This window comes from Rathayibacter sp. AY1C4, from assembly GCF_002932195.1.
GTDB lineage: Bacteria > Actinomycetota > Actinomycetes > Actinomycetales > Microbacteriaceae > Rathayibacter.
In genome coordinates this window covers 1-56,815 of record NZ_PSWE01000013.1, presented here as the reverse complement: position 1 = coordinate 56,815, position 56,815 = coordinate 1, and the positions used below count along the sequence as shown (strand labels likewise).

Below are 56,815 nucleotides of genomic sequence, written 5' to 3'. Positions count from 1 at the left end.
ACATGCTGAGGCTGTTCGCCGACGGTCGACCGCGCACCCGCGCCGAGCTGGTCGAGGAGACGGGCCTCGCGCGGACCGCGGTGATGACGCGCCTGGAGCAGTTCTTCGACCTCGGACTGATCGCGCACCTCGACCGCGCTCCGTCGACCGGCGGCCGCCCGTCCGCGCGCCTCGTCTTCGACCCGGCCGTCCGCTCGCTCCTGGCCATCGACCTGGGCGCGGCGCACTCGACCATCGCGCTGACCGACTTCGACGGCCGCATCATCGCCGAGCGCCGCGAGGAGCTCGACATCGCGCAGGGCCCCGTGGCGGTGCTCGGGCACGCGCTCGACGTCTGCGACGGGATCCTCGCCGCGGCCGGCGTCGACCGCTCCGCCCTCGCGGGAATCGGGGTCGGCGTGCCCGGCCCGGTGGAGCACGCGAGCGGCCGCCCGGTGCGCCCGCCGATCATGCCCGGCTGGGACGGCTTCGACATCCCCGCCTTCGTGCGCCGGCGCTACGACACCACGGTGCTCGTCGACAACGACGTGAACCTGCTGGCGCTCGGCGAGCGGGCTTCGCGGTTCCCGCACGCCCTCGATCTGATGTTCGTGAAGGTCGGCACCGGCATCGGCGCGGGCATCGTCTCGTCCGGGCTGCTCCAGCGCGGAGCCCTCGGCTCCGCCGGTGATCTCGGCCACGTCCAGGTGCCGCGCACGGCCCCGGCCGCGGCGGGCGGTCAGGAGGGGGACCTCGAGGCGGTCGCGGGCGGCTCCGCTCTGGCCGCCGGGCTCGCCCGGGCGGGCCGCGACGTGCAGTCGGTGCGCGAGCTTATCGACCTGCTGAAGGCGCGCGATCCCGAGGCCGTGGAGGCGGCGCGGATCGCGGGACTCCAGCTCGGCGAGGTGCTGGCCACCTGCGTGAGCCTGCTGAACCCCTCCGTCATCGTGCTGGGCGGCGCGGTCGCCCTCGCCAGCCCGGAGATCCTGACGGCCGTGCGCTCGGTGATCGACGAGCGCTCCCTCCCCCTCGCGACGCAGCGGCTCGACGTGGTGACCGCCGAGCTGGGCGGCAGCGGGGGCGTGCGCGGTGCCGCGCTGATGCTGCGCGGGCACCTGCTCAGCCCCGCCGTGGTGGACGGCTTCCTCGAGCAGCTGCGCGCCGAGGGGCGGGCGGTCCGCTAGAGCGGCGGCCGCGCGCCCGGAGACGGCGGGCCGCGCCGGCGCGATCCCCCGCGGACCGCGTCGGCCGCACCCGGTCAGGAGCGGACCTCCGCGCGGTCGGCGTCCTCCGGCTGGGCGCCGAGAGCGGCGGCGACGGCGGCGTCGATGCGCGCCTGCTCCCCCGCGGCCCGGCGGCGGCGGCGGACGACGGTCAGCACGATGAGCCCGATGAGCAGGGCGAGGAGGAGCACGGCGCTCCACGGCACGGCCGCGGCCGAGGTCTCGGCGGTGGCGACCGGCACGTCGGGGACGACGACGGCGGAGTCGGCCTGGGAGGCCTGGTCGGCGGTGACGACGGTGCCCGAGAGCGCGGCGCGGGCGGTCGCGACGAAGAGCGGCCAGACTCCGGCGACGGTCACGGTGCGCGAGACGGAGGTTCCGGGGAGGAGCTCGGGCAGCGGCTCCGGGTCGGTCGCGGACACCGGCGCGAGGCCGAAGAGGCCGGCGACGCTGATCTCGGCGCCCGGCGCGATGCGGGTGTTGCCCGCGTTGGTCACGGTGTAGTCGACGGTCGCGGAGCCGGGGGCGAAGGGGTTCCAGCCGCCCTGGTACGAGACGGCGAGGCCGTCGATCGACAGGCGCGGGGCGAGCTCGCCGCCGACGCGGAGGTACATGCGCGAGCCCAGGCGCCGGTCGACCGAGACTCCGGTCTCGCCCTGCACCAGGATCGAGGAGACGACGCCCGCGGCGTAGTCGCCCGGGGTCACGTCGTCGGGGACGACGACCTCGAACGGGACCTGCACGCTCTCGCCGGCGGGCACGGTGACCTCGGGCTCGGGGAACGCGATCCAGCTGCCGAGCTGCGTCGAGGGCTCCGCGGCGGGGAGCAGGTCGAGCTGGCCGGCCTCGGTGATGAAGCCGTCGGAGCCGTAGACGCGGAACGTCTGCTCCTCGTCGTCGTAGTTGGAGACGATCAGGGCGTCGCTGAGGCGTCCGCCGGGATCGAGGGCGTACGCGTAGTTCGGCCGCTCGCTGCCCTGCTCGGTGTCGGCGGGGCGCACCCCCCAGGTGACCGGCGTGGAGGCGGGGTCCGCCTCCTGGGCACCCGCCTGAGCCGAGAGGCCGCCGGCTGCGAGGAGCGTCATCAGCAGCAGGGCGGCGGTGGTGCGGGAGGTGCGTGGCATGAGCGACATCGATCAGGCTTCCGTTGCAAGGGGGGATGCCTCCCCGCGGGACGCCGCTCCGGTACGCGGCACGCCGAGCGGGGCGTACCGGAGTGGCGTCTCGCGGGGAGACGGGGGGAGGGTGGGGCGGCCCGGAGGCCGCCCCACCGGTGCTAGCCGAGCGCGGTGAGCGTCAGCGTCGCGGTGTAGGTGCCGGTTCCGACCGAGAGCGGGAGCTTCAGGTCGAGGTCGGCGCCCAGGACCGAGGATCCGGTCGGGTGCTGCGCCGCGGCGGAGCCGAGGACGCGGGGCGTGGCGAGGCCGTTGCCCGAGTCGAACCCGGAGGGGACGGCTGCGCCGGCGACGGCACCGCCCGTGTTCTCCAGGACCTCGGGGGTCCAGCCGAGGTGCTTGCCCGAGAACGTCTTCTCGCCGGAGCGGAAGTCGCTCAGCTGGCCGGTGACCGACCAGGCCGGGCCGTTGAGGCGGGTGTCGGTCACGCGGACCGGCACGAGCTCACCGGAGGCGGCGAAGTGGTCGCCCTGCTCCTCGGCGACGCCGAGGTTCACCAGGTTGCTGGTGCCCTCGAGCGTCCAGGTCAGCTCGCCCTTGTTGGCCTCGGGGACGATGACGGCCACGGCCTGGTCGCCGGCCGCCGCAGCGCCCGCCGCCGTTCCCGTGAAGGTGCCGTCGACTCCGGCGGCGGTGTTGCCCGCACCGAAGTTGACCGCCGGCGCGTTGTCGGCGAGCGCGATGCGCCCGCCGACCGTCGAGCCCGCGAGCTGGACGTTGCCGGAGTTGCCCGAGAGCGTGAGGTTCCCGCCCACCGTGTTGCCGAGGGCCGAGGCCGAGCCGTCCTCGTTCGCGCCCAGGAGGACGCCGCGCGAGGAGCCGGTGACGGCGAGCGAGCCGCCGACGATGGCGCCCTGCACGTTCACGCCGAAGTCGCTTCCGGCGAAGGTGGCGTCGCCGCCGACGCTGGTGCGGTCGACGTCGACGTAGTTCGCCGCGTCGGTGCTGACCGAGCCGTCGACCGAGAGGTCGCTGAACTCGACGTCGATCCCGCCGGCCTCGACCATGCCGCCGACCGTGAGGTCGCGCAGGTAGAGGAAGCCGTTGCGGCTGCCGTCCGAGAACGAGACGACGTCTCCGCCGACGCTGGTGCCGTCGATCGAGATGCCGTACGCGTCGGTGCCGATGACGTCGCCGCCGATGGTCGCCGAGGTGGCGTCCAGCCAGGCGTCGTCGCCGACGATGACGTTGCCGGTGACGGTCACGTTGCCGAGCACGCAGGTCTGGCCCGCGCCGACGTTGAGGTCTCCGGTGATCGTCTGGTTCCCGAGCTCGGTGGTGCAGTCCGTCGTCGCCGCGAAGGCGGACGGTGCGGCGACCATCGCGAGGGAGGCGGCCGCGAGGACCGCCGTGGGCGTCTTCCACTTCATGGGGGTTCTCCTCGGTGCGCTCGTGCGCGTCGTGCTGGTGGTGGTGCTGTCGGTGCGGCGCGCGCGGCGCGGGGTGCGCTCAGCCACGGAGCGCAGCGATCGCGGAGTAGCTGCGGGAAGCGGCCTCGAGGGAGTTCCCCGTGCTCGGCGGCGTCGCCAGCGTGGGAGCGGTGTCCTGCTCCCAGACGCCGAAGCGCTGGCCGCGGTCGCGCAGCTCCGAGAGGAACGCCTGGTAGGGCAGGTTGCCCGCGCCGAACTCGACGATGTCGTAGCCGTTGGTGTTGGCGTTGTTCGTCTTGCCGTCCTTGAGGTGCAGGATCGGGTAGCGGCGCGGGTTGCGCTTGATGTAGTCGAGCGGCTCGAAGCCCGGGTAGAGCTTCTTGCCGACGTACGCCCAGTAGACGTCCATCTCGAGGTACACGTGACGCGGGTCGGTGTTGTCGTAGAAGAGGTCGTACAGGCGGGTCTTGGGGTCGTCCGTGGCGAACCCGAACTCACCGGCGTGGTTGTGCTGATAGAGCTTCATGCCCGCGGCCGAGACCTGCTGGCCCCACTTGTTCCACTCCTCCGCCGCGGCGAGGTAGCCCGCCTTGGTGTTGACGTTGGTGGGCGCGTTGCCGGTGCCGAGGTGCGGCGTGCCGAGGATCTGCGCGATCTCGATCTGCTTGCCCAGCTCCGAGCGGAGGAGGTTGGTGCCGACGTGCGAGCCGACGGCGCGGAGGCCGTTGTCGTCGAGCAGCTGGCGGATCTGCTGCGGCGTGATCGCTCCGACGTTGCCCTGGGTGTACCCGGCGAACTCGATCTCGCTGTAGCCGATGCGGCCGAGCTCCTCGAAGACGGCCCGGAAGCCGAGCGACGAGACCTTGTCGCGGACGCTGAAGAGCTGGATGCCGATGCGGTTGATCGGGACCAGGCGCGTGGATCCGGACGAGGGCGCGGGGGCGGCCGTGGCGGGTGCCGCGAGCGCTCCCGCTCCGACGCCGACCGCGACGGTCGATGCGGCCAGGGCCGTCATCAGCGAGCGCCGGCTCATCGGCTTGGCCGTGATGGATGCGTGGTGGTGGTGCATCATTTCTCCTTCGAAATGGCAGATGGTGCAGGGGGTGGGGGGCCGGCCGGCCCGGTCGAGCCGGCCGGCCCCTGCGCGGTGGCTACTGCTGGACGGTGAGGTTCAGCAGCGCCGACGCGGCGTTGGTGTCCGCCGTGGCGGTGTGGGTGACGGTCAGCTTGTAGCTGCCCGCCGCGAGCTTCGGGAGCGTCACCACGACGTGCCCGTTCTCGTCGAGGGTCCCGGTGAGCATCGCGACGGTGGAGAGGTTCCTCTTCACCATCACGCTCACCTGACCGGTGCCGGCGACACCCGTCGAGGACTTCGCGTCGACCGTGACCTGCGCGCTGGCGCCCGGCTTGACCGGGTTGGGCGAGACGGTCGCGGTGAGCTCCGAGGCGGCCTTCGAGACGATCAGGCGGGCGGTGCCCTCCGAGGCCTTGAAGGTGGCGTCCGAGCCGTACGCCGCACGGAGGGTGTGGGTGCCGGCGCCGAGGGTCTTCGGCAGGGCGAAGGTCGCCTTGCCGTCCTTCAGCGTCGCGCGGCCCAGCTCGGTGGCGCCCTCGTAGAGGACGACCTCTCCGCCGGGGTTCCCACCCTGACCGGTGACCGTGACGGTCGCCTCGCCCGGTGCCCCGAAGGTCACGCGGGGAGCCGAGAGCGCCACGGTGGTGGTCGACGCGGCGGTCGGGGCGTTCGCCGCGGCCAGGTCGATCGTGAACTTCACCGTGCCGACCGCCGAGACGTTGCCGCCGGTGTCGGTGGCGCGGTACTGGATCGTCCGGGCGCCGTTCGTGGTGAACGGGACCGTGTACGCGCCGTTGACGGCGCGGACCGTGGTCCATGTCGTGCCGTTGTCGGCGGAGTACTGGACGGTGGAGAGCGCTCCGTTGTCCGTGGCGGTGAGGCCGAGGGTCACGGGCTTGTTGTAGACGCCGCCGACGCCCGCGGGCACTGCCGGGTCGAGGGTCGCCGCGACGGTCGGAGCCGTCTTGTCACCGGCGCCGGCACCCTGGAAGGTGAGGGAGTCGAGCGACAGGCCGCTGGGCGAGGTCACGTAGAGCGAGCCGGTGCCGCGGGGGACGTTGGTGCCGAAGGGGACGAGGACGTCCTTCCAGCCGGCTCCCGCGGGGATGGTCGCCGTTCCGAAGGGCGCTGCGTCGGCAGCGTTCCAGCGGAGGTCGACGGTGCCCTCACCGGTGGCGCGGACCACGACGCCGGTCAGGTTGGCGAAGTTCACCGGGTCCCAGCGCAGGAAGGATCCCGCACCGAGTCCGCTGACGGCGTTGCCGCCGCTGGCGGTGGTGTCCGCGTAGGGCAGGACGCCCTCACGGGCGGCGTGCTCCGCCTCCTGCGTCTTCGGGTTCAGCCGCAGCGTCGCCTCGGCCGCAGCCGGGGGCAGGCCGTTGAAGCCGCCGTCCGTGTAGGTCACGACGACGGTGCCGTACAGCAGCGCGCCGGGGCCGTGCTCGGGCGAGTCCTTGGACGTCGGGAACGCTCCCTTGGCACCGGTGCCGGTGACCTCGGGGTGGGCGTGCTCGTCGTGGCCGAGGCCGTAGGTCCAGCCCACGCGGCTGCTGACGATCTGGTCGCCGTCCTCAGCGTCCTTGCCGGTCACCTGGTAGGGGATCGCGTCGCCCCAGCTGAAGAACGAGCCGTTGCCGGGCGTCTGGATCTGGATCTGCGGCGCCTGGTTGCCGACCGAGATGACCCGCGAGGTCAGGCTGAACTTGCCCTTGGCGTCGGTGACGCGCAGACGGGCCGTGAACTGTCCGAGCTCGGTGTAGGTCTTCTTGACGGTCACTCCGGTGGCGTCGAAGGTGCCGTCGCCGTCGAAGTCCCAGTCGTAGGTGAGCGCGTCGCCCTCGGGGTCGGTCGATCCCTTGGCGTCGAACGTGACCTCGAGCGGGGTCTGCGAGGCGGACAGGGGGGTCGCGGTGAAGCGGGCCTGCGGCGCCTTGTTGCCCTCGGCGTAGTCGATCCGGTACAGGCCCGCGTCGGGGTTGGCGCGGAAGAATCCGTCGCCGTACTCGATCACGTACATCGACCCGTCGGGGCCGAACTCCATGTCCATCGGGTTGTCGTGGATCGGCTGCGCGGCCTGGCTGAGCGCCGCGTTGGGGAGGAAGTCCTCGATGTGCGTGACCGCGCGGTCCTCATCGAGCGTGAACGCCGCGATGTAGTCCTGCGAGAACTCGCCGAAGAAGGTCTTCTTGTCCCAGTACTCCGGGAACTTCGACGTCGAGGTGTTCTCCGCGTCGAAGTGGTACACCGGTCCGCCCATGGGGCCCTGGCCGGTGCTGGTCCCGAAGTTGACGAGCTCGTCGAACGGCTGGTCGCCGGGGTTGTCGCCGTAGTAGACGGTCGCCGCCTTGGCGTCCGGGATGTCGACGAGGCCGGTGTTCCAGCGCGAGTTGTTCTTCAGGTTCTCCGGGTCGAAGAAGCCGCGGGGCGTCGACGTCTCGAAGTTCCACTCGTTGTACGGCGCGTTCGGTCCGTGGACGTAGGGCCAGCCGGAGTTGTGCGGCTCGTCCAGTCCGGTCGCGTTCCACTCGACGAGGCCCATCGGGCCGCGGACGCCGTCGGCCGCAGCGGCCTTCGTGGCGTCGGGGCCGTAGTCGCCCCAGGAGAGGGTGTTCGTCTCGGCGTCGACGTCGATCTTGAACGGGTTGCGGACGCCCATCACGAAGATCTCGGGGCGGGTCTTCTCGGTTCCCACCGGGAAGAGGTTGCCGTCGGGGATCGTGTACGAGCCGTCCTCCTGCACGGTGATCCGGAGGATCTTGCCGCGGAGGTCGTTCGTGTTGCCGGCGCCGCGACGCGAGTCGAAGCCCGGGTTCATGCGGGGCGCGTCGTTGTTCGGCGCGAAGCCCGCGGCACCCGGAGCGCTCGCCGGCGTGTTGTCGCCGGTGGAGAGGTACAGGTTGCCGTCGGCGTCCCAGTCGAAGTCGGCACCCACGTGGCAGCACTGCCCGCGCTGGGTCTCGATGTCGATGATCTTCTGCTCGCTCGCGAGGTCGAGGCCCGAGCCGGTCCACTTGAACCGGGAGAGGCGGTTGATGCCCTTCCACTGGTCCCAGTAGCTGTCGGTCGCGCCCTCGGGCAGCATGTTCGGGGCCGCGCCGGTCGGGGTGTTCCCGGGGGGCGCGTAGACGAGGTAGACCCACTTGTTCTCGGCGAAGTCGGGGTCGATGCCGACGGACTGCAGTCCGTCCTCCGAGTTCTGGTACACGGGGATCGTGTTGACGACACGGGTGGTGCCGGTCTTGGGGTCGGTGTGGCGGATCTCGCCGTTCCGAGCGGTGTGGAGGACCGACTTGTCCGGGAGGACGGCCAGGTCGAGGGGCTCGCCGACGTTCTTCGTCAGCAGGACCTTCTCGTAGTTGCTCCAGTCGAGAGCGGATGCTCCGCCCTCGGAACCGTGGTCCACTCCGTCGTGGGCCGAGGCGGGCAGGCCGAGGGCGGTGAGTCCGGAGACCGTCACCATCCCGGCGATGCCGAGTGCGAGAAGACGCCTGATGCTTCTTCTCGAGGATCGCTTACCATTCATGCGTGATGTGATTCCTTCAATGAGGTGTTCATCGCAGAGGCCGGGTCCGTCGCTGTCCGCACGACTGAGCGGATCCGGTCTCCTCCTGTCCGGCCCTGGGGCCGGTGTCTTGCACTCCTCCTCCTCTCGCGGATGCCGGTGGCGCTGCGCTGCGGGTCGTCAGTGATCCCGGGGCGGCGCCGAGGTGGGGGCCGGCGCGGGATGGTTCCCGCGCCGACCCGGGCTGGTGGGGCCGATCAGGACTCGAAGGCCGAGGGCAGGTACTCGGAGACGTTGTCCTTGGTGACGACCGGCGCGAAGAGCTGGATCTGGCGCGGGACGCCGAGCGAGCTGGTGTCGGCCATCGACTTGTTCTGCTCGACGAGGCGGGCGAGCTTGATGCCGTCCGCGGCCTGGGTCGAGGGGTAGACGACCGTGGCCTTGACGACGGAGTCGTCGGCCTCGATCGCGCGCATCACGTTGGCCGAGCCGGCGCCGCCGACGAAGAGGAACTCGTCGCGTCCGGCGGTGTCGATCGCCGCGAGGACGCCGACGCCCTGGTCGTCGTCGTGGTTCCAGATGGCGTCGATCTTCGGCGCGGCCTGGAGGAGGTTGGCCGCGGCCTGCTCTCCGCCCTGGACGGTGAAGTCGGCGGCGACGCGGTTGTCCACGTCGAGTCCGCAGCCCTCGAGCGCGTCCGAGAAGCCCTGGCTGCGCTCCTGGGTCAGCGGGAGGGAGTCGATGCCGGCGATCTCGGCGACGACGGCGTCGGGGTTGTCGCCGAGCTCCTCGCAGATGTAGGTGCCGGCGCTGACGCCCATGCCGTAGTTGTCGCCGAGGATGGTCGACCGGGCGGCGAAGGGGCTGGAGAACTCGCGGTCCACGTTGATGACGGTGATGCCCGCCTCCATCGCCTGTGTGGCGACCTGCGTGAGCGCCGCTCCGTCGATCGGCAGGAGCACGATCGCGTCGACGCCGTCGTTGATGAAGGTCTCGACCTGGCTGATCTGGAGGTTGACGTCGTTGGTGCCCTCCGCGGTGCGGAGCTCCACGTCGTCGTACTTCTCGGCCTCGGCGATGGCGGCGCGGCTGACCGCGCCCATCCAGCCGTGGTCGGCGGCGGGAGCGGTGAAGCCGATGACGACGTTGTCGCCGGAGGCGTCGTTGTCCGAGGCGGCCACGGCGGCGGCGGTCCCGCCGGAGGCGGCGTTGCCGGTCTCGACCGGGGCGTTCGAGATGCAGCCGGTGAGCATCAGCGCGACGGCGCCGAAGGCGACGCCGGCCGAGCCGAGTCGGGCGGTGCGGGAGAGGCGGCTGCGGGTGAAGGGGCGTGCGGGCATGGAAGTGATCTCCTTCGATCGATCCGAGGGGTCCGAGGGCACACGTGTCCTGCGGAGAGGTGACCTGAGTGGTCGGGTGGGTTGCTGTGTGTGGAGGAGCGGGGCCGGAGCCCCGGGGTCAGGACTTCCTGCCGCGGGCGGCGAACCGCTGCTGCAGCAGGACGGCGGCGACGATGATCGCGCCCTTCGCGACGGCCTGAGTCGAGGTCGACATGTTGTTCTGCGTGAACACGTTGGTCAGGGTCGTGAAGATGAGGACGCCGAACACGGTGCCGACGATGGTGCCGCGGCCGCCGGCCAGCAGCGTGCCTCCGACGACGACCGCCGCGATGGCGTCGAGCTCGTAGAGGAGGCCGTTGGTCGAGCTGCCGGCGGTGGTGCGGGCGAGCATCATGACGGCGGCGATGCCGGCGGTGAGCCCGGCGAGGCCGTAGACGTACATGGTGTGGCGGCGGACCTTGATGCCGGCGAGGCGGGCCGCCTCCGGGTTGCCGCCGACCGCGATGGTGCGGCGGCCGAAGGTGGTGCGGTTGAGCAGGATCCAGCCGGCGACGGCGACGACCACGAAGATCAGCACGAGCACCGGGATGCCGAGCACGTCGGCGCGGAAGAAGTCGAGGAACGGCGTGACCGTGACGACCTGCGTCTGGCGGTTCGAGATCAGCTCGGCGAAGCCGCGGGCGGCGACGAGCATCGCCAGGGTCGCCATGAAGGCGACGACCCGGCCGTAGGCGATTAGCGCGCCGTTGATCAGGCCGCAGACGAGGCCGACGACGACCGCGGTGAGCACGATCACCAGCCAGGAGGTGTTGGCCGCGTAGTACTGGGTCGAGACCGTGCTCGCCCAGACCGTCGCGAGCCCCATCACGGAGCCGACCGAGAGGTCGATGCCGCCGGAGGTGATGACGAAGGTCATGCCGATGCTCAGCACGCCGATGACGGCGGCGAGGCGGAGGATCGTGAGCACGTTGTCGACGCTGGCGAATCGCTCCCCCGCGGTGGCGAATCCGACGATGCAGAGGATCACCAGCGCGAGCAGCAGCCCGACGTTGCGGCCGAGGGAGCCCTGCATGAGGCGGGCGATCCCGGAGCGGGAGTCCTTCGAGGGCACGCCCCCGGAGGAGCCTCCCGTCGCGGCCGACGCGTGACGGGCGGCGTCCTCCTGCGGACCGCCGATCGACGGCGACGCGGTGTCGAGCTGTCCGCTCACGCTGCACTTCCTTCCATGACGAGATCGAGCACGCGGTGCTCGTCGATCGAATCGGCCGGGCCCTCGTGGACCACGGCGCCGTCGGAGATCACGAGCACTCGGTCGGAGAGTCCGAGGACCTCGCCGATCTCGCTGGAGACCACGAGCACGGCGGCGCCGTTGGTCGCGAGGTCCCTGATCAGGGTGTAGATCTCGGCCCGTGCGCCGACGTCGACCCCGCGGGTCGGCTCGTCGAGCAGCAGGACGCGGCAGCCGCGCACGAGCCAGCGGGCGAGGAGCGCCTTCTGCTGGTTGCCTCCGGAGAGGGTGCGGGCGTCGCGGTCGACCCCGGAGGGCCGCAGGTCGAGGGAGACCGCCTGCTCGGCCGCCGCCGCGCGCTCGGAGCGCTCGTCGAGGAAGCCGCGCTTGGCGAAGCGGTCGAAGGTCGAGAGGGTGATGTTGCGGTAGACCGGCTCGTCCAGGAGCAGGCCCTGGCTCTTGCGCTCCTCCGGGCAGAGGCCGATGCCGGCGTCGACCGCCGAGGTGACGGATCCGGCGCGCAGGCGCTTGCCCGCCACGCTGACCGTCCCGGTGCTGGCGCGGCGCGCCCCGTAGATGGTCTCGAGGATCTCGGAGCGGCCGGAGCCGACCAGCCCCGCGAGGCCGACGACCTCGCCGGCGCGGATCTCGAGGGAGACGTCCGAGAAGGAGCCCTGCAGGCCCAGCTTCTCGACCTTCAGCAGCGTCTCGGCCTCGACGTCGAGCTCCTGGCGGTCCGGGAAGACGTACTCGACGGCGCGGCCGGTCATCAGGGTGATGAGCTTCGAGGTGGGGGTGTCGGCGACCGCGAGGTTCTGCGCGACGGTCGCGCCGTCCTTGATCACGGTGATCCGGTCGCCGATGGCGCGGATCTCGTCGAGGCGGTGCGAGATGTAGACGATGGCGACGCCGGAGGCGGTGAGCTGGCGCACCACGTGGAAGAGGTTCTCCACCTCCTCGGAGTCGAGCACCGCGGAGGGCTCGTCCATGATGATGACCCGCGCGTCGTGCGAGAGGGCACGGGCCATCTGCACGATCTGCTTGCCGGCGGCGGAGAGCGTGCCGACCTCGCGGTTCGGCGAGATCTCGGAGTGGCCGAGGCGCTCCATCAGCTCGCGGGTGATCCTCGTGGCCTTCGCCCGGGCGGTGAAGCCGCCGCGGGAGAGCTCGTGGCCGAGGAAGATGTTCTCGGCGACGGAGAGGCCGTCGACGACGTCGAGCTCCTGGTACATCGTCGCGATGCCCAGGGCGAGGGCCGCCGTCGGGGACGGGATCGTGACGACGTTCCCGTCGACGAGGATCTCGCCCTCGGTGGGCTGGTGGGCCCCGGCGAGGGTCTTGATGAGGGTGGACTTGCCGGCGCCGTTCTGGCCGAGGAGGCAGTGCACCTCACCGGGTCGGACATCGAGGTCGACGCCGTCGAGAGCACGGGCGCCGGGGAAGACCTTCACGATGCCGCGCATCTGCAGAAGCAGCTGCTGAGACTCGTCGGAGGTGCGGGGAAGAGGCTGTGCAGCAGTGCTGCGGGGGTCTGCGGTGACCATGCGGATGAAGCTACTTCCACTTACGTCGCGGGTCAAGCAAAAGTTCTGAACCGATTCGAAGGCGGTTCGAGTGATCGCCCAGTCGCCCCAAGGGCTTCCTGCTACCGCGTCAGGGCTGGGATCCGCGGGATTACGCGACATCTGACGGCGGCGGTTGAGACATTCCGTCCGTGATAGAGCGCTCTCCGAACCCTATGAACGCGCTCATGTCCGTGCAGCCCGGGCGCGTCGCCCCGGAGGCGGCCTCGCCGAGCGCGGTAGCGCCCGCGCCCCGACCCGTGGCAGGGTCGTACGGCCGACGAAAGGACGACGATGTCGAACGACCGAGCCCTGCGCGTCGCGATGGTGGGGACCGCCTTCATGGGCCGCACCCACTCGCACGCCTGGCGCACCGCCTCCCGCTTCTTCCCCCTCCCCCTCCGCCCCGAGCTCGCCGTGCTCGTGGGGAGCAACCCCGACTCGACCGCCGAGCGCGCCGAGCGGCTGGGCTGGAGCGAGGCCTCCACCGACTGGCGGGCCGTCATCGCCCGCGACGACATCGACCTCGTCGACATCTGCACGCCGGGCGACACCCACGCCGAGATCGCCATCGCGGCCCTCGAGGCCGGCAAGCACGTGCTGTGCGAGAAGCCCCTCGCCAACTCCGTCGAGGAGGCGGAGCGGATGGTCGCCGCGGCCGCCGCCTCCGGCAAGGTGGCGATGTGCGGCTTCAGCTACCGCCGCACCCCGGCCCTCGCCCTCGCGAAGCGCTTCATCGAGGAGGGCCGCCTCGGCGACATCCGCCATGTGCGCGCCCAGTACCTGCAGGACTGGCTGTCCGACTCCGAGGCGCCGCTGACCTGGCGCCTGCAGAAGGAGCGCGCCGGCTCGGGCGCCCTCGGCGACATCGGCGCGCACAGCATCGACACCGCCCAGTGGCTGACCGGCCGCGGCATCACCTCGGTCTCGGCGACGCTGCGCACCTTCACCACCGAGCGCCCCGTGCTCAGCGAGCAGGTCGGCCTCGGCGGCCGCGCCGGTGCCGACGCCCCGCGCGGCGCCGTGACCGTCGACGACGCCGCGGCCTTCACCGCCTCCTTCGAGGGCGGCGCCCTGGGCGTCTTCGAGGCGACCCGCGTCGCGACCGGCCGCCGCAACGCCAACCGGATCGAGGTGAACGGCGAGCTCGGCTCGATCGCGTTCGACTTCGAGCGGATGAACGAGCTCGAGTACTACGACGCCCGCGACCCCGAGGAGGCGCAGGGCTTCCGGCGCATCCAGGTCACCGAGCCGGCGCACCCGTACATGGCGGCCTGGTGGCCGACCGGGCACGGCATCGGCTACGAGCACCTCTTCACGCACCAGGTCGTCGACCTCGTCGAGGCGATCGCCGGAGGCACGGCGGTCACGCCCACATTCGCCGACGCCCTCGACGTGCAGCGCGTCCTCGAGGCGGTCGCCACCAGCGCCGGCGCGTCGTCCGTCTCCACGCCGGTCGCCCGCTGACCCGCCCGTCCCCTCCCCGCGAGGTGCCGCTCCGGTACGCCTCCCCCGGCGTGTCGCGTGCCGAAGCGGCGTCTCACGGAAGGTGGCGACGGGCGCGGGGAGTCACAGTCGGCGCCGTGCGCCGATCCTGCGCCATAATGCGCCTATGAGCAAGAAGATTGACGCTGCGCATCGCGCACTGGTAGAGGCCCTCGACAAGCACGCCCGACTCGTCTCGGACAAGGAGTCGAAGCCGCGGAAGGTCGAACGGGCCGGAGCCGAGCTCCGCGCCGCGACGAAGGCGTACGCCGCGCTCGTGTCCGCGCGCACCGGCGCCGCGAGCCCCTTCGCCGATCTGGCCGACCCCCGCCTGGACAAGCCGACCATCGCGTCGCTCCGGGCCGAGCGCGACGCGATCGCGAAGCGGATCGCCAAGCACGAGGCGTCGGCGGGCGAGGACGGCGCGCTCGCGAGCTGAGCGTCCGGCGCGGCGCGGTCAGGCGCTGAGCAGCCGTCACAGCGCGATCCCGCGGTGAGCGCGCGCTTCCTCTGCCTCCGAGTCGCCGTGTTACGCGCGGGTTCCGCGCGGGTCCGACCGCCTTCGTAAGGTGATCCCCGGGATCCGCGCAGTCGCGGCGCCGAGCGACCGGAGGCCGGTCGCAGCGCCGGCGGTGACCAGCACCGCCCGGTCGGCACCGCGTGCCCGGATCCTCTCCACGGAAGGATCCCCACAGCCATGACCCTGCGCACCCGACTCCTCGCGACCTCCGCGATCGCCGCCTCCGCCGCCCTGCTCCTCGCCGGCTGCTCCGGCGCGGGCGGCGGCGACGACACCGTCCGCATCGGCGTGGTCGGCGCGAGCGACCCCTACTGGGCCACCTACGAGAAGGCCGCCGCCGACGCCGGGATCGACGTCGAGATCGTCGACTTCAGCGACTACAACCAGCCCAACCCCGCCCTCACCGAGGGCGAGATCGACCTCAACCAGTTCCAGCACATCGCCTACCTGGCGCAGTACAACACCTCGGCCGACGCGGATCTCGTGCCGATCGGCGCGACCGCGATCTACCCGCTCGGCCTCTACTCCTCGCAGTACGACGATGTCGCGGACATCCCCGCCGGTTCCACCGTCGCGATCCCCAACGACGAGACCAATCAGGCGCGCGCGCTGCTGGTGCTGCAGTCGGCCGGGCTCGTCGAGCTGAAGGACGGCGGCGGAGTGCTCTCGAACGTCGACGACGTCGAGTCCTCCTCGAAGGTGGAGGTCACCGCGCTCGAGGCCTCCCTCACCCCGACGTCGCTCCCGGACGTGGCCGCCGCGATCATCAACAACGACTTCATCGAGAACGCGGGCCTCAAGGCCTCGGACACGATCGCCCAGGACGACCCGAGCGACCCCGCCTCCCTGCTCTACACGAACATCTTCGCCGCCCGGGCCGACGACGCCGAGAACGAGACCTACACGAAGCTCGTCTCGATCTACCAGGACAGCCAGGACGTGCTCGACGGCGTCTCGGAGCAGTCCGGCGGCACCGCGGTCTTCCTGAAGACCCCCGCCTCCGAGCTGGAGACCTCGCTCGAGTCCGCCGAGACCGACATCTCCGCCGCCTCCTGACTCCGGCACCCGCGGCACCGCGCCGGTCGGGTCCTCCGCTCGCGGAGCTCCCCACCGGCGCGGTCCCGCGCCTCCCCCGCAACAGAAAGGGCGCCCCGTGCCGCTCATCCGCATGACCGACGTGCGCAAGGTGTACCCCGGCGCAGGGCGCGGCGCCGCCCCGACCGCGGCCGTCGACGGCGTGAGCCTCGAGATCGACGCGGGCGACGTCTACGGAGTGATCGGCTACTCCGGCGCCGGCAAGAGCACGCTCGCGCGCCTCGTCAACGCCCTCGAGCCCGCGACCAGCGGCAGCATCGAGATCGACGGCCGCGAGACCGTGGGCCTGCCCGAGCGCGAGCTGCGCCGGCTGCGCCTGGGGATCGGGATGATCTTCCAGCAGTTCAACCTGTTCGGCTCGAAGACCGTGGGGCAGAACGTCGCCTACCCGCTTCAGGTCGCGGGCGTCCCGCGGGCGGAGCAGCGCGCCCGCGTCGACGAGATGCTCCGCTTCGTCGGCCTGAGCGACAAGGCGCGCAGCCACCCGGAGCAGCTCTCGGGCGGGCAGAAGCAGCGCGTCGGCATCGCCCGCGCCCTCGCCGCCTCCCCGCGCATCCTGCTGGCCGACGAGGCCACCAGCGCGCTCGACCCGGACACCACCGGCGAGGTGCTCGCCCTCCTCCGCCGCATCAATGAGGAGCTGGGCGTCACCATCGTCGTGATCACCCACGAGATGGACGTGGTCCAGCAGCTCGCGACGAAGGTCGCGGTGATGGAGTCGGGCCGCATCGTGGAGCGCGGGCCCGTCTTCGACGTGTTCTCGGCCCCGCGCGAGCCGGTCACCCGCCGCTTCGTCTCCACGGTCGTCCGCTCGGTGCCCTCGCCCGCGGAGGCGGCCGTGCTGCGTACGCGCCACCGCGGCCGGCTGGTCACGCTCTCGTTCTCGGACGACTCCGCCTCCCAGGGCGACGTCTTCGCCGAGGTCGCGGCGGCCGGCGTGCCGCTCGAGCTCGTCTACGGCGGCATCACCGACGTCCGCGGACGGGCCTTCGGCCACCTCACGGTCGCCCTCGACGCGCCGGACGGCGTCGTCGACCCCCTCCTCGCCCGCCTCGGCGGACGCGTCGCCGTCACGGAGGTGCCCCGATGAACGAGCTGATCCCGCTCCTGCCCAAGCTCGTCCAGGCGACCGGCGAGACGCTCTACATCGTCGCGCTGAGCCTCCTCTTCGGCGGGCTCGGCGGACTTCTGATCGGACTGGGCCTCGCGCTCACCCGCGGCGGCGCCCTCTACGCGAACCGGGTGGTCCACGGACTGCTCAACGTGATCGTGAACGTGTTCCGGCCGATCCCGTTCATCATCTTCATCGCCGCGGCCCAGCCGCTGGCCCGGCTGGTGGTCGGCTCCGGCATCGGCACGGACGCCATCGTCTTCACCCTCTCGCTCGGCGCCGCCTTCGGCATCGGGCGGATCGTGGAGCAGAACCTGCTGACCGTGCAGCCCGGCGTGATCGAGGCGGCGCGGTCGGTCGGAGCGAGCCGGTTCCGGATCGTCCGCACGGTGCTGCTGCCGGAGGCGCTCGGTCCGCTGATCCTCGGCTACACGTTCGTGTTCGTCGCCGTGATCGACATGTCGGCGGTCGCCGGCTACATCGGCGCCGGCGGGCTCGGCAACTTCGCGATCCAGTACGGCTACCGGCAGTTCGAGCCGGTCGTCACCTGGGCCGCGGTGCTCGTGATCATCGTGATCGTGCAGCTGGTGCAGCTGCTCGGCAACGTGCTGGCCCGGCGCGTCCTGCGCCGCTGAGGCCGCCCCCCGCACGAACGCGAGACGCCACTCCGGGACGCGACACGCGAGGGTCGCTGTACCGGAGTGGCGTCTCGTGGAGGCCCGTCCGCCGGGGCGGGAGGCGTCAGTAGCGCGGCTTGCGCTCCGGGCGCTCGCTCGAGCGGCTCGGGCCGCTGGGGCGTGCGCCGCGGTCGGCGCCGGCGCGGCTCGGACGGCGGTCCGGCTTCAGCTCGATCAGCTGGCCGCTGATGCGGGTGTCGGCGAGGCGGTCGAGCACGTCCTGGGGCAGGTCGGCCGGCAGCTCCACGATCGAGAAGTCCGGGCGGATGTCGATGTGCCCGAAGTCGCCGCGGTTGAGGCCGCCCTCGTTCGCGAGCGCGCCCACGATCTGGCGGGGCTCGACGCGCTGGCGGCGGCCGACCTCGATCCGGTACGAGGCGAGGTTGCTGTTCGCCGGGCGCTGACGGCGCTCGGGACGCTCGCCCCGGTCGCCGCCGCGGTCGAAGCGGTCGCCGCGCTCGGGGCGGTCGCCGCGGTCGGGCCGGGAGTCGCGGTCCTCGCGCTCGCGACGGGCGAAGCGGGGGTCGTCGGGCGAGAGCAGCAGCGGCTCCTCGCCCTGCGCGACGATGGCCAGTGCGGCGGCGACGTCCGACTCGACCACGTCGTGGTGCTCGACGTAGTGGCCGATGATGTCGCGGAAGCGCTGCAGGCGCTCGGTGTCGGCGAGCGCCGCGGTGATCGCGTCGTCGAAGCGCGAGAGGCGGGTGACGTTGACGTCCTCGACGCTCGGCATCCGCATCTCGGTCAGCGGCTGGCGGGTGGCCTTCTCGATGGCGGCGAGGAGGCGGCGCTCGCGCGGCGTGACGAAGCTGATCGCCGCTCCGCTGCGCCCCGCGCGACCGGTGCGGCCGATGCGGTGGACGTACGACTCGGTGTCGATCGGGATGTCGTAGTTGACGACGTGGCTGATGCGCTCGACGTCGAGACCGCGGGCGGCGACATCGGTCGCGACGAGGATGTCGAGCTTGCCCGACTTCAGCTGCTCGACCGTGCGCTCGCGCTGGGCCTGGGCCACGTCTCCGCTGATCGCCGCCGCGGTGTAGCCGCGGGCGCGCAGCTTCTCGGCCAGCGTCTCCGTCTCGCTCTTCGTACGGACGAACACGATCATGCCCTCGAAGTTCTCGACCTCGAGGATGCGGGTGAGGGCGTCGACCTTCTGCGGGTACGACACCATCAGGTAGCGCTGCGTGGTGTTGACGGAGGTCGTGGTCTTGTTCTTGACCGTGATCTCCTCCGGCTCCTTCAGGTACTTGCCGGAGATGCGGCGGATCTGCGCGGGCATCGTCGCCGAGAACAGCGCGATCTGCTTCTCGACGGGGGTGTCGGCGAGGATCGTCTCGACGTCCTCCGCGAAGCCCATCTTGAGCATCTCGTCGGCCTCGTCGAGAACCAGGAACTTCAGCTGCGAGAGGTCGAGGGTGCCCTTCTCGAGGTGGTCCATGATGCGGCCGGGCGTGCCGACGACGACGTGGACGCCGCGGCGGAGCGCGGAGAGCTGGGTGCCGTAGCCCTGGCCGCCGTAGACGGGGAGGACGTGGACGCCGCGGAGGCCGGACGCGTAGCGCTCGAACGCCTCGCACACCTGCAGCGCGAGCTCGCGGGTCGGGGCCAGCACGAGGGCCTGCGGCGTCTTCTGCGAGACGTCGAGGCGCGAGAGGATCGGCAGCGCGAACGCCGCGGTCTTGCCGGTGCCGGTCTGGGCGACGCCGAGGACGTCGCGGCCGGAGAGGAGGGACGGGATCGTCGCGGCCTGGATGGCCGAGGGCGTCTCGTAGCCGACCTCCTTGAGGGCCTTGAGGACCGGGTCGGAGAGACCGAGGTCGGAGAAGGTGAGCGTGGGGGCGCTCTCGGAAGCGGTGTCGGCTTCGGGGGCGGAATCGGGGGTATCGGTGGACGCCATGGTGCAACGGTAGTGCTCCGGCGGCGCCGCCGTCCGAGGGAACCCCGAACGCTCGGGCGATCCCGACCCTCCGGAGGCGCCTCGAGCGCCCGTCACGGGGTGAAGTCGAGCAGCACCTTGCTCGAGCGCGAGGCGTCGCGGGCGAGCTCGAAGGCCTCGAGCGCGCGCTCCAGCGGCAGCACCTGCGTGACCACCGGCGCCACCGCGAGGCTCCCGTCGGCGAGCGCCGCCAGCACCTCGTCGATCTCGTCGACGAAGCGGAAGGAGCCGATCAGGCGCAGCTCCCGGGTGATCGCGAGCGAGATCAGGGCCGGCTGCTCGCCCGAGGGGAGGAGTCCCACCATCACAACGGTGCCGCCGCGGGCGGCGCCCCGGACGGCCGAGGCGAGGCCGCGCGGGCTGCCCGAGGACTCGAAGACGACGTCGGCCGCGACCTCGGCGATCGCGTCGGCGTCGGTCGCGCGGATCGTCCGGGTCGCGCCGACCGCGCGGGCGATCGCGAGGGGCTCCTCGGCCAGGTCGACCGCGACGATCTCGGCCGCCCCCGCCCGCTTCAGCACAGCGACGATCAGTGCTCCGATCGGGCCGCTGCCGATCACCAGCGCGCGCCGTCCCGACACCTCCCCCGCGCGGGACACCGCGTGCCAGGCGACGCTCGCCGGCTCCGCGAGCGCCGCCTCCCGGGGCCCGAGACCGGCGGGCAGCTCGCGGAGCATGCGCGCCGGCAGCACCGCGTGGCGGGCGAACGCGCCCTGGGTGTGCGGAATCCGCGCGGCGCTGCCCAGGTAGGTGCCCTCGGTCGCGAGGTTGGGGCGCCCGTCGGGCCACTCGCCGCGAGCGGTCGCGGGGTGCACGGCGACGGCCGCGCCGACAGGGGGTCCGGAGCCGTCCGCCGCTGCCTCGACGACCGTGCCGACCACCTCGTGGCCGAGCGTCAGCGGCTCGCGGAGGATCGACTCGCCCGCGGCGCCGTGCGTCCAGTAGTGCAGATCGGAGCCGCAGTTCCCGCCGTACGCGACGGCGACGAGGGCCTCGCCGGGGCCGCGCGGCGCGAGTGGCGCCTCCTCGACGCGGAGGTCGCCGGCGGCGTGGACGACGACGCGGGTGGTGGAGGCGGGGACGAGCGCGGTCATGCGGGTTCCGTTCGGTGGGTCGAGGGGTGGCTCAGACGACGACGGTCATGCCGCCGTCGATGAAGACGACCTGCCCGTTGACGTAGTCCGAGCCGTCGGAGGCGAGCCAGACGGCGGGGCCGATCAGGTCCTCGACGCGGCCCCAGCGCGCGGCGGGCGTGCGGCCGAGGATCTAGCTGTCGAACGCCTCGTCGTCGACGAGGCCCTGCGTCATCTCGGTGTGGATGTAGCCCGGAGCGATCGCGTTGACCTGGATGCCGTGCTGCGCCCACTCCGCCGTCATCGCGCGGGTGAGGTTGCGGATCCCGCCCTTCGAGGCGGTGTAGGGCGCGATCGTCGGCCGCGCGAGATCGGCCTGCACCGAGGCGACGTTGACGATCTTCCCGGCGCCGCGCGGGATCATCCGCTTCGCCGCCGCCCGGCCGACCACGAAGGCGCTGGTGAGGTTCGTGCGCAGCACCCGCTCCCAGTCGGCGACCTCGAGCTCGAGCAGGGGCACGCGGTGCTGGACGCCGGCGTTGTTGACCAGGATGCGCAACGGACCCACCGCCTCCTCGATCCAGGCGACGCCCGCCCCGGCGGCCGCGTCGTCGGTGACGTCGGCGGGGAGCGCTCGCGCGCGGAGGCCGGGCCGAGACGTCCCGCTGCGCGCCGGGACGCCGGCGAGGGGCGGTGTCTCGGCGCGGGGCGGTGTCTCGGCACTGACGGGCAGCGGGAAGCCGGCGCCTCACCGCTGCCGGGCGCGTGAGCACGGCAGCTCGGCGGAGAGGCGCCGCGCGAGAGCAGCCTCCGCGCGTCGGCGCAAGGGCCCCCGCTCCGGGCGTCCCCGACCTAGCGTCGGAGGATCGGCATCATCGAGCGAAGGAGCACGACATGGCATCAGGAGTCGCAACGGTCTGGGTCCCCGTCACGGACATGGAGCGGGCGGTCGCGTTCTACCGCGACACGCTCGGCCTCGAGGTCAAGGACACCTCGGACGACTGGTCGGAGCTGGACGCCGGCGGGCTGATGATCGGCCTGAACGCCCGCGAGTCGGCCACGGTCGCGGAGCAGGGCGGGGCGGTCATCTCGTTCCAGCCCGAGGGCTCGATCGAGGACGAGCTGGAGCGCCTCACGGCGCGGGGCGCGTCGATCGAGGGCGAGATCAGCGACCACGAGTGGGGCCGCATCCTCCCCTTCAAGGACTCGGAGGGCAACGACCTCCAGTTCTACTCGCCGCCGCAGAGCTGAGCGGAGGGCCGCCGTCGAGGCGGCCGCGACGAGCGGCGGGCGGGCCGGAGCCGGAGGGCTGCGGTCCGCCCGCCGCTGTGCGTCGCGCGGGCGGTCGTTCCCCGCGCAGGTGCATCGCCCGGCCGGTCCGGTCCTCGGATCGTCTCTCCGCCGCACGTGAGGCCCTCCTCCCAGCCAGGCTCCGCACCTGAGGTTCTAGAATCAGCTGTCCGCCGCATCTGCGGAGCCCAAATCCGGAGGTCCCCGTGCGTCGTCGACTGCTCCCCCTCGTCCCGGCCGCTGCCGCGCTCCTCCTGCTCGCGGGCTGCTCCGCTCCGTCGACCCCCGCCGGCGATGCGGCCACCGGCGGCGCGACGTCCTCGGCCGGAGGCTCCCTCACGGTCTTCGCCGCCGCCTCGCTGAAGGGCGCGTTCACCGAGCTCGCCACGGGGTTCGAGGCCGCCGAGCCTGGAGCCGAGGTCGAGCTCTCCTTCGCCGGCTCCTCCGACCTCGCGACGCAGATCGTCAACGGCGCCCCGGCCGACGTCTTCGCCTCCGCCGACGAGCGCACGATGTCCACCGTCGCCGAGGCCGGGCTCGTCGACGGGGACCTGGTCGACATCGCCACGAACACGCTCGAGATCGCCGTGCCCCCCGGCAACCCGGCACAGGTCGCCTCGCTCGCCGACCTCGCCCGGCCCGGGACCGCCACCGTCGTCTGCGCGCCGCAGGTGCCGTGCGGAGCAGCGGCCGCCGCCGTCGAGCAGGCCGCCGGGGTCGACATCTCCCCCGTGAGCGAGGAGTCGTCGGTCACCGACGTGCTCGGCAAGGTGTCCTCGGGCGAGGCGGACGCCGGGCTCGTCTACGCGACCGACGTCCGCGGGGCCGCGGGCTCGGTCACCGGCATCCACTTCGCCGAGGCCTCGGAGGCGGTGAACACGTACCCGATCGCGGCGCTGACCGGAGCGGGCGACCCGGCCACGGCGGCGGCCTTCGTCGCGTACGTCGCCTCCGACGCCGGGCGCGCGGTGCTCGCGGCGGCCGGGTTCGGAGCACCGTGAGAGGCGTCGCGGCGTCGGAGGAGGCCTGCAGGGCGGTCGGCAGGTCGGTCATAGGAGGGTCGTAGGACGGTCATCGGAGGCGCAGAGCCCCGGCCGCAAGGGTTGCTCGCGACGGACACCACGACCGACGAGGAGCACGACCATGACCCGCATCCCGGAGCCCCGCAGCACGCCCGACGGACCGGCCTACGAGGGCCGCCGGCTCGACCGCCCCGAGGAGGAGGTGGTCGACCAGGGCCTCCCGTTCGACGTGGGGACCCTCTTCTCGCGGCGCGGCGTGCTGACGCTGGTCGGCGCGGGGGCGGCGACCCTCGGGCTCGCAGCATGCGCCACCGGAGGATCGGGATCCGCCTCCTCCGCCGCCGCGACCGCCACCGCGACTCCCACCGCGACCGCCACGGCCGGGGCCGGCACCGCGGTCGCCGGCGAGATCCCCGACGAGACGGCCGGCCCCTACCCGGGCGACGGCTCGAACGGGGTCGACGTCCTCGAGCGCTCCGGGATCGTCCGCAGCGACCTGCGCACAAGCATCGGCGGCGGCGCGACGGCCGACGGGGTCCCCCTGGCGCTCACTCTGACGATCCTCGACGCGGCGAGCGGGGGCGTGCCGTTCGCCGGAGCCGCCGTGTACGTCTGGCACTGCGACGCGCACGGGGACTACTCGATGTACTCCCGCGGCGTCGAGGACGAGACGTACCTCCGCGGCGTGCAGGTCGCCGACGCGTCGGGCGTCGTCTCCTTCGCCTCGATCGTCCCGGCCTGCTACTCCGGCCGCTGGCCGCACATCCACTTCGAGGTGTACCCGGGAGCGGACTCGATCACCGACGCGTCGAACGCGATCGCGACCTCGCAGATCGCCCTGCAGGAGGAGGCGTGCACCGCGGTCTACGCCCTCGAGTCGTATGCGGGCTCGGCCGCGAACCTCGCCCGGGTCGGCCTGGAATCCGACTCCGTCTTCGGCGACGACGGCGGAGCCCTGCAGCTCGCGACGATGTCCGGCAGCCCGGCGTCCGGCTACTCCGCGGCACTCACGGCGAGCGTCGACACCCGCACCGCGCCGACCGCGGGCGCCGCGCCCCGCAGCCGCTGACCCCCGTCCTCCTCCGCGGAACGCGGCTCCGGTCCGCGACACGCCGACGGAGGCGTACCGGAGCGGCCTCTCGCGAGAGGGGAACGGGCGTCAGCGCAGGAGGCGGCGGGCGAGCGCCACGGCGCCGAGGGCCGCGAGGACCCAGGGACCGCCGACGAGCAGCGGGTCGAGGATCTGGTGGCGCACGTCGGACCGGCCACGGCGCGAGGCGATCGGGTGCGCGTGCGCCTCGGCCAGCACACCGGTCTCGGTGATCGGATCGTCCGGCCGTGTCGTGAGCAGCGAGCGGAGGTGCGCCCCGGTCGACTCCACCCGGTCGCCCAGCACGAGCAGCAGCCAGTGCGCGTGGCGCCCCTCGCTGAACCGGTCGTAGGCGTAGCGGCGGATCGCGCCCGAGATCCCGTGGAGGGGCTGCGCCGTGCCGAAGACGGCGGGCAGCTCGAGGTGCTCGATGCTCTTCTCGCGACGGCCGTGCGTCCGCATCCTCTCCGGGCGCTCCCAGTGCGCGCCCGACACGAGGTCGCTGCGCTCGCGGGGGAACGCGGGCCGGTCGGCGGGATCGAGGTCGGCGCCCCAGCCCGGGATGCGGGCGCGCAGCTCCTCGGCGGTCGGCACGCGGACGGGGCGGTCGGCGGTGTACGGCACGGGATCCTCCTACGGGACGACGACGGTCTTGATGCAGCCGTCGAGCTTGGACGAGAACAGGTGGTACCCCTCGGCGATGTGCTCGAGCGGGATGCGGTGCGTGATCAGGTCGCTGGGCGTGATGTGCCCGGCACGGATGTGCTCGAACAGGCGCGGCCACTGGCGGGTGACGGGGGCCTGGTTCATCCGCAGCGTGAGGCCCTTGTTGACGGCGTCGCCGAACTTGACGGCGCTCGCGAGCGGACCGTAGGCGCCCATCACCGAGACGGTGCCGCCCTTGCGGACGCCGTCGATCGCCCAGTTGAGCGCGATCGGCGAGCCGCCCTGCAGCTTGAGCTTGGCGCCGGTGACGTGCTGGAGGAGGTTCCCGTCGGCCTCCGCGCCGACCGCGTCGATCACGACGTCGGCGCCGAGCCCGCCGGTGGTCTTCTTGAGGGTGACGACGAGATCGTCCTCCTCGGTGTAGTCGATGGTCTCGGCGAAGGCGAAGTCGCGGGCCTTGGCGAGGCGGTAGTCGATCTGGTCGACGACGATGACGCGGCCGGCGCCCATCAGCCAGGCGGAGCGCGCGGCGGCCAGGCCGACCGGTCCGGCTCCGAGCACCACGACCGTGTCGCCCTCGACGATGTCGCCGAGCTGCGCGCCGAAGTAGCCGGTCGAGAAGGCGTCGGTGAGCATCAGGGCGTCCTCGTGCGGCAGCCACTCGGGGATCTTCGTCGGGCCCACGTCGGCGAACGGGACGCGCACGTACTCCGCCTGCCCGCCGTCGTAGCCGCCCGCCGAGTGCGAGTAGCCGTAGATGCCGCCGATCGCGGTGGCGTTCGGATTCACGTTGTGGCAGTTGGAGTAGAGGCCGCGGGAGCAGAACCAGCAGGAGCCGCAGTAGATGGTGAAGGGGACCATCACCGTGTCGCCGACGCTGAGGTTCTCCACCGACGAGCCGACCTCGTCGACCACGCCGATGAACTCGTGGCCGAAGGTGTGGCCGATCCGGGTGTCCGGGAGCAGCCCGTGGTAGAGGTGCAGATCGGATCCGCAGATCGCCGCCATCGTCACCCGGACGATCGCGTCGTTCGGGTGCTCGATCCTCGGCCGGTCCTTCTCCTCCACGCGGACCTTGTAGGGGCCCCGGTAGACCATCGCGCGCATGCCGCCTCCTGTGTCGTCGTCCCTTCAGCGTGCGTCGTGCTCCCGCCGGTCCTCCAGGGGGTTGCGCGCGCGGCCCGGGATCCCCAGCGCCCGTTCCTCCGCGTTCCTCTCCTCCCTCTCCACAAGATGCCGTGCGGGTACGCGGCGCGCCGGAGGAGGCGCACCGCGGCGGCGCCTCGTGGAGAGGAGAGGGACACGGCACAGGCTCAGCCGCGGACGTAGGATCGACTCCATGCCGCAGATACGGATCAGGGACGCCGCCGCCGCGCTCGGCGTGAGCGACGACACGCTGCGGCGCTGGATCGAGAACGGGACGCTCGAGAGCGCGAAGGACGCGTCCGGGAGACGCGTCGTCGACGGCCTCGAGGTCGCCCGGCTCGCCCGCGCGAACGCCGTGCTGCCGGAGGATCCGTCCCCGGTCGCGCGCTCGGCCCGCAACCGCTTCGTCGGGATCGTCACCGGCATCGTGATGGACACCGTGATGGCGCAGGTCGAGCTGCAGTGCGGTCCGCACCGCGTGGTCTCGCTGATGAGCAGCGAGGCGGTCCGCGAGCTCGGGCTCGAGCCCGGGTCTCCCGCGGTGGCGGTGGTCAAGGCGACCACGGTCATCGTCGAGACGCCGCTCGCCCGCGGCTGATGCGCACCGGGTCCGGCCTGCCGCGCTGGGTCGTGGCCGTCGCCGCGCTCGGCGCCCTGCTGGTGCTGCTCCCGCTCGCCGCGATCCTCGCCCGCGTCGACTGGCCGCAGTTCCTGCCGCTGATCACCTCCGACTCCTCCGTCGCCGCGCTCCTGCTGAGCCTGCGCACCTCCGCCGTCGCGACCCTGCTGTGCCTGCTGCTCGGCACCCCGATGGCCCTCGTGCTCGCCCGCACGGCCTTCCCCGGCCAGCGCCTGCTCCGCTCGCTGGTGCTGCTGCCGCTGGTGCTCCCGCCGGTGGTCGGCGGGCTGGCGCTGCTCTTCACCTTCGGGCGGATGGGCCTGCTCGGCGGCGCGCTGGAGGCCCTCGGCGTCCGCATCGCGTTCTCGACCACCGCCGTCGTGATCGCGCAGACCTTCGTGGCCCTGCCGTTCCTGGTGCTGACGCTCGAGGGCGCGCTGCGCAGCGCCGGCGCGCGGTACGAGTCGGTCGCCGCGACGCTCGGCGCCTCCCCCGGTACGGTGCTCCGGCGGATCACGCTGCCGCTGATCCTGCCGGGCCTCGCCTCGGGCGCGATCCTCTCGTTCGCGCGGGCGCTCGGCGAGTTCGGAGCGACGCTGACCTTCGCCGGCAGCCTCGAGGGCACGACGCGCACCCTCCCGCTCGAGATCTACCTGCAGCGCGAGAGCGATCCGGACGCGGCGGTCGCCCTCGCGCTGGTGCTCGTGGTGGTCGCGGTGCTCGTGATCGGTCTCGCGCACGGCCGCTCAGCCCGGGGGGTGCCGCGGTGAGCCTGCTGCTGGAGGCGCGGCTCGCGGCGCGCGGGATCGACGTGCGGATCGACGTGGCCGAGGGCGAGACGATCGCGCTGCTCGGGCCCAACGGCGCGGGGAAGTCGACCGTGCTCGAGCTGATCGCCGGCCTCGTCCGCGCCGACTCCGGGCGGGCGACCGCCGGCGGCGCGCTGCTCTTCGACGACCGCCGCTGGACTCCTCCGCACCGCCGCCCCGTCGCCCTGCTGGCGCAGGACCCGCTGCTGTTCCCGCACCTCAGCGTGCGCGAGAACGCGGCGTTCGGTCCGCGCAGCGCCGGCGCCGGACGGGCGCGGTCCCTCGAGCGGGCCGAGCGCGAGCTGGCCGCCGCGGGCGTGGCCGACCTGGCCGACCGGCGCCCGGGGAGTCTCTCCGGCGGCCAGGCTCAGCGGGTCGCACTCGCCCGGGCCCTCGCGACCGACCCGCGCCTCCTGCTGCTCGACGAGCCGCTGGCCGCGGTCGACGCCCGGACCGCCCCGGTCCTCCGCCGGATGCTCCGCGAGGTGCTCGCCGACCGCTCGGCGATCGTGGTCACCCACGACGTGCTCGACGCCTGGACCCTCGCCGACCGGGTTCTGGTGCTGCACGGCGGCCGTGTGGTGGAGGAGGGGCCGACCGCCCGGGTCCTCACGCGCCCGCGCACCGCGTTCACCGCCGAGCTCGCCGGGCTCGAGCTGCTCGACGGCGTCCGCACCGCGACGGGTCTGCGCACCGCCGGCGGGCACGAGCTGTCCGGAGTCGCGGCCGAGCCGGTCGCGGTCGGTGCCGCGGTGCTCGCCGCGGTCCGTCCCTCCGCCGTCTCCGTCGGAGGGGGAGGCCTCCGCGCCGTGATCACCGATGTGGAGCAGCGGGGAGACGCGGTGCGGGTGCGCAGCGCGCTCCTGACCGCCGACGTCCCGGCGGCCGACGCAGCACGCCTCGACCTCGCGCCCGGCCGCGAGGCAGGCTTCACCGTCGCTCCGGAGGATCTGCTGGTCTACCCGGCGTGAGGGGCGGGCACGAGGAGACGGCTCGCCATCCGGTGTGAATCCGTCCCTCGGACCGCCCTGTGCTCGACGCGAGGGACGGCACGAGCGCCCGACCCGCTACTCCGTCCGTCCGCCGTCCCCGCCGGGCGCCGCGTCGGACAGCGGGAGCCGCGCCCTCAGCCGCGCCCCCGCGAGCACGGGCGAGTCCGAGAGCTCCAGCGAGCCCCCGTAGACCGCGAGCTGCCGCTCCAGCCGCGCCAGGCCCGAGCGCGTCGACCCCTCGACGAGTCCGCGGCCGTCGTCGTCGAGGGTGAGCACCACGACGCCCGCCTCCTCGTCGCCGCGCACCCGCAGCGAGGAGGCGCCGCCGTGCTTCAGCGCGTTGGTGACCGCCTCCTCCAGGAGCCGGACCAGGAGCATCCGCTGGTCGAGCGGCGCCTCGGCGCCCTCGGCGGCGAGCGCCGGGATGCGGCCGAGGTCGAGGTCGACGGCGATCTCGGGAGGGAGTCGCGCGACGAGGTCGCGGACGGCGGGGACCAGGCCGTGGTCGATCTCGACCGGGTAGAGGGCGTGGCCGACCGCGCGCACCTCGTCCTCGCGGAGCCGGTCGAGCCGGGCGGCGATGGCGAGCAGCCGCTCCGAGGCCGCCTCGTCGGATGCGCTCGCGACCGCGTGCAGCTCGGCGGTCAGCACCACCAGTCCGTTCTGGAGGCCGCCGTGCAGGCTCTGCGCGACGTCGCGCCGCACCCGCAGCTCCTCCCGCTGCAGGGCCTGCACCGCCTCGAGCGCTTGCACGGAGGCGCGGGCGTGCTCCCGCTCCTTCTCGCGAACCCGCCGCGCCGCGCGCACGAGCAGGTAGCCGTAGGCCGTGATCAGCGCGATCACCGTGGATCCGACGACCAGCTCGACCGCGAGAGCGGGGAGGGCCGAGAGCGGGTAGACGCCGGTCAGCACCTGGAGGCAGCAGCGGACGAGTCCCATCCCCACGGCGATGATCGCCGTTCGGGCCACCCGGCCGCCGCCGGTCGAGCGCTCGGGACGCAGCACCGCGACCAGGGCGATCGCGAGCCCGATCGTCGACACGTTGACCAGGACGCGCGTCGTCACGTCGAGCAGCGGCCCCGGATCGACGCTCCGCAGCGTCCGCGACAGCATCCCGAGCGCGAAGACGGCCTGGAGCGCGGCCAGCAGCGAGAGGACGCCGCCGAGGAGGGCCATCGCTCCGAGGACGATGCGGTTGTCCTCGCGCGTGTCGCTCGGGCCGGCGCTCATCCGGTGTGCTCGAGGAAGAGGAGCGTCGCGTCGACCCGCGGGTTGCGCTCGCCGTCCGAGCGGACGCCGAGGGACGCGTAGACGGCGTTGACGTGGTTGTCGACCGAGCGGACCGCGATGCCGAGGCGCTCGCCGATCGCGGCGTTGGTCAGCCCCGATGCGAGACCCGAGAGCACCTCGTACTGGCGCTGGCTCAGCGCGGCGACCGGGGAGTCTCGGCGGGCGGCGCGGGCGGCGACCAGCGCCGGATCGAGCACGGTGCGGCCGTCCGCCGTCGCGCGGACGGAGGCGAGCAGGGCGGGGGCGGAGAGCAGGACGATGCCCAGTCCGGGCGCGGTGGACCGCAGCCGGCGCCCGAGCTCGATGCCGTCCCCGTCGCCGAGCTCGATGTCGAGGATCGCCACGTCGAGCTCCGCGGGCCGCAGCACCGACCGCGCCTCCGTGGCGGATCCGGCCTCCACGACGCTCCGCACGCCCGGCACCGCGCGCAGCAGCGAGGACAGCATGTGCCGGTAGAGGGGCTGGTCGTCGACGACGGCCAGCCTGAGCTCCGGAACGCCCCCCACGGATGTCATCCGCCCATCTTCACCCATGCTCCGGAGGTCGAGGCGTCCCTCGACCGGGGGTCACCGCGCGAGGATCCGCGTCGGCTCGCGGGCGGCGGCGGGCGCCTGCCCCGTGAGCGGGGGGATCAGGAGTGACGGGGCGGGGTCGATGAGGCGGGTGCGGAGGGGCGTGGGGTGGGCTCCGGGAAGGGCGGTGAGGAGCAGAGCCGCACGCCGCTCCGGTTCGCCCGCCGCGCCGCGTCGGAGTGCCCACCGCGCCGCTCAAGACAGCCGGACGCCCGTCAGGGCGAGGCCCGCGGCGGCCGCCGCGACGGCGAGCGCAGCCGTGCCGACGCCGTACCCCAGGCCGGCCCGGCGAGCGTCGCGACCGGCACGACGCCCAACGGGGGAAGTGCGGCGCCGATCGCGGCGCGGGCAGCCGTGCCGACGGCTCCGCCCGCCGCGACGAGGAGGATCGCGGAGGGGCGCAGGTGGAGGGGTCGCGTCACTCCGCGAGGTCCCAGGGCGCCGGGCGCGACGGGTCGCGGTCGGCGCGCGGGACGACGAGCACGGGGCGGTGCTGGCGGTGCGCGAGGTGGGCGGCGACGCTCCCGCTGAGGAACTCGGCGATGCTCGCGAGCACGCCCGCGTCGCGGGTGCCGACCACGATCATCCGCGCGTCGACCTCCTCGGCGACCTCGGCGAGCGCCAGGGCGGGCTCGCCCCGCGCCGCGCGCAGCGACCACTGCACGGTGCTGCCGTCCAGCTCGTGCTCGACCGTCTCGCGGAGCCCGGGCGGGAGGGACGGGCCCTCGCCGCGGTCGGCCGCGGCGCCGACGAAGCCGAGCGGGATGCCGCCGGTCATCGGATCGACGTACTCGCCGACGAGGTACGGATCGGCCGAGACCGACACGAGCAGCAGGGCGGCTCCGGCGTCGGCGGCGACGCGGGCGGCGGTGCGCAGGACCTCGGGTCGCTGGCCGTCGACGATGCCGACGAGGACGGGCCCGGTGGGGGTGGGTGCGGTCATGAGGAGCTCCTTCCCGGTTGCGCCCCATCCTGGCACCGCACGGGCGCGAGCGGTCGGAGCATCCGTGCCGGATCCGTCGTGATCGTTCCGTCATGCGCGGGCCTCGGGCTAGAGTGGCTCGTCGCCGGATCCCCACCGGCCCCCGACCCCCCGTCACCACCGTCATCCGAGGAGAACGCACGCGTGTCGAAGCCAGGCATTCCCACCCCTGAGGAGAGTGCCGGCACCCCGACCACTGCACCCCCGACCCGGCGCGAGGCCCGCGAGGCCGAGCGCCGTGCGGCCCGGGCCGAGGCGGAGACGGGCGCGGCGACCGCCGGTGCCGCGGTCGAGGGCAGCGGATCGGACAACTCGCCCGCTTCCGCAGGCGCTGGCGACTCCGCGGACTTCATCGTCGACGCCGCATCGGCCGTGGCGCCCGCTCCGACCGTGTCGGTCGAGGTCCCCGCCGTCGCCTCCCCCGCCTCCCGGTCGATCCCGGCCTCTCCGCGTCGCGCGTCCGCCTCCCGCCCCGTCGCTCCCCGCGTCGCCGAATCCGCCCGGGCCCGTGGCCTCAGCCGCCGCGCCCTGGCCTTCGGGACGTTCTCGGTGGTCGGCGGCCTCTTCGCCACGGCCGCGATCCCCGCGTACGGCGCCCGCAGCTCCTCCGCCACCGCGACCGGCCGCGCTGCCGCGAACCGGGTCGGCCTCCAGAACCTCACCGTCTCCTCCGACGCCGCCGGCCAGACCGCCGTCCGCGACGCCTTCGCCGCACCGACCCAGGCGCAGCTCGACGAGGCCAGCCGCCAGGCGGCCGTGCTCTCCGGATCCAACGGCGGCGAGTTCTCGACCGTGCAGACCCGCGCGGTCGGCGACGACTACCCGTGGCCCTACGAGACCATCGACGACGACGGCGGCGGACTCTCGCCCCTCGGCTACTACTACCGCGAGTGCGTCGACTTCGTGGCCTGGCGCCTCAACCGTGACGCCGGCCGCACCTCCGCGCCGTGGAAGTACACGTGGGGCAACATCACCCCGCTCGGCGGCAGCGCCTACGAGTGGCCGGACAACTGGGCCGCGAAGGGCTGGGCGACCAGCAGCGTCCCGATCGTCGGCTGCGTCGCGTGGTGGACCTACAACCACGTCTCCTACGTGCAGAAGGTCAACGACGACGGCACCGTGCTCCTCGAGGAGTACAACTACGGCGGCAAGCACAGCTACGTGACCCGCACCTTCCCCACCGCGCAGGTCCCGCTCTTCCTGTACCCGCCGGTCCTGTAGGGGGCCTGTCCCCGTCGCGCGTCGGCGGGCGGTGTGTCGCGATCCGTCCCCAGCGCACGCCGACGGGCGAGGGGGTGCGATCGCGCGTCAGGCGAGCGCGGCGAGGAGGATCGCGAAGGCGGCCGTCGTCGGATCGACGAGCGCCATGTGGTCGGCGGCGGCGAGCTCGTGCAGCTGCACGGCGGGGTGCCGGTCGGCGTATCGGCGGCTGTAGGCGACAGGGACGTCCTCGTCGAGTACGCCGTGGATCAGCGTGATCGGCTGCGGCGGCGCGGGCAGCTGCGCGGGGTCGGCGCCCGGAAGCAGCGCGAGGTCGCCGCCGAGGAGCTCCCCCACGGCGTCGTCGCTGAGGCGGTCGGCGGAGGCGGCGGCCAGGTCGAGCACGCCCGCCAGTGCCACCACAGCGGCGACGTGCGGCGACGGACGGGCGGCCTGCGACCAGACGGCGAGGTGGCCGCCGGCGGAGTGGCCGACGAGGGCGACCGGTCCGGCGCCGGGCAGCAGTGCCGGGAGCGCCGCGAGCACGGCCAGGACGTCGTCGCCGGTGCCCGGCCAGCCGCCTCCCGGGTCGCCCGTGCGCCGGTACTCGGGGAGGAGCACGTCGTGCCCGCGGTCGGCCAGTGCCGCCGCGAGCGGCCGGGCGTGCCGCCGGTCCCACCGCGCCCGCCAGAACCCGCCGTGCACGAGCACGACCGGCCGGCGCGCCTCGCCGGGCGCCCCGCGGAAGACGTCCGCGATCTGCTCCGGAGCCTCCCCGTACCGGCGCACCTCGTCCGGCTCGCGCCCCTCCGACTGCTGCATCCCCCCAGTACCTCCCCGCGAGACGCCACGTCGGTGCGCCCGGCACGGCGTGTCGCGTACCGGAGCCGCATCCCGCTGAGACGGAGGCACGGGAGCGCCCGCGTCAGGCCTCGAACCAGCCCCGGGGGTGGTGGTCGGCCGTGAGGGGCGTGCGCGGCCGGGTCGGGCGGGCCCAGCGGACGGCGTTCGCCAGCACGCGCCGGATGTCCGGGTGGTGGTAGACGGGGTAGTCCTGGTCGCCGGGCGAGAAGTAGAAGACCTTCCCGAGGCCGCGGGTGTAGGTCACGCCGGAGCGGAACACCTCGCCGCCGGTGAACGTCGACAGGAACACCGTCTCCTCCGGCACCGGGATGTCGAAGTACTCGCCGTACATCTCCTGCTCGGGGATGATCAGCGGGCTGGGCACGCCCTCGGCGATCGGATGGGTGGGCGCGATCGTCCACACCAGCTCGCGGTCGCGGTCGTTGCGCCACTTCAGCGAGCAGGTCGTGCCCATGAGCGCCTTGAAGATCGACGAGTAGTGGCCCGAGTGCAGGACCAGGATCCCCATCCCCTCCTGCACGTGCCGCAGGACCCGCTGGACGACCTCGTCCGACACCTCCTCGTGCGCGATGTGCCCCCACCACAGCAGCACGTCCGTCGTCGCGAGCGCCTCCTCGGTGAGCCCGTGCTCGGGCTCGGGGAGCGTCGCGGTGCGCACCGAGACGGCGTCGCCGAGCGACTCCGCGAGCCCGTCCGCGATGACGCGATGGATGCCGTCCGGGTAGTGGCGCAGCACGGTCTCGTCGCCGCGGGTCTCGTGGCGGAACTCGTTCCAGACGAGGACCTCGATCGGGGCGCTCATGCGACCGCCACCTCCTTCTTCTCGGCCGCGGAGCGGTAGATCGCGTCGACCACCCGGCTGCGGTGCAGCGCGTACTCGCCGTAGTGGCCGGAGTAGCGGGGGCCGCCCGCGGGGGCGTCGGCTCCCGAGGCGATGGCCTCCAGGAACTCGGCGATGACCGAGCGGTGGTGTCCGGCGGGGACCTTCACGTCGGGGTGCGAGACGGTCGGCGCTCCGGCGACCTCGGAGTAGAGCGTCAGAGTCCCCTCCGTGGCGTAGTCGGCGATGTGGAGGCGCGCGCCCCCGGCCGAGCCGAGCAGCTCGACCTCGATGTCCTCGTCGACCTTCGAGTAGCTGGCCCAGGAGGCGTCGAGCTGGAGCGAGCGGCCGTTGTCGAGGCGCAGCAGGGCGCTCGAGAAGTCCTCCACCTCGAACGCGTGCGTGCCGGTGGCGGCGACGCCGTGCGGGCGCCCTCCGCGGCCGGAGCGGCCGATCTCGCCGTACGCGACCGCCGAGACGCTGGTCACGCGCGGCTCGTCGAGCAGGTGCAGCGCGATGTCGAGCACGTGGGAGCCGAGGTCGATCAGCGGGCCGCCGCCGGCGAGCTCCTTGCTGGTGAACCAGGAGCCGATGCCGGGGATGCCGGTGCGCCGCTGCCAGCTCGCGCGGGCGTGGTAGACGTCGCCGAGCGGCGCGTCGTCGAGGTAGTCGCGGAGGAAGGCGACGTCGGCGCGGCGGCGGTGGTTGTAGGCGATCTCGAGCACGCGGTCGTTCGCGCGGGCGGCCTCGACCATCTCGGCCGCCAGCTCGGCGGTGGTGGCGAGCGGCTTCTCGCAGAAGACGTGCTTGCCGCTCGCGAGCGCGGCCACGGCGATCGGGTGGTGCAGGTGGTTCGGGACTCCGATGGAGACGACGTCGAGGTCGTCGCGGGCGACGAGGTCCTCCCAGTCGGCGTACAGGTCGGGGACGCCGCGGGTCGCGCCGAGTTCGTGCAGGCGCGCCTCCTCCTGGCCGGCGAGCGCGACGACGCGGGCGCCGGGCAGGGACTGGAAGGCGTCGAGGTGGGTGGTGCCGGCGAAGCCGAGGCCGACGACCCCCACGCGCTGCTCAGTGGTGTTCTCTGTCATGCGCCGAGCCTACTCGAATCGATTCGAGCACTCCATGGGCGGTGCGGCTTCCCGGAGCATCCGGCAGGCCGGCTTCAGGCCGCGAGGCGCGCCTCGAGCGCGGCGAGCGACGCGCGCAGGGCCGGCGCCTCGAGGGCGTCGCCGTCGGCGGCGGCGTGCGCGGCGGCGAACGCCTGGACCTGGCGGTGCAGCTCGACGCGGGTCCCGCCGCGGGCGACGACCGCGAGCCGCTCGGCGAGGCGCACGCCGGCGCGGACGACGAGCGGCTGCTCCATCGCGTACGAGCGCAGCGCGAGGAACACGTCGGCCAGCAGCTCGCCCGCTCGGGGCCACGGGACGACCAGGCGGACGACTCCGTCGGCGTCGGAGTAGCGGCCGCGCGCCTCCGGCCGGCCGCAGAGGTCGACGAGCGCGCTGGTCAGGGCCTCGACGGCGCCGACTGCGGTGTACGGGTCGTTGGTGCCGGTCGCGAGCCCGCGGACTCCGATCTCGACCACCTGCTGGACGGCGTAGCGGAGGTCCTGGTGCGGGGTGCGCGCGTCGGCGACGACGACCGCGGCGACCGCCTCCTCCTGGGCGACGGACCCCTCCAGGACCTCGAGCACCGGGTCGCCGACGAGGACGTGGTCGCCGGGCAGCGCGAGCACCCGGAGCCGCGTGTCGCCGCGGCGGGCCAGGGCGACCAGCCGCTCGACCTCGAGCTGCTCGACGTAGCCCCCGCGCACCGCACACAGCACGACCGGCTCGCGCCCCGCCGGCGGCAGGGCCTCCTCCGCGAGCAGGGCCTCCTCCGCGTCCACCGGCTCCTCACCGTCCTCCGGATGCAGTCGCTCGATCACGTCGACGAGCTCGCCGAGCACCCGCTGCTGCAGCGTCGTCACCTGCACCGACAGCGCGATGTGGTGGATGAAGTAGACGAGCACCGCGACGTCGCCCACCGCGAGCAGCACCGAGAACGAGACGGCCACCACCGGCACGAACGTCAGCGACGCGTCCTCCTCGGTGTGCACCGCGCGCAGCACGATCAGCGAGTACAGGAACGTGGACGTGAGCACCGCCAGGACGACCTGGTTGCCGCGGTCGGCCATGAAGTTGCGGACCAGCCGGGGCCCGTAGGCGGAGGACGTGGTCGCCAGCACCGAGATCGTGATCGAGAACGAGGTCGCGGCGACGCCCAGCATCGTCCCGCCGATCGCCGAGAGGATCGCCCGGCCGCCGGTCGGCGACAGGTCCTCGATCAGGGGGATGTCGCTGACGCCGGCGCGGACCAGCAGATGGTCGACCTCGACCAGCCCCAGCGCCAGCCCGACGGCGAGGACGCCGAACAGGGCCGGGAGGAACCAGAAGGATTCGCGGAGGTGGAGGAGCCGGGAGCGCATCCTCGAAGGCTAGAGCGGCGCCTCCTCGCGGTCTGCGCCGCCGCGGAGGCTTGCGCGCCGGGCCGGGACGTGCCGCGGTGCCTGCCGCCAAGGCGACGTCGCGTCAGGGCCGTCCGCACTGCGGGGGCGTCGTAGCGACGGACGCCGGACGCACCGGAGGCGCCGACCCCCGGGGATCGGCGCCTCCGCAGGGCGTCAGGTGACGTTGATGAGCGTGCGCTGCCAGCCGGAGGATCCGTCGGGCGCGACCGGCGCGCGGTCCTCGATCTGGACCATGCCGTTCTTGTCGACCGCGCGGACCGCGACGTAGTGCGAGCCGGGCTGGGCGTCCCAGTCGACGAACCACTGCACCCAGGTGTCGAGGTTGACCGGGGTCGAGAGCGTCGCCTCCTGCCAGTCGCCGTTGTCGATGCTCACCTCGACCTTCTCGATGCCGATGCTCTGCGCCCAGGCCACGCCCGCGATCTTGAGAGCGCCCGAGGTGACGGGGACGCCGATCCGCGGGGTGTCGATCCGCGAGGACATCTTGATGGGGGCCTCGGCGGAGTAGCCGCGCGGGGTCCAGTAGGCCTGGTCGGCCTCGAAGGTGGTGACCTTGAGCTCGGTGAGCCACTTGGTGGCCGAGACGTAGCCGTAGAGGCCGGGCACGATCATCCGCACCGGGAAGCCGTGCTCGAACGGGAGGGGCTCGCCGTTCATGCCGACGGCGAGGATCGCGTCGAGGTTCTCGTCCGTGACCGCGGTGATCGGGGTGGACGCCGTGTAGCCGTCGCTGCTGGTGGAGAGGAGCATGTCGGCTCCGCTCTGCACGCCGGCCATCTTCAGCACGTCGCGCAGGGGGACGCCGAGCCACTTGGCGTTGCCGACGAGGTTGCCGCCGACCTGGTTCGAGACGCAGGTGAGGGTGATGCCGTACTCGTCGAGGCCCATGTCGAAGATCTGCTGGAGGTTCAGCGTCACCTCGCGGTCGACCATGCCGGTGATCTTCAGCGACCAGGCCGACGGGTCCAGGTTGGGCACGGTGAGGGCGGTGTCGACGCGGTAGAAGTCGGCGTTCGGCGTGTAGAGCGGGGTGATGCCCTCGATGTCGAGCTCGGCGCCCGCGGGGACCGAGACGGTGCTGCGCGGGGACGGCAGGCGCAGGGCGTCGCGGACACCGGCGAGGGAGGAGGTCGCCGCGTTGACCAGGCGGGCACCGGTGCCGACGACGGCCGCGCCGACGGCGGAGATCAGCGCGATGCGGAAGAAGCCGCGGCGCTCGAGGGCGCCCGGACGGGCCTCGGAGGATGTTCCCCTGGCCTCCGAGACCCGGGCCGCACGCCAGCCGCGCAGGCGCGTGAAGAGGAGGTGCATGACGACGACGGCGACGACGAGTCCGACCAGCGTGGGCACCGCAGCGAGCGGCGACGCTCCCGTGCGGGTCACGATGGCGGCGATCGAGAGGCCGCCGGCGATCACGAGCAGCACCTGGCCGAGCGGCGGGCGGACCAGCTGGAGCACTCCGGCGATCGCGGCGGCGACGACGACCGCGGCGCCCACGCTGCCGAGCAGGAAGGTCTTGTCGTTCTCGCCGAACGTCTCGATCGCGAACTCCTTGAGCGGGCGCGGGACGATGTCGACGATGAAGGCGCCGAGCGCGAGCACGGGGCTCGCGGTGCGGGCGACCGCGAGGGCGATGAGCTCGGCGACGGCGAGGAGGACTCCGCCCGTGACGATGCCCGCGAGGGCGGCGAGCAGGAAGTAGAGAGCTCGATGCTCGCGGACGGGTGCCGCTGTCTGGTTCATGGAGGAGAGTTTTCTCCCGCGACCTGCCGTTTCCCAGGGTGTCCCTGGTTTGGTCGTGTAGGCGCCTTTTTCATAACGAACAGGTAACGCACAGCGGCGGCATCTCGACGGGATCACCTCTCGCTCGGCCCGCCGCCGGGCCTCACCGCCCGCGACGCCCCCGCCGGAGGACCGCCGCGTTCGCGATGACGATGAGGGCGATGCCGATCCATCCGGCCGCGCCGACGTCCTGCCCGAGCACGACCGCGCCGATGAGGGCGGCCAGGACGGGGTTGACGCTCATGAGCGTCCCGAACACGCTCGCCGGGAGCCTCCGGAGCGCGATCACGTCGGCCACGAACGGGACGGCCGTCGCCAGGACGCCGGCGCCGACCGCCAGGAGCACGGTGCCCGCGTCGGGGCGCGTCGAGACGAGCGTCCAGACGGCGACGGGCAGGAAGACGGCGGCGGAGATCCCGGTCGCCGTGGCGGTCCCCTGCGCTCCGGGCAGCCGGAGTCCGATGATCCGGTTGAGCAGGATGTACGCGGCCCAGCAGCACGCGGCCGCGAGACCGAGCGCGTTCCCCAGCTGGTCGGACGAGGGCCTCGGCCCGGCGATCGCGAGGACGCCCGCTCCGGCGACGAGGGCGCAGAGCGCGCTGGTCCTGCTCCGGGAGCCGAGGAGCGCGACCGCCAGCGGCCCGCAGAACTCCAGGGTCACCGCCAGCCCCAGCCCGATGCGGTCGATGGCCGCGTAGAGCGTGAGGTTCATCGCTCCGAACACCACGGCGAGGAGCAGGACGGGCCACCACTGCGCGCGGGTCAGGTCGCGGATCCGCGGCCGCACGACCGGGAGGAGGATCAGCGCGGCGACGATCTGCCGGACGGCGACCACTCCGACGGATCCCAGGACCGGGAAGGCCAGAGTCCCGGAGGCCGCCCCGAGCTGATTCGAGAGGGCGCTCGCGAGGGCGGTCGCGACGCCGACGGTCCGTCCGTCGCCGGGGAGCTGCTTCGTCATGCCGGAAGTCTGCGAGCCGTCCGGCCCCGGCTCACAATGCATCACCGGTCCGATCGATGCGGGAACCGCATGAATAGGATGCGGTCATGGATCTGGAACTGCGCCACCTCCGGTCGTTCGTCGGCGTCGTCGACGCCGGGACCTTCACCGACGCGGGGATCGACCTCGGCATCTCCCAGACGGCGGTCTCCCGCAACGTCGCGGCGCTCGAGTCCGTCCTCGGACGAAGGCTCCTCCACCGGACGACCCGCAGCGTCGAGCTCGCGCCGGCGGGCGAGCGGGTGCTGCGGCACGCCCGCCGCGTCCTGGCCGTCGTCGACGATCTGCGCGAGGAGGCGGCGGCCGGAACGGACACGATCCGGATCGGCTACGCCTGGTCGGCTCTCGGCGAGCACACCCAGGAGTTCCAGCGCCGCTGGGCCGCGGCGCTCCCCCGCCACGAGCTGCGGCTGATCCGCTCCAACACCCCCACCGCGGGGCTCGCGGAGGGCCTCAGCGACCTCGCGATCCTCCGGCGCGGATCTCCGGCTGCGGACGTCGAGTCGGCTCTGATCGGCACCGAGAAGCGCTACTGCGCCCTGTCCGTCGACGACCCGCTCGCCGCGAAGCGCACGGTCACGCTCGCCCAGGTGGCGACCGCTCCGCTCGCGCTCGACGACCGGACCGGGAGCACCCGGCTCGACCTCTGGCCCGAGCACGACCGGCCGCGGATCACCGTCCCGACGACCGACGTCGACGACTGGCTCACGGTGATCAGCAGCGGCTCCGCCCGCGGAGTGACCGCGGAATCGACGGTGAGCCAGTACCGACGGCAGGGCCTCGCCTACCGGGTCGTCCGCGACGCCCCGCCGGTCCCCGTGCACGCCGCGTGGATCCGGAGCGACCCGCCGCCCGTCCTGGGCGACGTCATCGGGCTGCTCCAGGGCCTCTACCGCACCTCCGACTGACGACGACGGCCGCCGGGGGCGATCCCCGGCGGCCGTCGTCGTCACGTCACTTGCAGGTGAGAGCGGAGTACGCGGCCTGCTTCGTGGTGGTCACCGATGCTCCGTCCACGGTCGCCGTCGCGGTCACCGTCGCCGAGCCCGCGGCCACCGAGGCGGCGCGGGTGGTGAAGGCGTGCGAGGCGCTCGACCCGGGAGCGATCCCGGTGAACGCCTTCGAGCCCCAGGCGGAGCCGAGGGTGATCCCCGCCGGGACCTTCGCATCGTTCCGAGCGGTGACCGTCACCACGACCTTGCCCGCCACGCAGCGGCTGGTGGCCGCCACGGTCGTCGGTACCGTCGCCGCGGAGGCGCGGACGATGGAGAGGCGGTAGGTCGCTGTCGTCGTGTGGTCCTGCGCCGACGACTCGACGACCACGCTCGTCGTCCCCGAGGCCGCGAGCGGCACGGTGCGGCGGACGGTGTCGTCGATCAGCACGCCGTCGACCTTCACCAGGCCGCTGGGCACGGCCGGGTCCAGGTCGAGCGAGACGCTCGTCGTGCCGGCCGGCACCGTGAGCGTGTGGTCCCTGACCCCGGCGGCGAGAGCCGGCGAGAGCGTCCCGACGTCGGAGGAGAGCTTCGTCAGCTCCGGGTCCGCAGCGTAGGTGGTCGACTCGGTCGTGTAGACCCCGAAGACACCGCCGACGTAGCTGGATCCGGTGCCCTGGAAGCGCACCGTGACGACGGGGATCTTCTGCCCCTTCGCGTCGAGCACGTACTTCCCGCTCTGGTCGCGCTTGTAGCTGTCCTTCGCGGCGAGACCGCTGAGGATCGACGCCGGGATCCGGTCGTACTGGACGTACCAGCTCGTCGCTCCGGCCGCTCCCGAGACCACCTCGGTCTTGAGCTTCACGTCGTTGAGGTAGACGTCGAAGGTGCGTCCCGCGTCGCCGCCGTAGTAGCGGACCCCGAGGTAGTTCGCCGGCAGAGCCGGGTCGACGATCATGTCGTACTGGAAGTACGCCTCCGCCGAGCGCTCGCCGTCGCGGTACCCCTCGCCGCGCCAGGTCCCCACCGAGGACCGCGCGGTCTTGTAGTTCTTGTCGGCCTCGCTGTTGTTGTTGTCGAAGGAGGTGAGGGAGTCGATCGTCGTCTCGTCGACGCGCAGCTGCTCCTTCTGCGTCCGGATCAGCTCCTGGGCCGCGGCCGAGTCGGGCTCGATCAGGGTCATGTAGGTCGCGTAGCGGGCGTTGTAGAGGCTGTAGTACGGAGTGAACACCCGGGCGGCGGACGCGGCGTCGACGTTCTTCATGCCGAAGCGCATCGTCGTGCGGCCGTTGCCGTCCGCGCCGTCGGGCAGGCGGACCAGGTTGCCGCGGACCGCGGACTTCCAGGCCGCGGAGTCCGCGACGACGACGTTCGAGTTCACGGACTTGTCGGCCGTGCCCATGCGCACCAGGACGCCGGCGACGTAGGACGCCTCGACGTTCGAGCGGTTGAGCTCGGTCGCCAGCAGCACCGGTCCGTAGCGGAACGCGGTCCAGTCGGGGTTCTCCGTGTCCGCGACCGCGCTGACCGCGGCGGGCAGCTTCCAGGTCAGCACGTCACCGGCGGCGACGGCGACCGAGACGTATCCGGCCTGGGCCGTGACGGCACGGACGGCACCGTTCACGGTGAGCGTCGGCGCTCCGTCGATCCAGGACGGCACGCGCAGCTTGAGGGTCGTGTCCGCGGCCACGGCTCCTCCGGCCAGCGCTTCGACCCTCAGGGTCGCCGTGTCCGTGCTCGGGATGTCCGCCGTCTGGGTCAGCCGGAGGTTGTTCGCGGAGGAGCGGAGGACGGAGGAGCGGAACTGGTTCACGAAGACGGTCTTCGGCTTCTCGAAGTAGATCGAGTCGCCGAGCTTGGTGAAGCTCTCGATACCCGAGCCGTGGTCGCACCAGAACTCGTCGAGCTCGTGCCCGAAGACCTTGGCGTAGCCCGCGGTCTGCGGCTGGAAGTAGGTCACCATGCCGGTGTCCGGGTTCTGCACCGAGAGGACGCCGTTGATGAACGTCTCCTCGTAGAAGTCGGCGTACTTCACGTCCTCGGTCACCTGGAACAGCGCCCGGGTGAGCTTGAGCATGTTGTAGATGTTGCAGCCCTCGGAGGTCGAGTTCTCGCCGTAGCCGGTGGTCTGGCCGTTCGTGGCGTACTCGTACAGGGTGCCGGGTGCGTGGAAGTGCTCGGACTGGCTGTTGCCGCCGTTGGCGTAGGTGTGGGTCTCGTCGACCATGCGCCAGAAGTTCTCGGCGGCACGGCGGTACATGTCGAGATCCGACTTCTCCGCGGCGGTGAGCGTGGCGTAGAGCGCCGGGTCGTCGGTGAAGACGCGGTAGCGCTTCAGCGCGCCGATCAGCTTCGGGACGGTCGTGTTCGCGTGCAGCCCGTTGAGGACGTCCTCGTTGTTCGCGAGCTTCTGGAACAGCGCGGTCTCGTCGAAGTACTCGGCCGCGCGCTTGTGCGCCGGGTCGTGCGTGGTCTCGTACAGGCGGTAGAGCGCCTCGTTCATTCCGCCGTACTCCGTGTTCAGGAGCTGCCCGGGGTTGGCCTGGCGGCCCGCCCAGGCGGTGATCCAGCTGCCGAAGCCGCCGGCGACGGTGAGCGCCTTCTGCGAGACGGCGTCGGGCGCCTGGTCGTGGGCGTCGAGGAGGCCTGCGAGCACCTTGTGCAGGTTGTAGAAGGGGACGAGCAGGCCGTCGCCGCCCGAGGGGAGGTAGCGGGTCGGGAACGGCGAGACGTAGCCGGCGTTCGCGGGGTCCTTCAGCGCGTAGGCGTCCTGGACCTTCTTCAGACCGTCGACGGAAGCGGTGAGCTTCGCGAGCAGAGCCGCCTTGGTGGCCGCGTCCTCCTCGGTCGCGTAGGCCTGCGAGAGCGCCGAGAGGTAGTGGCCGAAGAAGTGGCCCTGGAACCGGGTGCCGTTCTCGCGCTCCCAGCCCCCGTATCCGCCGCTGGTGGTCGGCGTGAGCCCGGCCTCGCGGTAGAAGGAGTAGAGGAACATCTCGGGGTCGAGGCTCAGCAGGTACTCGACGGTCTGCTGCTCCCCGTTCTCGAGGTAGGGGTCCTGCACGGAGACGTCGGACAGGCCGGCCTCCAGAAGGTAGTTCGACGTCTTCACTCCCCGGGGCTGCACCTGGAGAGTGTAGGTCTTCGTGACCGCGGTGCTGCCCCCGTAGGTGGCGGAGCCGGTGAGGACGACCTGCGTCGCGGAGCCGGTGGGCGGCGTGACCGCGGCCGTGCCTCCGCTGATCGCGACGGTCGCCGGGTCGGAGGAGGTCCAGCTGAGGGCGGACCCCTTCGCGCCGACGGTGGGCAGGGTGAAGCCGGTGCTGGTGCTCGCGGGCGGGGCGACCAGCTCGAGGTCGGCCCGGGCGATGCTCGCGGGGTCGAAGGAGGGGTTCCCGGCCTTCGTCAGGGCGACGACGTCGGTGGTGGTGGCGACGCCGTTGTAGAGCGCGTAGTCGTCGAGCAGGCCGCGCAGGTGCGCGCCGTTGTACTGGGGGCCGTTGAAGCCGAGGGTCTTCGTCGACGTGCTCTCGGAGCCGAGGACGCCGGACGCGGAGGAGGACGGCGCGGTCTTGACGACGGCGGTCTGCTTCACCCCGTTGCGGTAGAAGGCGACGGCCTTGGTGCTCTTGTCGTACGTGGCGACCACGTGCGTCCACTCCCCCGCGGGGAAGAAGCCGGAGCGCGCGGTCTCGACGGCGACCTTGTACGGCTGACCGCCGGACGGGCCGATCGAGAGGGCGAGCGGGGTGCCGTCGCCCTCGGAGGTGAGGTACCAGCCGTCGGAGTTGTAGGCGGTCTTGTTCCAGGTGAAGACCTGCTCACCGGTCATCGCGCTGGTCGGCTTGTACCAGAAGGAGACGGTGAGGTCGGCGGGCTGCAGCGCCGCCGCAGTGCCGAGCGAGATCGCGTTCGATCCGGTGAACTCGAACGCCCGGCCGTTCAGGCCGGTGCCGTAGGAGGCCGTGCCCTTCTGCATCCCGAGGGCGGTACCACGACCGCTGGTGTCGGCGAGCGACCCGTCGAACGGGAGCTCGAGCACCTTCGCGGCGTCGAGCGAGGTGGTGGGGGCGGCCTGGGCCGTGGGGCCGACCGACAGGAGACCCGCCGTCAGCGCCATCACCGCCACGGTGGCCAGGGGGAGTCGTCGTCTCATTCGTGAGGCCTCTCGTCGTTGAGAAATCCGGCCCAGGGGGGCGGGCCGCCTCGAATGTTACCGTTAACAATCGTTTTCGGTGAGGTTTCGGTGAGAGGACTGACAGGGTCCTCGAGCGCTCAGCGGCGCCGGTCCAGAGCCGCCCGGAGGTACGGAGCGGTGCGGCTGCCCGCGGCCTCGGCGACCTCCTCCGGAGTGCCCGTCGCGACCACCGAGCCGCCGGCCCGGCCCGCCCCCGGGCCGAGGTCCACGACCCAGTCCGCGTCGGCGACGACGCGCATGTCGTGCTCGACGACGATCACCGTGTTGCCCGCGTCGACCAGGTGCTGCAGGTGCTCGAGCAGGCGGTCGGCGTCGGCGGGGTGCAGGCCCGACGTCGGCTCGTCGAGCAGGTAGAGCGTGTCCCCGCGCTGGGCGCGACGCAGCTCCGAGGCGAGCTTCACCCGCTGCGCCTCTCCCCCGGACAGCTCGGGCGCCGGCTGGCCGAGCGAGACGTAGCCGAGCCCCACGTCCACCAGCGCGTCGAGGTGGCGGGCGACCTCGCGGTCCTCGGCGAAGGCCTCGCGCGCATCGGCGACGCTCAGCGCGAGGACGTCGGCGATCGTCCGGCCGCCCAGGGTGACCTCGAGCGTCTCGTCGTTGTACCGGGTGCCGCCGCACGCCGAGCAGGGCGCCTCGACGGTCGGGAGGAACAGCAGCTCCACCTCCACGGAGCCCTCGCCCTTGCAGACGGGGCAGCGCCCGCTGGGCAGGTTGAAGGAGAATCGGCTCGCCGAGAAGCGGCGGCGCTTCGCCTCCGGAGTGGCCGCGAAGAGCGTCCGCACCCGGTCGAACAGGCCCGTGTACGTCGCGACGTTCGAGCGCGAGGTCCGGCCGATCGGGGTCTGGGTCACCTGCACCACCCGGCGCAGGCGGTCCGCGGGCCCGGAGGCGGTGCCGCGGGTCGCCGCCGCCGCCGCGTCGAGCAGCGGGTCCGCCTCCCCGACCTCCTCCGTCGGCGCGTCCTCGGCGACGTCGGCGCGGAGCGAGGCGCGCAGCAGATCGGGCAGCGCCTGGTTCACGAGCGTCGACTTGCCCGATCCGGAGACGCCGGTGACCGCGGTGAGCACCCCGACCGGGAACGCGACGGAGAGGTCGTCGAGGGTGTGCCGCGAGACTCCGGCGAGCTCGATCCACTGCTCCGCGGTGCGGCGGGAGCGCAGCGGCGCCGGGTCGCCCTCGGGGAAGAGGTAGCGGCGGGTGACGGAGCCGCGGGCGCCCGGCAGGCCGTCGAGCGGGCCGGAGTAGACGACGGTGCCGCCCCCCGACCCCGCGCCCGGGCCGATGTCGACGATCCAGTCGGCCTCGCGGATGACGTCGAGGGAGTGCTCGACGAAGAAGACGGTGTTGCCGGTCGCCCGCAGGGTCCGCAGGATGCCGAGCAGCGCCTCCGTGTCGGCGGGGTGCAGGCCCGTGGACGGCTCGTCGAGCACGAAGACGACGCCGAAGAGGCGCGAGAGCACCTGCGTCGCGAGGCGCATCCGCTGGAGCTCCCCCGAGGAGAGCGTCGGCGTGGAGCGGTCGAGCGAGAGGTGGCCGAGGCCCAGGTCGACGATCGGCGCGAGGCGGGCGACGAGGTCCTCGACCAGCCGCTGCGCGGCCAGGCGGGTCTGCGGAGCGCCGTCGGCCGGGGTCCAGCCGGGCTCCAGCACGCGCCGCGCGACGACGACCAGCTCCTCGAGCGGGAGCGCTGACAGCTCGGTGATGTCGAGCCCCTCGAAGGTGACGGCGAGCGCGTCGGGCTTCAGCCTCCGGCCGCCGCACACCGGGCAGGCGACGCTGACGACGAACGAGGCCGCGCGCTCGCGCATCCGGGCGCTCTTCGAGCCGGCGAAGGTGTCGAGCACGTAGCGGCGCACCCCGAGGAACGTGCTCATGTAGCGCGGCTCGTCCCCGGCGGCCACGGACGCGCGCACCTCCGCGGGAGAGCGGTCGGTCCACACGGGAACCTGCGGGGAGTCAGGAGTGTGCAGGATCCAGTCGCGGTCCTCCGCGGGCAGGTCGCGCCACGGAGCGTCGATGTCGTGTCCGAGCGAGATCAGGCTGTCGCGCAGTTGCTTGCCGTGCCAGGCGGTCGGCCAGGCGGCGAGCGCCCCGTCGCGGATCGAGAGGGAGTCGTCCGGCACCATCAGCTCGTCGGGGACGTCGTAGACCCGGCCGATGCCGTGGCAGCTGGGGCACGCGCCCTGCACGGTGTTGGCCGAGAAGTCCTCTGCGAGCAGCATCGGCGCGCCCTCGGGGTAGGCGCCGATGCGCGAGAACACCATCCGCACCACGCTCGAGAGCGTCGTCGCACTGCCGACCGTGGAGCGGGCCGAGCCTCCGGAGCGCCGCTGCGGGAGGGCGACGGCCGGCGGCAGGCCCTCGATCGAGTCGACGTCCGGCACGCCGACCTGGTCGATCAGCCGCCGCGCGTAGGGGGCGACCGACTCGAAGTAGCGGCGCTGCGCCTCCGCGTAGAGCGTGCCGAAGGCGAGCGAGCTCTTGCCCGATCCGGAGACCCCCGTGAAGGCGACGAGGGCGTCGCGCGGCACGTCGACGTCGATGCTCCGGAGGTTGTTCTCGCGGGCGCCGCGCACGCGGACGTGGTCGAGGGGGTCGGTGGTTCCAGGCGCGCTCATCCGTACAGCCTGCCGTGCCGGGATGTGGGGCGGCCGCCGCGGAGCTCCGAGGCGCTCGACGCCGAGACGGCCCGCTCCCGGCCGAGGCACCACAGTGGGGCGGTGTCTCGGCGGGGGCGGGCCGTCTCGGCGTCAGCGGCGCGCGTGCGTCAGCAGGTGCGCGCCGGGTAGGCCGCGGTCAGGGCGCCCGCGGTGAGCGAGGCGGCCGGGACCGAGGCCTGACGGGTGGTGAAGGCGGCCGAGGCGCTGGCGCCGGGGGCGGCGGTCAGCGTCTGCGAGGCGCCGAACGGCGAGCGGATGACGACCGAGAGGGGCGTCGTGCCCGTGTTCTTCACCACTCCGGTGAGGACGACCTTGCCCGCGACGCAGCGGGTGGACGCGGTGAGCGTCGAGGTCGGTGCCGTCACCACCACGGTCGCGGTGACCGTGACGGCCGTGGAGCTCGAGAGCCGACGGTCGGCGGCGTTGTAGGCCGTCGATCCGTTCGCGCCCACCCACTGGTTGTCGTTCGCACCGATCGTGCGGACGACTCCGGTGACGGAGTAGCGGCCGGGCGCCGTCGCCACCGCGGAGGTGTTCCAGGTGACCGGCTGCGAGGCGGTGCCCCGGTTGTAGGCGAGCACGACGTCGGCGCGGGCGGGCAGAGCCGCCGCGGCGTCGGTGCCGGAGGCGACCGTCACCTCGCCGAGGTCCGAGCGGACCGCGGAGGCGGCGTCGGCCGAGCGGACCTCGGCGTACTGCCCCGCGGTCAGCGAGACGATGCCGCCGTGCTTGGTCGACGAGGCGAGCGAGAAGCCCGGGTCGGTGAGCTGGGTCCAGCCCGTGTCGAGGTCGTTCGTCACCATCGGCTTGTAGCCGGTCGCGGGGATCACGTCGACGTACAGGTACCAGGTGTCCTCGCCGTGGTCCTTGAACACCGCGGGGCCCTCGACCCCACCGGGGTTGCCGCCGGACCACACCGCGCCGATGCGCGACTGGATCTGCGTCCACGAGGTCGTCGGCAGCCACCAGGTCGCCGAGGTGGTCGACTCCATGTAGATGCCCTTGCCGGTGCCGTTGTCCTTCGAGATCCGGTAGGTCGTGCCGGAGTCCTGGATCAGCGTGGTGTCGATCGTGTCGGCCCCGGTGTCGATGAAGGTGCCGCCGTACGAGTAGGTGGCCTGCGTGAAGTCCGTGGTCGCTCCCCAGAGCACGCGGGAGGATCCGGTGCCCGGCGTGTGCGCCGCGGTCGGGTAGACCGTCGAGGACCAGTAGACGACGAACGCGCCCTTGCCGGGTCCCGCGTAGTCCGGCACCCACGTGGCCTCGGGAGCCCACATCATGCCGGCCTCGAGCTTCTTCGTCCCCGCGGCGTCGAGCGCCACGTCGAACTGGCGGACGTCGCTCCACGACACGAGGTCGCTCGACTCCCAGACGTTCATCTTCGTGCTGCCCTTGGTGGTCCAGTAGCACCAGGTGTCGCAGGTGCTGGGGCCCCGGTCGCCGCCGAAGACGCGGAGGTCCGTGGCGATGATGTAGTACTTCTTCGTGTCGGGGTTGTAGGTCAGGTACGGGTCGCGGACACCGGTGGTGCCGAGGTCGGAGGCCAGGATCGGCTTCGCGCCGTTGAGCGGGTCCCACTTCTCCGGGTCGTCGCCGCGGGAGACGTCGAGGTAGATCTTCTCGGCGTAGCCCTGGGAGTCCTCGACGAAGTGGACCATCATGTAGCCGTAGGGGGTGTCGACGCCGACCTGCGGCTCGACCGTCACGGCGATCGAGCGGGTCTGCACGATTCCGCGGATCGACGCCGTCGCGGTGAGCGTCGAGGCGCGCGCGGCCTGGCCCACGGCGGGGCGGTCGGCGCTGAGGGTGCGGCCGTCGGCCGAGACGCGCAGGGTCGGGTCGCTGGAGGACCAGGTCACCGCTCCCCCGTAGTCGGGCAGGTTCGTGGTCGAGTCGTCGACGGTGAGCGGGGCGACCCCGGCCAGCACGGCGGCGGCGATCGGGGAGAACGTGGAGGCGTGAGGCTTCGCGTCGACGCTCGACACGGCCACCACCTCCGCCCCGGTGAGCGCGCGGTCGTAGACGCGGAACGCCGAGACCTCGCCCATGTAGAACGGGTCGGGGTACGGTGCTCGGCCGATCGTGTTCAGCGACTGGTCCGCCACCGACGAGGGGCGCAGAGCGGTGGGCGCCGAGGCGACCTGGACGCCGTCGACGAAGAACGAGATCGTGCCGGCGCTGCCGTCGATCACCGAGGTGAGGCTGTACCAGCGGTCGGCGGTCAGGGCGGAGGCGCTGCGGGCGTTGTTCTCGCCGTTCCCTCCGCTGGTCGTGATCGCGGTGCGCACCCGGTCGCGGACGGACGCGAACCAGTACTGGTTCGTGCTGTCGCTGCCGATGTTCCACAGGAAGTGGAAGTTCGAGAGCATCGACGCGTCGGCGCGGGTCTCGATCGTGACGGTGGCCGACGAGCGACCGGTCAGCAGGTTCGCGGGCAGCTGCACCCAGGGGGCGGTGGTGCTGCTCTTGGGGCCGCCGGTGAGGCGGAGCGACGTGCCGGTCCAGAGCGCGTCGGTCGCGTTGCGGACGGTGGCGGCTCCCACGCCTCCGCTCACGGTGTTCGGGACCGTGCTGCCGGTGGTCTGCGTGAACCGGTAGTCGGCGAGGAGGCCCTGCTGCGGGATCACGGCATCGGCCGCCTGCGCGGCCGGAGCCGGGGCGACGAGGCCCGAGAGCAGCACTGCTCCGAGGCCGAGCGCGGCGAGCGCTGCGCGCAGCGGCGCTCGCCGCGCGGGTGTGGTGGTGGGGGGCATGGTGCTCCTTCGGTGGAGTGGTGCGGTTCGGGGAGGGGGAGAGGATCTCGGGGTGCCGAGCCCTGCTCGGTCGAGCAGCGCCGTCAGGGGCGTGTCGGAACCTGTGTGCGAAGCACGAGGGGCTCGATACGCCGCTGGGCGGCTGCTCGACAGGCAGGGAGGGGCAGCCGCTCGACCGGCACGAGGGGTCAGCCGCCTGGGTTCATGTCGGTGTACCCGGTGGTCGGGGCGGTGGTGCCGAGTGCCGCGAGGGTGGGCGCCCTCCGCATCACGACGGGGTTGCCCGGGCTGTCGCGACCATGGAGCAGTCGCCGTCGTGGAACTCGATCGCGGGGTCGGCGGTGTCCGGCGCGATCGGGTCGGTGGAGGTCGGCTCGCCGAGGGCGACGGCCGGGGAGGCGGCGGTGTAGGGCAGCGGAGCCACCGCGGCGAGGAGGATCAGCAGCCCGGCCGTGTGGTGGCGCCGGAGCCCCGCGGATCGGGGGAGCTCGGCGTCGACGGGCGTCGATGCGGTCGTCATCGTGACTCCATCGTCAAGGGGCGGCGTGGGGCCCGGAGGCGCACCGTGAGCGGCGCGCCCCCGGGGGCTGGGGGGCTGCGGAGAGGCGCCGGAGGGCGCCAAGGGGAGAGGCCCGGTGGACCTCGGAGAAGAACTCGCCGTGACTCGCAGGATCCGGCGCGACCTCCACCTCGAGGCCTCCGACGCCGCCAGCTGCACGGTTTGTTCACGGTAACAGGGCGTCTGCGCAAACTCAACGGCCCCCGTGAGCGGGGGTGGCATCACTTCACGGCGCCTGCGGTCCGCGCGGTCGCTCTCGTCACGGAGGAAGGATCCGCGGCGCCCCGTGGAACGGCGCAGGCGACGTGGGCCGGATCGGACGTTCGTCGTGAGTCGTGATCAGCACCGCCGTCCCGAGCCGCCGCCCTCGGCCCTCCACCGTCGCTCGGGCCTCCGCCGCCGCTGTCAAGAGGGGAGAGACGGGCCGCGCCCCTCGCCTAGGGTGCCGGGATGCCCCGCACCCGGACGTCCCGCGCCGCCCTCGCCTGGCGGGAGGCGGTCACCGGCTCGCGCTTGATGCTCGCTCTCAAGACGGCGCTGGCGGTCGGCATCGCCTGGGCCGTCGCGCCGCTCGCTCCCGGAGTCGCGGAGCAGTACCCGTACTACGCGCCGCTCGGCGCCCTGGTCAGCATGTACCCGACCCTGATGGGCTCGGTCCGCACCGGACTGCAGACCCTGCTCGGCCTGGCGGCGGGGATCGGGCTCGCCGCCCTCGTGGTGGTCACCGTCGGCCCGACCTGGTGGACGATCCCGCTCGTCGTCGGGATCGGCGTGGTCCTCTCGGGGACGGGGTGGTTCGGCGCGGGCCGCGAGTACGTGCCGATGGCGGCCCTCTTCGTGCTCATCATCGGCGGGGCCGACGCCGAGGACTACTCCCTCGGCTACCTCGTGCAGATGGCGGTGGGCGTGGTGGTGGGGCTGCTGGTGAACGTGGTCGTCGCCCCCGGGCTCACCGTCGAGGCGGCGTCCGCCCGGGTCGACGCGTTCCGGCGCGAGCTCGCGGAGCACCTGCGCCAGCTGGCCGCCGCGCTCGAGGAGACGTGGCCGCCCGAGCACGAGGCCTGGGCCCGCAACGGCGAGGAGCTGGCCCGGACGGCGGAGGAGGTCCGCGCGGCCCTCGCGGACGCGGACGAGAGCCGCAAGGGGAACCCGCGCGCGCTGCTGCACCGCCGCGACTCCCGGTCCGACCACCTCCGCCTCGAGACGCTCGACGCGATCCTCTTCCACGTCCGCGATCTGAGCGGCGCCCTCGCGGACACCATCTGGGAGCGGCCGGGCGCGCTCCCGTTCGATCCGGCGCTCGGGCCGCCGCTGAGCGAGGCCTGCCGGGCGGTCGCCGACGCGATCGACCGCGACGACGCCGGCTCCCCCGCCGCGCACCGGGCGATCGGAGGCGCGGCCCGTGCGATCCGGCACCTCGTGCAGGTCGTCGACGAGCGGACCGCCGCGACCTCCCGGACCCTCGGTCCCGGCGTCCTCGCGGCCATGCACCTCCGCCGCGTCCTGGTGCGCCTGCAGCACGACGGCGCGGAGCCGCAGGAGGAGTGAGGGCTGGCGCCTCCCGTCCCATACTGATATGGTGATGGGACATCAGGAGGACGGGGACGACGTGGAGCGGACGGTGACGACGACGAGCCTCCGTGGTCGCACGCCGGAGCGGGCGACCACGGAGGCTCACCTGGCCTTCGGGCAGGCGCTACTCGCAGACGAAGAAGGCGACCTCCACGTAGCCCATCGTCTGCGAACGGGTGTCGACGTCGGAGGTCTCGACGGTCACGCCGGACGCGGCGAAGCTGCTGCCTCCTGCGCCCGTCGACGCGTTGGCCGCGTAGGAGCCGCCACCGCGCACCCACAGGGAGGTGCCGCCGCCGGCACCGCCGAAGTAGCCGCCGCCACCGCCACCGGACGCATAGGTCACCTGGCGGCTCGCGTTCGTCCTCGGTGCGCCGGCACCGCCGTCGCGCCCGGAGCCCGGGCTGCCGAGAACCGACTCGGTCACGTTCACCGTCGTCACACCGGGCTGCCCCGGCCCGGTCTGGCTTCCGCCGGTGCTCGGAGCCTGCTCGGTGGAGCCGGTGCTGCTGTCCGCGCGCGAGACGGCGCTCTCGTAGCCGGAGCCGCCGACGGGGCCGCCGGACCCCGCGTTCGGCCCGACGCGGGCGGACCGGGTGAAGTCGTTCGAGGTGAAGCCGGCTGCGCTACCGCCGCCGCCGCCCGCGATGACGAGCAGGGAGCCCGCGGCGGTGATCCCGCTGGCCCCGCCCCCTCCTCCGGAGCCGATGTAGCCCGGAGTGCCCGGAGCCCCGCCGTTGCCGAGCCCCCGGCCGCCGGCCTGGTTGCTGCCGCCCGAGCCCGCGGTGATGACGATCTCGGACGCTCCGCCGAGCGCGTCGACGGGGATGGTGCCCGTCACCCGCGCACCGGCGCTGGTGACGTCCGACCCGGTGCGGACGCCGCCGCCGTCTCCGCCGACCGCCGTGAAGCGGACCCACTGGGTTCCCGCGGGCACGGGGATCGTCCGGGCCGCGAGCGCGGTGGTCGAGGTGGCGTCGATGCGCTGCGCGTCCTGCAGGGCGCACTGGGGGGCGGTTGAGGCCGACGCCATCGGAGCGGCGATCGAGGCGGCCACAACAGGAATCGCCCATGCGGCGCCCTTCACCACGGTTCGGCGCTGGGTCAGACGATCGGGGGCGCCGCTCGGCGTGCTGGTGTCTTCGTTCTGCATCGGAGTCCTTCTGTCATCGTGCACCCCTGGGTATCGGGGGCAGAGTCGGGTGAGAGGCGCGGGAGGATGCCCGTGCCGCTCCGACAGAGTCGCCTGCTCCGCGACGGGGCACGCCGCTCGAGGCCGCTCTGGCGCGAACCTGCCCTGAGGCGGCGCGCCGCGCCTCCCGCGCCTCATCCTCAGCAGCTTCTCCGCACCGCCGACCAGTCGTCCACGACGTCGCAGATGCCCCATCGGGCTCGCCGACACGGACCCTCCGAGCGGGCGGCCCGACTAGCGAGCACCCTGGACCGAGCGGCCCGGAGAGCCCGCGACGGGCGAGCGCAGAACCCGACGTCAGTCCGGCGCCGGCCCGCGACGGCCGAACGGGCAGCCCGGCGTCAGCCCGGCGTCACGCCCCGACGGCCGAACGGCCAGCCCGGCATCAGCCCAGCGCCAGCCCGGCGTCAGCCCGCGTCGGCGAGCAGCGCCTCGCGGTCGAGCCGCTTCGCGTAGCAGCGGGCGCTCGGCTCGTCGCCCCAGTAGCCGTAGCCCGCGATCGGGTCGTAGCCGGCGCTCGCGTAGAGCGCCATCGCCTCCGGCTGCTCCGTGCCGGTGACCAGTCGGAGCATCTCCACGCCCTCGCGGGCCGCCAGCCGCTCGACGCCGGCGAGCAGCACGCGGCTGAGCCCGCGGCCCCGCGCGGCGCTCACCACGAACATCCGCTTGATCTCGCCGATGCCGTCCTCGACCGCGAGCGCCACGCAGCCGACGAGCCCGCCGTCGACCTCGAGCAGCAGGGTCGGAGCGTCGGCGGGCGGACGCGGACCGGTGTCGTCGCCGCCGTAGCGGGCGAGGAGGTCGGCCTCCTGCAGGGCGAAGAGGTCCGTGGCGGCCGGGTCTCCGGCCGTGGTCTCGATCAGGCGGTGCACGGCACGATGCTACGGCGCGGCGGCGAGCCCCGCGGCGATCCCGGTCAGCTGCTCGAGCACGACCCGCACGGCCGAGCGCTCCAGCGTCTCGGGCCGGGCGAGGCAGTCGATGTGGCGGCCGAGCCCCGGGATCCCGAGCGGCCGCAGCACCACCTCCGGCGTGCCCCGCAGGTCGGTCGTGTACCGCGGCAGCAGCGCGACGCCGTCGCCCGCCGACACGACCGCCGCCGCGACCAGGAAGTCGTTGATCCGGTGCGGGATGCGCGCGTCGCCGCCCGCGAGGACCGCGATGGCGTCGATCGCCCGCTCCAGGGGGAAGCCCTCGTGCACCGCGACCCACTCCTCGTCGCGGAGGTCGGCGGGACGGACGACGTCCTTCGCGGCGAGCGGATGGTCGCGCCGCAGCGCGAGGTCGAGCGGCTCGAAGAGGAGGGGCGTGGAGCGCACGGTCCCGGGCCACTCGGCGCTGCCAGCGAGCCGGTGCGCGACGACCAGGTCGTGATCCGCGGTCAGCCCGGCGAAGGCGCTCTGCGCCACGTCGAAGTCGGCGAGCGCGACGCCCGGCCGACCCGGTGCGCGCAGCGCCTCCAGCAGCGGGCCGAACATCGCCAGCCCCGCGCTGTGGAACGCGGCGACCGAGACGGTGCCGCTCGGCTCCCCCTCGAAGTCCGCGACCGCCCGGGCCGCGCGCTCGAGCGCCACCTCCACCTCGACCACGGCCGCCGCGAGAGCGCGGCCGGCGGGGGTCAGCGCGGTCCGGCGCCCGTCGCGGAAGGTCAGCGCCGTCGGCGTGCGGCGCTGCAGCGCGCTGATCTGCTGCGAGACGGAGGAGGGGGACACCCGCATCGCGGCGGCGACGGCGGCGATGCTCCCGCGCTCGCCGAGCTCCCGCAGAGCCCTGAGCTGTCCGAGTTCCATGAGTTCCAACTTACGCGTCGGCGAAGAAGATGCAGTCTTGTCCTGCGGGTCTCCGTGCCGCCACGATGAGCCGTGCGCGCTCTCCTCTCCCGCTTCCGGATCGACCTCCTCCTGCTCGTGGTCGCCGCCTCCTGGGGCTCGACCTACTTCGCGGCGAAGGAGCTCGTCACCGACTCCAGCGTGATGGCGCTGCTCGGCTCGCGGATGACCCTCGCCGCGCTGTGCCTGGCCGTGATCGTCGCAGCGCGGCGGCACCGGATCACCGCGGCGGAGTGGCGGGTCGGCGTGACCATCGGGGCGCTGCTCGCGACGATCTTCGCGCTCGAGACCTACGGCATCGCCGGCACCTCCGCCACCAACGCGGGCCTCATCATCAGCCTGACGATCGTGATCACGCCGATCCTCGACTCCGCCGTCTCGAAGCGCCGCCTCCCGGGCCGCTTCCTGCTCGCATGCCTCGTCGCGGTCGTCGGGGTCGCGCTGCTCGCGGGCAACGGCGCCCTCCGCCCGCTCTCCCCCGGCGACCTGCTGATCCTCGGCGCCGCCGTCGTACGGGCCGTGCACGTCACGTCGATGCACCGCCTCTCGGCGCGGGCGCCGATGGACTCCCTCCGCCTGACCACGGTGCAGCTCGGCACCTGCGCCGTCGTCTTCAGCGCCGCGTCGCTCGTCGTCGGCGTGCCGATCCCCGAGTACGTCGCGGGGCTCGACCCCGTGGGCGCCGGCCTGTTCCTCTACCTCGTCCTGGTCTGCACCGTCTTCGGCTTCCTCGTGCAGACGTGGGCGGTCCGCCGCACCTCGCCCTCCCGCGTCAGCCTGCTGCTGGGCACCGAGCCGGTGTGGGCCGCGGTCGTCGGAGTCGCGCTCGCCCGCGATCCGATCGCGCCGGTCGGCTTCCTCGGCATCGCGCTGATCCTCGCGGGCACGGCCTGGGGCCGCTCCCTCGAGCAGCGGACGACGCCCGACGCGCCGACCGCGGCGGCCGCTCCGGAGGCGCTGCTCGCCCCCGAGCCGGAGGACGAGCAACGGCGTCCCGTCGAGCGATAGCCGGGTCAAGGGACTCGCGTGCGGCGTCCCGATGTGGGGGAATCGGATCGGGAGGCGTCCGCCGCGGGCGCCGCCGGAGGAGGATCCATGTCGCTCAGCGTGCTGTTCATCGGCGGGACGGGCATCATCAGCGCCGCCTGCGTCCGCGAGGCGCTGCGGCTCGGCCACGACGTGACCGTGCTGAACCGGGGGCGGACGTCGCTCCGCCCGCTGCCCGAGGGCGTCCGCGAGGTGCAGGCCGACGGCCGCGACCGCGACTCCGTCACCGCCGCCCTCGGCGACCGGAGCTTCGACGCCGTGATCGACTTCGTCGCCTTCACTCCCGAGCACGTGCAGCAGGACATCGACGTGTTCGCCGGCCGCACGGGCCAGTACGTCTTCATCAGCTCGGCCTCGGCCTACCAGAAGCCGCCGCGCAGCGTCCCGGTCACCGAGTCGACTCCGCTCCGGAACCCCTACTGGCAGTACTCCCGCGACAAGATCGCGTGCGAGGACCTGCTCGTGGCCGAGTACCGCGCGAGCGGCTTCCCGGTCACGATCGTCCGCCCCTCCCACACCTACGACCGCACCGCGCTGCCCGTCGACGGAGGCTGGACCGTCGTCGACCGGATGCGCCGCGGCCAGGAGGTGGTCGTCCTCGGCGACGGCACCTCGCTCTGGACGCTCACGCACGCCGACGACGTCGCCGTCGGCCTGGTCGGCCTCCTCGGCGCCTCCGCCGCGATCGGCGAGGCCTTCCACATCACCGGCGACGAGACGCCGACCTGGGACGAGATCCACCGCTGCCTCGCCGCGGCGGCCGGAGTCGAGCCGCGCCTCGTGCACGTCGCCTCCGACGCGATCGCCGCCGCCGACCCCGAGCTCGGTGCCGGGATCATCGGCGACAAGGCGCACTCGATGGTGTTCGACAACGCGAAGATCCGCCGCCTCGTCCCGGCGTACTCCCCCTCGGTGCGCTTCAGCGACGGCGCCCGCGAGATCGTGGAGTGGTACGACGCCGACGAGTCGCGCCGCGTGGTCGACGAGCGGATGAACGGCCTGTTCGACGCGCTGATCGAGCGGTACCGGCCGCGCCCGCTGTGAGGGCCGGGCGGGTTCCTGGTGC

The 56,815-nt window shown here is 73.1% G+C and carries 45 protein-coding genes and 1 pseudogene (1 of these 46 cut by a window edge); 17 read left to right on the top strand and 29 right to left on the bottom strand.

Annotated features, from left to right (window positions below):
- Positions 1–1,163: the 3' portion of an ROK family protein gene (locus C5C99_RS08580; protein ID WP_258059432.1), read on the top strand. Its footprint begins 31 nt before the window's first position; the window shows 1,163 of its 1,194 coding nt (coding positions 32–1,194); the start codon falls outside the window, past its left edge; its stop codon occupies positions 1,161–1,163.
- Between the two features lie 74 nt (positions 1,164–1,237).
- Here the strand turns inward: C5C99_RS08580 and C5C99_RS08575 are convergent, their stop codons facing one another.
- From C5C99_RS08575 to C5C99_RS08545, 7 genes are all read right to left on the bottom strand, one after another.
- Positions 1,238–2,326, bottom strand: a complete 1,089-nt coding sequence (locus C5C99_RS08575) for a hypothetical protein (RefSeq protein WP_146085484.1) — start codon at positions 2,324–2,326, stop codon at positions 1,238–1,240.
- Between the two features lie 152 nt (positions 2,327–2,478).
- A complete protein-coding gene (locus C5C99_RS08570; protein WP_104226600.1) occupies positions 2,479–3,747 on the bottom strand; it encodes a hypothetical protein in 1,269 nt (422 codons plus the stop codon).
- 79 nt (positions 3,748–3,826) lie between these two features.
- Entirely contained in the window at positions 3,827–4,816 is a 990-nt protein-coding gene (locus C5C99_RS08565) for a sugar phosphate isomerase/epimerase (RefSeq protein ID WP_219813837.1), read from the bottom strand.
- A gap of 82 nt (positions 4,817–4,898) precedes the next feature.
- Entirely contained in the window at positions 4,899–8,345 is a 3,447-nt protein-coding gene (locus tag C5C99_RS08560) for a PQQ-dependent sugar dehydrogenase (protein ID WP_181074567.1), read from the bottom strand.
- A gap of 236 nt (positions 8,346–8,581) precedes the next feature.
- A complete protein-coding gene (locus C5C99_RS08555) occupies positions 8,582–9,664 on the bottom strand; it encodes a substrate-binding domain-containing protein (RefSeq protein WP_104222461.1) in 1,083 nt (360 codons plus the stop codon).
- A 118-nt stretch (positions 9,665–9,782) separates the two neighbouring features.
- Positions 9,783–10,736 carry an ABC transporter permease gene (locus C5C99_RS08550; RefSeq protein WP_068256795.1) on the bottom strand — a complete coding sequence of 318 codons (954 nt, stop codon included), beginning with the start codon at positions 10,734–10,736 and terminating at the stop codon, positions 9,783–9,785.
- Positions 10,737–10,870: 134 nt separating this feature from the next.
- Positions 10,871–12,355 carry a sugar ABC transporter ATP-binding protein gene (locus C5C99_RS08545; RefSeq protein WP_208543410.1) on the bottom strand — a complete coding sequence of 495 codons (1,485 nt, stop codon included), beginning with the start codon at positions 12,353–12,355 and terminating at the stop codon, positions 10,871–10,873.
- A gap of 393 nt (positions 12,356–12,748) precedes the next feature.
- Between C5C99_RS08545 and C5C99_RS08540 the strand changes: the two genes are divergently transcribed.
- From C5C99_RS08540 to C5C99_RS08520, 5 genes are all read left to right on the top strand, one after another.
- Positions 12,749–13,921 carry a Gfo/Idh/MocA family protein gene (locus C5C99_RS08540; protein WP_104273275.1) on the top strand — a complete coding sequence of 391 codons (1,173 nt, stop codon included), beginning with the start codon at positions 12,749–12,751 and terminating at the stop codon, positions 13,919–13,921.
- A 145-nt stretch (positions 13,922–14,066) separates the two neighbouring features.
- Complete coding sequence (locus tag C5C99_RS08535; RefSeq protein WP_104222458.1) at positions 14,067–14,378, top strand: hypothetical protein; 312 nt, start codon at positions 14,067–14,069, stop codon at positions 14,376–14,378.
- A 258-nt stretch (positions 14,379–14,636) separates the two neighbouring features.
- On the top strand, positions 14,637–15,515 hold the full coding sequence (locus C5C99_RS08530; protein WP_104339928.1) for a MetQ/NlpA family ABC transporter substrate-binding protein: 879 nt from the start codon (positions 14,637–14,639) through the stop codon (positions 15,513–15,515).
- A gap of 97 nt (positions 15,516–15,612) precedes the next feature.
- Positions 15,613–16,644 (top strand): methionine ABC transporter ATP-binding protein, encoded by a 1,032-nt coding sequence (locus C5C99_RS08525; protein WP_258063669.1) that lies wholly within the window; start codon positions 15,613–15,615, stop codon positions 16,642–16,644.
- Positions 16,641–17,300 (top strand): methionine ABC transporter permease, encoded by a 660-nt coding sequence (locus tag C5C99_RS08520; RefSeq protein WP_104233527.1) that lies wholly within the window; start codon positions 16,641–16,643, stop codon positions 17,298–17,300. Before C5C99_RS08525 ends, C5C99_RS08520 begins: the two co-directional genes overlap by 4 nt.
- A gap of 106 nt (positions 17,301–17,406) precedes the next feature.
- Here C5C99_RS08520 and C5C99_RS08515 read toward each other — a convergent pair whose 3' ends face one another.
- The 3 genes and pseudogenes from C5C99_RS08515 to C5C99_RS08505 form a co-directional block, all read right to left on the bottom strand.
- Positions 17,407–19,242, bottom strand: a complete 1,836-nt coding sequence (locus C5C99_RS08515; protein WP_104237941.1) for a DEAD/DEAH box helicase — start codon at positions 19,240–19,242, stop codon at positions 17,407–17,409.
- A gap of 92 nt (positions 19,243–19,334) precedes the next feature.
- Positions 19,335–20,375 (bottom strand): L-idonate 5-dehydrogenase, encoded by a 1,041-nt coding sequence (locus C5C99_RS08510; protein WP_104339927.1) that lies wholly within the window; start codon positions 20,373–20,375, stop codon positions 19,335–19,337.
- A gap of 31 nt (positions 20,376–20,406) precedes the next feature.
- Positions 20,407–21,087, bottom strand: a pseudogene (locus C5C99_RS08505) (SDR family oxidoreductase).
- 161 nt (positions 21,088–21,248) lie between these two features.
- Between C5C99_RS08505 and C5C99_RS08500 the strand changes: the two are divergent.
- The 3 genes from C5C99_RS08500 to C5C99_RS08490 all read left to right on the top strand — a co-directional run bounded on the left by C5C99_RS08500 (position 21,249) and on the right by C5C99_RS08490 (position 23,735).
- The gene (locus tag C5C99_RS08500; RefSeq protein WP_104226592.1) at positions 21,249–21,605 is read left to right on the top strand and encodes a VOC family protein; all 357 of its coding nucleotides are present in this window, start codon (positions 21,249–21,251) and stop codon (positions 21,603–21,605) included.
- 245 nt (positions 21,606–21,850) lie between these two features.
- On the top strand, positions 21,851–22,645 hold the full coding sequence (gene modA, locus C5C99_RS08495; protein ID WP_104339926.1) for a molybdate ABC transporter substrate-binding protein: 795 nt from the start codon (positions 21,851–21,853) through the stop codon (positions 22,643–22,645).
- 142 nt (positions 22,646–22,787) lie between these two features.
- Positions 22,788–23,735, top strand: a complete 948-nt coding sequence (locus tag C5C99_RS08490; protein ID WP_104339925.1) for an intradiol ring-cleavage dioxygenase — start codon at positions 22,788–22,790, stop codon at positions 23,733–23,735.
- 90 nt (positions 23,736–23,825) lie between these two features.
- Here the strand turns inward: C5C99_RS08490 and C5C99_RS08485 are convergent, their stop codons facing one another.
- Together C5C99_RS08485 and C5C99_RS08480 are read right to left on the bottom strand one after the other, a co-directional pair.
- Entirely contained in the window at positions 23,826–24,380 is a 555-nt protein-coding gene (locus C5C99_RS08485) for a hypothetical protein (RefSeq protein WP_104339924.1), read from the bottom strand.
- A 9-nt stretch (positions 24,381–24,389) separates the two neighbouring features.
- On the bottom strand, positions 24,390–25,529 hold the full coding sequence (locus C5C99_RS08480; protein WP_104339923.1) for a zinc-dependent alcohol dehydrogenase: 1,140 nt from the start codon (positions 25,527–25,529) through the stop codon (positions 24,390–24,392).
- Between the two features lie 232 nt (positions 25,530–25,761).
- Here C5C99_RS08480 and C5C99_RS08475 point away from each other — a divergent pair, with 232 nt between their 5' ends.
- The 3 genes from C5C99_RS08475 to C5C99_RS08465 are packed head-to-tail and all read left to right on the top strand — an operon-like array spanning position 25,762 to position 27,967.
- A complete protein-coding gene (locus C5C99_RS08475; RefSeq protein ID WP_104222447.1) occupies positions 25,762–26,166 on the top strand; it encodes a molybdopterin-binding protein in 405 nt (134 codons plus the stop codon).
- On the top strand, positions 26,166–26,957 hold the full coding sequence (locus tag C5C99_RS08470) for an ABC transporter permease (protein WP_104222446.1): 792 nt from the start codon (positions 26,166–26,168) through the stop codon (positions 26,955–26,957). The genes C5C99_RS08475 and C5C99_RS08470 overlap by 1 nt, the downstream gene beginning before the upstream one ends.
- Positions 26,954–27,967 (top strand): sulfate/molybdate ABC transporter ATP-binding protein, encoded by a 1,014-nt coding sequence (locus tag C5C99_RS08465; protein WP_104247671.1) that lies wholly within the window; start codon positions 26,954–26,956, stop codon positions 27,965–27,967. The genes C5C99_RS08470 and C5C99_RS08465 overlap by 4 nt, the downstream gene beginning before the upstream one ends.
- A gap of 96 nt (positions 27,968–28,063) precedes the next feature.
- On the opposite strand, the gene C5C99_RS08460 is transcribed toward C5C99_RS08465, so the two are convergent.
- The 4 genes from C5C99_RS08460 to C5C99_RS08450 form a co-directional block, all read right to left on the bottom strand.
- The gene (locus tag C5C99_RS08460; RefSeq protein WP_104339922.1) at positions 28,064–29,218 is read right to left on the bottom strand and encodes a sensor histidine kinase; all 1,155 of its coding nucleotides are present in this window, start codon (positions 29,216–29,218) and stop codon (positions 28,064–28,066) included.
- Positions 29,215–29,793: a response regulator transcription factor gene (locus tag C5C99_RS08455; protein ID WP_104339921.1), complete on the bottom strand. Its 579-nt coding sequence runs from the start codon at positions 29,791–29,793 to the stop codon at positions 29,215–29,217. Before C5C99_RS08455 ends, C5C99_RS08460 begins: the two co-directional genes overlap by 4 nt.
- Positions 29,794–30,065: 272 nt before the next feature.
- Entirely contained in the window at positions 30,066–30,272 is a 207-nt protein-coding gene (locus tag C5C99_RS16745) for a hypothetical protein (RefSeq protein ID WP_104247674.1), read from the bottom strand.
- Positions 30,269–30,793, bottom strand: coding sequence for a universal stress protein (locus C5C99_RS08450; RefSeq protein ID WP_104239244.1), 525 nt, complete (start codon positions 30,791–30,793; stop codon positions 30,269–30,271). The genes C5C99_RS16745 and C5C99_RS08450 overlap by 4 nt, the downstream gene beginning before the upstream one ends.
- A gap of 183 nt (positions 30,794–30,976) precedes the next feature.
- Here C5C99_RS08450 and C5C99_RS08445 point away from each other — a divergent pair, with 183 nt between their 5' ends.
- Positions 30,977–32,053, top strand: coding sequence for a CHAP domain-containing protein (locus C5C99_RS08445; protein WP_104337430.1), 1,077 nt, complete (start codon positions 30,977–30,979; stop codon positions 32,051–32,053).
- Positions 32,054–32,140: 87 nt separating this feature from the next.
- Here C5C99_RS08445 and C5C99_RS08440 read toward each other — a convergent pair whose 3' ends face one another.
- The 6 genes from C5C99_RS08440 to C5C99_RS08415 all read right to left on the bottom strand — a co-directional run bounded on the left by C5C99_RS08440 (position 32,141) and on the right by C5C99_RS08415 (position 38,968).
- A complete protein-coding gene (locus C5C99_RS08440) occupies positions 32,141–32,854 on the bottom strand; it encodes an alpha/beta hydrolase (protein WP_104263522.1) in 714 nt (237 codons plus the stop codon).
- A 103-nt stretch (positions 32,855–32,957) separates the two neighbouring features.
- On the bottom strand, positions 32,958–33,698 hold the full coding sequence (locus C5C99_RS08435; RefSeq protein ID WP_104315719.1) for a ThuA domain-containing protein: 741 nt from the start codon (positions 33,696–33,698) through the stop codon (positions 32,958–32,960).
- Positions 33,695–34,804, bottom strand: a complete 1,110-nt coding sequence (locus C5C99_RS08430) for a Gfo/Idh/MocA family protein (protein WP_104339920.1) — start codon at positions 34,802–34,804, stop codon at positions 33,695–33,697. Before C5C99_RS08430 ends, C5C99_RS08435 begins: the two co-directional genes overlap by 4 nt.
- A gap of 74 nt (positions 34,805–34,878) precedes the next feature.
- Positions 34,879–36,183, bottom strand: a complete 1,305-nt coding sequence (locus C5C99_RS08425; RefSeq protein WP_104260644.1) for a DUF2254 domain-containing protein — start codon at positions 36,181–36,183, stop codon at positions 34,879–34,881.
- Between the two features lie 195 nt (positions 36,184–36,378).
- On the bottom strand, positions 36,379–37,968 hold the full coding sequence (locus tag C5C99_RS08420) for a molybdopterin-dependent oxidoreductase (RefSeq protein WP_104324825.1): 1,590 nt from the start codon (positions 37,966–37,968) through the stop codon (positions 36,379–36,381).
- A 142-nt stretch (positions 37,969–38,110) separates the two neighbouring features.
- The gene (locus tag C5C99_RS08415; protein WP_104339919.1) at positions 38,111–38,968 is read right to left on the bottom strand and encodes a DMT family transporter; all 858 of its coding nucleotides are present in this window, start codon (positions 38,966–38,968) and stop codon (positions 38,111–38,113) included.
- A gap of 86 nt (positions 38,969–39,054) precedes the next feature.
- Here C5C99_RS08415 and C5C99_RS08410 point away from each other — a divergent pair, with 86 nt between their 5' ends.
- Complete coding sequence (locus C5C99_RS08410; protein WP_104339918.1) at positions 39,055–39,915, top strand: LysR family transcriptional regulator; 861 nt, start codon at positions 39,055–39,057, stop codon at positions 39,913–39,915.
- A 46-nt stretch (positions 39,916–39,961) separates the two neighbouring features.
- On the opposite strand, the gene C5C99_RS08405 is transcribed toward C5C99_RS08410, so the two are convergent.
- The 4 genes from C5C99_RS08405 to C5C99_RS08390 form a co-directional block, all read right to left on the bottom strand.
- Positions 39,962–44,095 carry a beta-L-arabinofuranosidase domain-containing protein gene (locus tag C5C99_RS08405; protein ID WP_104339917.1) on the bottom strand — a complete coding sequence of 1,378 codons (4,134 nt, stop codon included), beginning with the start codon at positions 44,093–44,095 and terminating at the stop codon, positions 39,962–39,964.
- 119 nt (positions 44,096–44,214) lie between these two features.
- Positions 44,215–46,755 (bottom strand): excinuclease ABC subunit UvrA, encoded by a 2,541-nt coding sequence (locus C5C99_RS08400; protein WP_104339916.1) that lies wholly within the window; start codon positions 46,753–46,755, stop codon positions 44,215–44,217.
- Positions 46,756–46,904: 149 nt separating this feature from the next.
- A complete protein-coding gene (locus C5C99_RS08395; protein WP_104339915.1) occupies positions 46,905–49,550 on the bottom strand; it encodes a LamG-like jellyroll fold domain-containing protein in 2,646 nt (881 codons plus the stop codon).
- Between the two features lie 268 nt (positions 49,551–49,818).
- A complete protein-coding gene (locus C5C99_RS08390; RefSeq protein WP_104263513.1) occupies positions 49,819–50,070 on the bottom strand; it encodes a hypothetical protein in 252 nt (83 codons plus the stop codon).
- A 489-nt stretch (positions 50,071–50,559) separates the two neighbouring features.
- Here C5C99_RS08390 and C5C99_RS08385 point away from each other — a divergent pair, with 489 nt between their 5' ends.
- The gene (locus C5C99_RS08385; RefSeq protein ID WP_104339914.1) at positions 50,560–51,657 is read left to right on the top strand and encodes an aromatic acid exporter family protein; all 1,098 of its coding nucleotides are present in this window, start codon (positions 50,560–50,562) and stop codon (positions 51,655–51,657) included.
- A gap of 148 nt (positions 51,658–51,805) precedes the next feature.
- Here C5C99_RS08385 and C5C99_RS08380 read toward each other — a convergent pair whose 3' ends face one another.
- From C5C99_RS08380 to C5C99_RS08370, 3 genes are all read right to left on the bottom strand, one after another.
- A complete protein-coding gene (locus tag C5C99_RS08380) occupies positions 51,806–52,834 on the bottom strand; it encodes a hypothetical protein (RefSeq protein WP_146085482.1) in 1,029 nt (342 codons plus the stop codon).
- 446 nt (positions 52,835–53,280) lie between these two features.
- Entirely contained in the window at positions 53,281–53,745 is a 465-nt protein-coding gene (locus C5C99_RS08375; protein WP_104339912.1) for a GNAT family N-acetyltransferase, read from the bottom strand.
- 9 nt (positions 53,746–53,754) lie between these two features.
- Positions 53,755–54,663 (bottom strand): LysR family transcriptional regulator, encoded by a 909-nt coding sequence (locus C5C99_RS08370; protein WP_104339911.1) that lies wholly within the window; start codon positions 54,661–54,663, stop codon positions 53,755–53,757.
- Positions 54,664–54,735: 72 nt separating this feature from the next.
- Here C5C99_RS08370 and C5C99_RS08365 point away from each other — a divergent pair, with 72 nt between their 5' ends.
- Complete coding sequence (locus tag C5C99_RS08365) at positions 54,736–55,710, top strand: DMT family transporter (RefSeq protein WP_219813616.1); 975 nt, start codon at positions 54,736–54,738, stop codon at positions 55,708–55,710.
- A gap of 87 nt (positions 55,711–55,797) precedes the next feature.
- Positions 55,798–56,793, top strand: coding sequence for an SDR family oxidoreductase (locus C5C99_RS08360; protein WP_104339910.1), 996 nt, complete (start codon positions 55,798–55,800; stop codon positions 56,791–56,793).
- Positions 56,794–56,815: the final 22 nt, after the last annotated feature.

Bases quoted from the DNA above. Each gene is read 5' to 3' on its own strand.
- C5C99_RS08440 (WP_104263522.1), bottom strand. From the start codon at position 32,854: ATGCAGCAGTCGGAGGGGCGCGAGCCGGACGAGGTGCGCCGGTACGGG.
- C5C99_RS08370 (WP_104339911.1), bottom strand. From the start codon at position 54,663: ATGGAACTCGGACAGCTCAGGGCTCTGCGGGAGCTCGGCGAGCGCGGG.
- C5C99_RS08515 (WP_104237941.1), bottom strand. From the start codon at position 19,242: ATGGCGTCCACCGATACCCCCGATTCCGCCCCCGAAGCCGACACCGCT.
- C5C99_RS08450 (WP_104239244.1), bottom strand. From the start codon at position 30,793: ATGACCGCACCCACCCCCACCGGGCCCGTCCTCGTCGGCATCGTCGAC.
- C5C99_RS08570 (WP_104226600.1), bottom strand. From the start codon at position 3,747: ATGAAGTGGAAGACGCCCACGGCGGTCCTCGCGGCCGCCTCCCTCGCG.
- C5C99_RS08490 (WP_104339925.1), top strand. From the start codon at position 22,788: ATGACCCGCATCCCGGAGCCCCGCAGCACGCCCGACGGACCGGCCTAC.
- C5C99_RS08470 (WP_104222446.1), top strand. From the start codon at position 26,166: ATGCGCACCGGGTCCGGCCTGCCGCGCTGGGTCGTGGCCGTCGCCGCG.
- C5C99_RS08500 (WP_104226592.1), top strand. From the start codon at position 21,249: ATGGCATCAGGAGTCGCAACGGTCTGGGTCCCCGTCACGGACATGGAG.
- C5C99_RS08380 (WP_146085482.1), bottom strand. From the start codon at position 52,834: ATGCAGAACGAAGACACCAGCACGCCGAGCGGCGCCCCCGATCGTCTG.
- C5C99_RS08520 (WP_104233527.1), top strand. From the start codon at position 16,641: ATGAACGAGCTGATCCCGCTCCTGCCCAAGCTCGTCCAGGCGACCGGC.
- C5C99_RS08510 (WP_104339927.1), bottom strand. From the start codon at position 20,375: ATGACCGCGCTCGTCCCCGCCTCCACCACCCGCGTCGTCGTCCACGCC.
- C5C99_RS08435 (WP_104315719.1), bottom strand. From the start codon at position 33,698: ATGAGCGCCCCGATCGAGGTCCTCGTCTGGAACGAGTTCCGCCACGAG.
- C5C99_RS08395 (WP_104339915.1), bottom strand. From the start codon at position 49,550: ATGCCCCCCACCACCACACCCGCGCGGCGAGCGCCGCTGCGCGCAGCG.
- C5C99_RS08410 (WP_104339918.1), top strand. From the start codon at position 39,055: ATGGATCTGGAACTGCGCCACCTCCGGTCGTTCGTCGGCGTCGTCGAC.
- C5C99_RS08360 (WP_104339910.1), top strand. From the start codon at position 55,798: ATGTCGCTCAGCGTGCTGTTCATCGGCGGGACGGGCATCATCAGCGCC.
- C5C99_RS08540 (WP_104273275.1), top strand. From the start codon at position 12,749: ATGTCGAACGACCGAGCCCTGCGCGTCGCGATGGTGGGGACCGCCTTC.
- C5C99_RS08390 (WP_104263513.1), bottom strand. From the start codon at position 50,070: ATGACGACCGCATCGACGCCCGTCGACGCCGAGCTCCCCCGATCCGCG.
- C5C99_RS08400 (WP_104339916.1), bottom strand. From the start codon at position 46,755: ATGAGCGCGCCTGGAACCACCGACCCCCTCGACCACGTCCGCGTGCGC.
- C5C99_RS08385 (WP_104339914.1), top strand. From the start codon at position 50,560: ATGCCCCGCACCCGGACGTCCCGCGCCGCCCTCGCCTGGCGGGAGGCG.
- C5C99_RS08560 (WP_181074567.1), bottom strand. From the start codon at position 8,345: ATGAATGGTAAGCGATCCTCGAGAAGAAGCATCAGGCGTCTTCTCGCA.
- C5C99_RS08460 (WP_104339922.1), bottom strand. From the start codon at position 29,218: ATGAGCGCCGGCCCGAGCGACACGCGCGAGGACAACCGCATCGTCCTC.
- C5C99_RS08430 (WP_104339920.1), bottom strand. From the start codon at position 34,804: ATGACAGAGAACACCACTGAGCAGCGCGTGGGGGTCGTCGGCCTCGGC.
- C5C99_RS08530 (WP_104339928.1), top strand. From the start codon at position 14,637: ATGACCCTGCGCACCCGACTCCTCGCGACCTCCGCGATCGCCGCCTCC.
- C5C99_RS08415 (WP_104339919.1), bottom strand. From the start codon at position 38,968: ATGACGAAGCAGCTCCCCGGCGACGGACGGACCGTCGGCGTCGCGACC.
- C5C99_RS08425 (WP_104260644.1), bottom strand. From the start codon at position 36,183: ATGCGCTCCCGGCTCCTCCACCTCCGCGAATCCTTCTGGTTCCTCCCG.
- C5C99_RS08555 (WP_104222461.1), bottom strand. From the start codon at position 9,664: ATGCCCGCACGCCCCTTCACCCGCAGCCGCCTCTCCCGCACCGCCCGA.
- C5C99_RS08475 (WP_104222447.1), top strand. From the start codon at position 25,762: ATGCCGCAGATACGGATCAGGGACGCCGCCGCCGCGCTCGGCGTGAGC.
- C5C99_RS08405 (WP_104339917.1), bottom strand. From the start codon at position 44,095: ATGAGACGACGACTCCCCCTGGCCACCGTGGCGGTGATGGCGCTGACG.
- C5C99_RS08550 (WP_068256795.1), bottom strand. From the start codon at position 10,736: ATGCAGGGCTCCCTCGGCCGCAACGTCGGGCTGCTGCTCGCGCTGGTG.
- C5C99_RS08545 (WP_208543410.1), bottom strand. From the start codon at position 12,355: ATGCGCGGCATCGTGAAGGTCTTCCCCGGCGCCCGTGCTCTCGACGGC.
- C5C99_RS08565 (WP_219813837.1), bottom strand. From the start codon at position 4,816: ATGCACCACCACCACGCATCCATCACGGCCAAGCCGATGAGCCGGCGC.
- C5C99_RS08480 (WP_104339923.1), bottom strand. From the start codon at position 25,529: ATGCGCGCGATGGTCTACCGGGGCCCCTACAAGGTCCGCGTGGAGGAG.
- C5C99_RS08575 (WP_146085484.1), bottom strand. From the start codon at position 2,326: ATGCCACGCACCTCCCGCACCACCGCCGCCCTGCTGCTGATGACGCTC.
- C5C99_RS08455 (WP_104339921.1), bottom strand. From the start codon at position 29,793: ATGACATCCGTGGGGGGCGTTCCGGAGCTCAGGCTGGCCGTCGTCGAC.
- C5C99_RS08420 (WP_104324825.1), bottom strand. From the start codon at position 37,968: ATGAACCAGACAGCGGCACCCGTCCGCGAGCATCGAGCTCTCTACTTC.
- C5C99_RS08535 (WP_104222458.1), top strand. From the start codon at position 14,067: ATGAGCAAGAAGATTGACGCTGCGCATCGCGCACTGGTAGAGGCCCTC.